Source organism: Martinezella paranaensis (assembly GCF_014200235.1).
GTDB classification, from domain to species: domain Bacteria; phylum Pseudomonadota; class Alphaproteobacteria; order Rhizobiales; family Rhizobiaceae; genus Rhizobium; species Rhizobium paranaense.
Genome location: NZ_JACHBI010000001.1, coordinates 395,760 through 449,537, shown reverse-complemented (window position 1 = coordinate 449,537; position 53,778 = coordinate 395,760). Strand labels below are relative to the sequence as shown.

Genomic DNA, 53,778 nt, shown 5'->3' with positions numbered 1-53,778 from the left:
CGCGAAGCAGCACGGCTTGGTCCATAATCACATCGTCCAATTGTTCTAAGATACCGATGCGGCATACTCCGCGATATTGACGAAGTAAATCTGCCATTCCTGCATGGCTCGCAATGAAACCGTAACGAATTGAAGCTATTTTCTAATCATTCCTAGAATCACTATGGAATTTCTGCTGAAAAATGCGCTATTCATAGCTGGTTTGCAGATCCCGCCTCCCGGAAACCGCAATGCTCGCGCGCCTGATCGCCCTCCTGCTCTTTTCCGCCGCGCCGGCGTTGGCCACCGACTGGTGGTCCTACGACAATGCGCGGTTCGGCTATACGATTGAACTGCCGCCGGAATTCCGCCTTTCGGCCCGTTCGGACAATGGCGATGGCATGACCTTGGCGCCGACCGATCAGTCGGCGCGGCTGCTTGTTTTCGGCACCAATATCCTCGATGGCGACTTCTCGACCGAAGCGAATACCCGCATCGCACTCGCCAAGAATGATGGCTGGCAGATCTCCTATACGAAATCGACCTCGCACGGCATCAGCTTCTCAGGCACCAAACAGGGCCGCATCGTCTATGTACGCGGCGTCGCTCTCTGCAATGGCGCCGCGGCCTTCTTCCAGATGGATTATCCCAAGACGGACATGCAGCGCTTTGACGCCGTCGTCATGCGCCTGGTGCGCAGCCTGCATTCGACGATAAAGTGCGCGACAACGACACAGATCGTCAAAAATTTTCCGGTGACAGGCTGAAACAGGTCAGCACCGCCGAATAATGCACGGCGGCGGCGGCAAGCACGAAGCCGTGCCAGATGGCGTTCTGGAAACGCAACTTCTCCCAGACGTGGAAAATCACGCCCAGCGAATAGATGACGCCGCCGATGATGATCAGCAGCATCGACGCGAATGGTATGTGCAGGGCAACGGGTCTCGCCACCAGCACGCCGCTCCAGCCCATGGCGAGATAGAGCAGGATAGCCAGCCGGTCATACCGCCCCGGAAAAACACATTTCAGCATGATGCCGAGTCCGGCGAAAACCCAGATGGCAATCAGCATGGCAAACAGCAAAGGATCGTCGGCGCCACGCTGCAGGAACGGCGTATAGGTGGCGGCGATCAGGACGAAGATGGCGGAATGATCGAAACGTCGCAGGACCCACTTCGTCTGCGACACCGGCCACACATTGTAGGCGAAGGACATCGCCAGGGTCAGAACGAGGCCGACGCCATAGATCCAGGCCGCGGCAATCTCGCCGTAGGAACTCCATACCGTCGCATAGAAGATCAACACGGTCGAGCCGATCAAAGCCAAGACCACGCCGATCCCGTTGACGATGCTGTCAACGATCACTTCATATCGGTCATAGGCCCAACGGATCCCTCTGAATTCGGGCATGCGTGCTCCCATTGGTCGCGCTAACGTTGATCGTCTCACCTCGGGCGGATGGAGACAACTGGGTGGAATGCGCATATAGGTAAATCTTCGTGAATGGCGAGAGGACCATCACGCGGCTGTCAACGGACAGCGAACGCTCAATCCGCAATTTCTGATCTTCTGTGAACAATCAGAATCCGCCATATCTAGCTCAAGTACAGCGGGCCAGAGATTCTGAAGAGGCACATCAACCGGCGAAAGCTCTGAGGCCTGCCATTGGCGGCGTTTTCGTCGCCGCACCGGTTGCTCTCCTGCAAAACATTGAGGTTGGAATACCCGCATGACCGAAACCGCTCCCTCCTATGCACTGACGCGCCCCGCCTATGTCGGCCAGTCGCATCTTGTCGTCACCGACCTGGCGCTGGTGTCGCGCTTTTATCAGAACATGCTGGGCCTGAAGGTCATTGAAAAGACAGCCAGCGGCGAGGTGCTGGGCGTTGCCGGTCAGCCGCTTTTGACTCTGACGACCGATCGCGCGGCTAAACGAGCGCCGCAAACGGCCGCAGGCCTTTTCCATACCGCCTTCCTGATGCCCGATCGCGTCGAGCTTGCCCGTTGGCTGCGCCACGCGGCGCATAATGGCGTCGCCCTCGAAGGCGCCTCCGACCATATCGTCAGCGAGGCAATCTACCTTTCCGATCCCGAGGGCAACGGCATCGAGATCTATGCAGACCGGCCGCACGAGCAGTGGAAATTCCACAGCGACGGCACAGTCGAAATGGCAACGCTGCGCCTCGATTTGCAGAAACTTTACGAAAGCGCACCGCAGGATCGCTGGGACGGGATGGCCGAGGGTTCGGCGATCGGCCATATCCATTTGCAGGTCGGCGACGTCGCGGAAGCGAATGCCTTCTATCGCGATGTGCTGGGAATGCAGGTAATGGCGGCGCGCTATCCCGGCGCGACCTTCCTCGCAACCGGCGGCTATCACCATCATCTCGGCGCCAATACCTGGAACAGCCGCGGCGCCGGCGTCCGGTCCGAAGATATGACCGGCCTTTCCGACTACACGTTGCGTTTCAACGACAAGGACGCGCTCGACAAGGCCGTCGCCGCACTCGATCTGCATCAGATCAAGACGGAAAAGCGTGACGGCGGCGTTTCGCTGCGTGATCCCTGGGGCATCGGGCTGAATTTGATCGCCTGACCCCCTGTCCCGAAGCCTACCGAAAGGCCCGTTCTGGAACCAGGACGGGCCTTTCGCGTTTGCGTATCGAGGCAATGGGTTTCGCGCGACGGGTTCGGGGATGGATATCGCCAACGGCATACGCAAACAGGCGCGCAGACTTGCGGCGGCAAGCGAAGGGCGTTCCAGCGCCTGGGTGGATGCGTTACGGGCGGACACCGAACAGTTGGACAAAGCCTCATCAGAAAGACCCGTTCAGAAGGATGGGCTCGATGTCGCCGCGGCCTGGGCGGTTATCGGCATCTTCCTCGTCTTGGCGCTTGCCGGCGTCTATATGATGTCGATCATCCTCATTCCTGTGACGCTGGCCGTGGTCGTCGGCATGATCCTGGGGCTGGCTGCGGAAAGACTGAGCAAGCTTGGCGTGCCGCGCATCCTTAACGCCGTTCTGCTGTCATCGGCGGTGGCGCTGGTCATCTTCCTGATCATCAATTCGCTCGCCGGGCCTATGGCGACGCTTGCCCAGGAAGGGCCTGACTTTTTCCAACGCACCGTCGATCGGCTGATGCCCTATCTCGAACGGATCAAGTGGTTACACATCACGCCGCAGACCTTTGAAAGCGGGCCGATGTCGATCAATGTGCTGCTCGAAAACAGCGCCAACGTCCTGCACATCCTCGCCAATAGCCTGACGCCCGCCATCGTCCAGGGCCTGCTGTTTTTTGCGGCGCTGCTGCTGTTCCTTGCCGGCCGCATCAGCCTGCGCAAGACGATCATCTTGACCTTCTCCACCAGAACATCGCGGCTGGCGGCAATCCGCATCATCAATGCGGTCGAGCAAGTGCTCGGCTTCTACTTTGCGACGGCCGCGCTGATCTATGCCGGCCTCGGCGTCGTGATGACGATCATTGCCTATGTCGGCGGCATGAGCGCGCCGGTTCTCTGGGGCATCTTCGCCTTTCTCTCCAGCTTCGTCCCGTTCGTCGGCATCACGACGGTAACGATCGCGCTGGCGATCGCCGGCATCATCACCCATGACGATATCATCTTCGGTCTCGCCCCGGCCGTCGCCTTCTTCTCCGTCCATCTCACCGTGGAAAATCTGGTTTTCCCGGCAGTCATGGGTCGGCAATGGGAACTCAATCCATTCATCGTTTTCCTGGCGATTATCTTCTGGACCTGGATGTGGGGTGCTGTCGGCGCGATGCTCGCGCTGCCGCTGTCGCTGATCGTCATGACCGTGGTCAACGAGTTGTTCTTGGACGAAAAGGTGCAGCCGCAATTACCGGAGTGACCGCGTCAGCGATCGGCGCTGAGACCGAACCGCCTCAGTTCGTCGTATCGTCATCCCCCTGCTCGGGAATATCCTGTAGGCGAACGAACTGCACGCCCTTGGCCTTCAGCGCCAGGATGCTCGCGGCGACACCTTCACCGGCGGCATGGGTCGGCTGGTTGATATGCGAGATTATGACGTCGCCGTCCTTGGCAGAGGCATATTGTTTTTCCACCATCTTGGCCGGCAGCAGCGAGCCGCTGTCGCCATTCACGGAATAGCCGGCAATGCGATAGCCCATGCCGCGAATCTGAGCGATGGCCGAGAGGCTATATTTTGCCGTCGCGCCTCGGAACCAATGCGGCTGAGGAATGCCGGCGGCGATCATGGCATCGGCACCGCCTTTGACCTCCTGCGCGACCGCCTGCGGCGAACCGGCAGCGGGAATGCCATAGACCGCCATTGGGATATCGACCGCGGGAATGTGGTTCTGGCCGTGATCTTCAAGTTCGAAAATGTCGGGATGAGCGAGGAAGACGGCAAGCGTTTCGGGGTTGCTGCGCAGCCAGCGAGCGGTAACGAAGATCGTCGCCGGGATATGGTGATCGACCAATGTGCTGAGAATGCGCGGATCGGTCTTGCCCATGCAGGCGTCGAAGGTCAGGGCTATGCGCGGTGCGCCCTTACCGGCGCGATTGACGTGCAGATGGGGCTCGACCAACTTGACGTTCGAAGCCGCTGCCTTCGGCGGAAGTTGCGGCCAGACGACCGGCTTCGCCGTGGGCTCGGCGGCAAAAGCGGCCGGAACAGCGGCGAGCAGGAATGCAGACGTCAGCAGAAAACGGTTCATCAGGCAGCCACCGGTCGGATCGAATGAAATGAAGTCTGTTCGGAAAAGGTGCATGATTGCCACAAGCTCCTTGACGCTGTGCCCGCCATCGTCCGGCAAGGCGACGGAAATATGGCGGCTTGCCCATAACACCGCCCATTCCCCATCACAAATGCGGCAACGGCCATTCTGCCGCAATCGCCGGCACGACATGCCATCATTTATGCTACGATTGATACCACGCCTGCCTATCACTATCTGCGTATTTTCCTGTGCTCCCAAAGGGAAACATTCATGAGCCGTGATCCCTACGATATTCTGGGCGTAAAGCGGGACGCCCCGCAAAAAGACATTCAAAGCGCCTATCGCAAGCTTGCGAAAAAGCTGCATCCCGATCTGAACCCCGGCGACAAACAGGCCGAGGATAAATTCAAGGAAGTCTCCGCGGCCTACGGCATCCTCGGCGACGAGGAGAAGCGCGTGCGCTTCGACCGCGGCGAGATCGACAACACCGGCGCGGAGAAGCCGCCACGCAGCTATTATCGCGACTACGCGGCGAACGAAGGCCAGCGCGGCCCCTATCGCAACACGGGTGGTTTCGCCGATTTCGGGGATACCGACGATATACTTTCCAGCTTCTTCTCACGTCGCAGCCGAGGCCAATCCGGAATGCAGGGTCAGGATCGCCACTATTCCATGGAGGTCGACTTTCTCGACGCCATCAACGGCACGAAAAAGCAGATCAATCTGCCGGACGGACCGGCGCTCGACGTGCAGATACCGGCGGGAACCCGCGACGGGCAGACGCTGCGCCTCCGCGGCAAGGGCGACCCCGGTTTCGGCGGCGGCGCCTCCGGGGATGCGCTGATAGAGGTGCATGTGCGCCCGCACCGCTTCTTCGTTCGGGACGGCAACGATATTAGATTTGAACTGCCGATTTCGCTTGCGGAGGCGGTGCTCGGCGGCAAAGTCCGCGTGCCCACGCCGTCCGGTCCGGTCACTATTACCCTTCAACCGAACTCCAACACCGGCAAGGTTTTGCGGCTGAAGGGCAAAGGCGTGCCGGTGCATGGCAAGGACAACGGCGATGCCTATGTTTCGTTGAAGATCGTCTTGCCGGACGCGCCGGATGCGGAGCTGACGGCTTTTGTTTCCGAATGGCAGGGCGGCAAGACGCATGATCCCAGAAAGACCATGGGAGGCTGAGCTATGAACGAGAGCGAGTTTCGTTTGCGCCTCGAAATAGACAATACGGTGCTGGAGGTCTGGATTGAACAGGGCTGGCTCGTCCCCGAAACGACCGGTGAAGGCCGGCATTTTCGCGAAGCCGATCTGGCGCGGGGGCAGTTGATCCTAGATCTGGTCAACGCGATGGGCGTCAACGAGCCCGGTGTCGATCTGGTCATGGATCTGGTGGATCAGCTCCATGGGCTCAGGGGGACGCTACGCGACCTGACGGACGCCGTCTGTCATCAGAGTCCCGATGTGCAGGAGCATGTTCTCTCCGAACTCTACCGGCTGGAACGCCAAAGACGGCGCTGACGGCATCAATTGTAGAGATAGTATTTTGGCCAGCTCTCGCGCGGCACTTTCTCGCCGATTTCGTAGCTCAGGCCCCGCACATCGATATGCTGCGGGCCGGTCGTGCACTTATAGGAGAGATGATACCAGTCTCCCTTGCTGCGAAAGACCGCGCCAGGAGCATTCATCGAGTCCGGAGACATATCAGGGTCGCTGAACGTATAGGCGATGACCTTGTCGGGCTTGAAGCCGGCCTTCTCTGTGCTGATTCGTTTCATTGCCTCAGCATCGCAGGTCTGCTCCATCCGCTCGGAAGGATCGAGCTTCTCCAATTCCTTCTTCATGGTCGCATCCACGGCAAAAGCGGACGTCGCGATGGCTGCCAACGGGATGAGAATGGCGATGAATTTCAGCATGAAGACCGATCCCTTGCTTAACTGCGGGCTGGGAAGCGTCTGTTCGACCAGAAAAGCGATAAGGCCGCCTTATTATCGACGCAACATACGCGGACTTCGTTAAAGAATGTGGTCACATCAAGGCAGTCTGGGCGAGCTCTTCTGACTCCATCAGCTAGATCCAAGCTTATTGTCATCCGCTTGCTCGAGGCTTGAGCGGGCAATTGCCGCTTGAACCCCGGCCAAGCGCCCTCTATCTCTTCTTCACCTCATATCCGACTTTGATCCCGGAGAAAGCCTGCTCGTGTCTGCATTCAAGAACCTCCCCACCCCGCCCGCCGCTGCAAAAAAACCAGTCACGGATACGCGCCACGGCATCAGCCGCAGCGACGATTACGCCTGGCTGCGCGCCGACAATTGGCAGGCGATGTTCAAGGACACCAAGATTCTCGATCCGGAAATACGCGCGTATCTGGAGGCCGAGAACGCCTATATGAATGCGGCCATGGCGGATACGAAAGAGCTGCAGAAAGCGCTCTTTGCCGAAATGAAAGGCCGTATCAAGGAAGATGACAGCTCCGTGCCGGTCAAGGACGGGCCTTTTGCCTACGGCACGCTCTATGTCACCGGCGGCGAGCAGCCGCATTACTTCCGCGAGGCGCGCAATGGCGGCGAGCGCAAGCTCCTTTTGAACGGCGATAAGGAAAACGAGGGAAAATCCTATTTCCGCCTCTCCGGCATCGACCATTCCACGGATCATAGCCACGGCATCTGGGGCTATGACGACAAGGGCTCGGAATATTTCACGCTGAAGGTCCGCAATCTGGAAACCGGCGAAGATCTCGCCGACGTGATCGAAAACACCGGCGGCGGCGGTGTCTGGGCGCCCGACGGCAAGAGCTTTTTCTATACACTGCAGGACGAGAACCATCGTCCTTCGAAAATCTTCCATCACGTCGTCGGCACACCGCAATCGGAAGACCGGCTGGTCTATGAAGAGGAGGATTCCGGCTTCTTCATGGGTGTCGGTGGCTCGCTGCTGGATGACTATATTTTCATCGACATCCACGATCACGAGACCAGTGAATACCGCATCATTCCGACCTCGGATCTTATGGCCGAGCCGAAGCTGGTGGCCGCGCGCGACACCGGAATCGAGTATGAAATGGCGGAAGGCGGCGATGTCTTCTACATCCTCACCAATGACGGCGATGCCAAGGATTTCAAGATCATGGAAACGCCGGTCGACAAGCCGGCTAAAGAAAACTGGCGCGATGTCGTGGTCCACAAGCCGGGCACGCTGATCCTCAATCACATGGCCTATGCCCGTCATCTCATCTGGCTGGAACGCAAGGATGGCCTGCCGCGGATCATCGTCCGCGATCGCCGCAGCGGCGAAGAACATGCCATCGCCTTCGATGAGGAAGCCTATTCGCTCGGCCTGCAGGGTGCGGCCGAGTACGACACCGACGTCATTCGCTTCTCCTATTCCTCGATGACGACGCCGAGCCAGCTCTACGACTACAACATGGTGACGCGCGAGCGCACCCTGCTGAAGACGCAGGAAGTTCCGTCAGGCCACAATCCGGACGATTACGTCACCCGCCGCGTTTTCGCCCCCGCCTGGGACGGCGAACATGTGCCGGTGACCCTGCTCTATCGCAAGGATACACCGCTCGACGGCTCCGCGCCTTGCCTGCTCTATGGTTATGGCGCCTACGGCATCACCATTCCCGCCGGCTTCAACACCAATTGCCTATCGCTCGCCGACCGCGGTTTCGTCTATGCCATCGCCCATATCCGCGGCGGCAAGGACAAGGGCTTTGCCTGGTACGAAGACGGCAAGATGGACAAGAAGACCAATACCTTCAAGGACTTCATTGCCGCAGCCGACTATTTGAATCAGGAGAAGTTCACCTCCTACGCTAAGATCATCGCCGAGGGCGGCTCGGCCGGTGGCATGCTGATGGGCGCCATCGCCAACATGGCGCCGGAGAAATTCGCTGGCATTATCGCCGCCGTGCCCTTCGTCGATGTGCTCAACACCATGCTGGACGATACGCTGCCGCTGACGCCGCCGGAATGGCCGGAATGGGGCAATCCGATCGACAGCAAGGAAGAATACGAGCAGATCGCCGCCTACAGCCCCTATGACAATGTCGGCGAGAAGCCCTACCCGCCGATTCTGGCGCTCGGCGGCCTGACCGATCCGCGCGTCACCTATTGGGAGCCGGCGAAGTGGGTTGCCAAGCTGCGTGACAAAACCACTGGCGATGCGCCGATCCTTCTGAAAACCAACATGGATGCCGGCCATGGCGGCGCTTCGGGCCGCTTCCAGCGCCTGGAAGAAATCGCCTTCGAATATGGCTTCGCCATCAAGGTCGCCGGTAAGATCTAGCAAAAACCGCGGGAGGAGGAGCCGATGCCGGTCTATGTTGCCCTGCTGCGTGCCGTCAATGTCGGCGGCACCGGCGCACTGCCGATGGCGGAGCTGAAAGCCGTCTGCGAGGAGATCGGCTTTACCGACGTGAAGACCTATATCCAAAGCGGCAATGTGCTCTTCCGCTCGGACAGAGACGAGGCGGCCGTGCAGAAGGATCTGGAAGCGGCGCTGGCGCGGAAAATGGGTACATCGCCGGGCGTGCTCCTGCGCAGCCGTCAGGAGCTACAGGCCATCGCGGATGGCTCGCCCTTCCCGCATGCCAAACCGAACTATCTGCTCGTCAACTTCCTCCCAGAACCTGCACCGGCCGATGCCCTGGAAAAGCTGGTAGCACCCGGCGGAGAAGAGGTGCATGTCGCGGGTAGAGAAATCTACGTCCATTATCCCGATGGCTCCGGTCGCTCGAAACTGAGGCTGCCAGCACTGAAGGCGGGGACGTCCCGGAATCTCAATACGGTGAGGAAATTGGCGGAGATGGCGCGGGAGATGGAGGCGGGTTAACGATCCGACAAAAGCGTTTCGTAGTCCCGGCTACCGGAAAAGATATTGGTGATCCTCACCCGCTCGCCTTCAACCAAATAAAGAATAACGATACTGCGCTCAAAGACGACCATTCGCAGACTCGCGCCTAGATCCGAGCGAGCAACGCCGCCAAGTGGTACATCACCGATTTTTCCACATTTGTCCCGGATACGCTTGATATAAGCGAGCGCTATCTGCTTGTTTTTGCTTTGGTCCAATACGTATTCATATATCGACCGGAGATCAGCTTTAGCCGTTTCACGAAATACGACAGAATATCGCTTCATGCGTTTACTGCTGTTCCGCAGCCAGTGACTCGATCCAATCGTCTATATCTTGCAAACTCAGATCGGGCCTCGGATCATCCAGAGATGCCTTGACCTTCTGCCGGATCGCCGCGATCCGTTCCTGGTATTCCTCTTCCTCCCGCAACCACACGCGGACAGCAGCACGCAGCACCTCGCTGGTCGAGGCGTAAGCTCCGGCATCGACGCGGCTCTTGATGGCGGCGACCATTTCACTGGGGAGCGAGATGCTCAGTTTCTCGTTCATGGCGAACTCCTCGTGCTCGGTAGGATAAAGTAGGATCATTTCCTACTTCAAGCAAGCGCCTTGCGCCGCCTCCCCACCAGCCCTACCTTAGGTGCATGAGCTCTTCTCCCCATGACAATTCGGTGCTTCAGGCACCGTCGGCCCTGTTTGACAACAGCTATGCGCGCCTGCCGCCGCAATTTTTCGCGGAGCAGGCACCGACGCCGGTCGCAGGACCGCGGTTGATCAAGTTCAACGTGGCGCTAGCCGGCGAACTCGGGCTCGATGCCGAGGCGCTGGAACGGGACGGCGCGGCGATCTTCTCGGGCAACAGGCTCCTGCCGGGGTCCGAGCCGATCGCGATGGCCTATGCCGGTCACCAGTTCGGCGGTTTCGTGCCGCAGCTCGGGGATGGCCGGGCGATCCTGCTTGGTGAAGTCATCGACCGTTACGGCAGGCGCCGCGATATCCAGCTCAAGGGCGCGGGACCGACGCGCTTCTCACGGCGCGGCGACGGGCGGGCGGCAATCGGGCCGGTTCTGCGCGAATATATCGTCAGCGAAGCCATGCATGCGCTCGGCATTCCGACGACACGGGCACTGGCGGCGGTTGCCACCGGCGAACCCGTCTATCGTGAGAGAGTGCTGCCCGGTGCGGTCTTCACCCGCGTCGCGGCAAGCCATATCCGCGTCGGCACCTTCCAGTTCTTCGCCGCCCGCGGCGATACCGACAGTGTGCGCATCCTCGCCGACTATGTCATCGACCGGCATTATCCGGAGATCAAGGACCGGCAAAATCGCTATCTGGCGCTGTTGGAGGCCGTTTCCGAACGGCAGGCTGCGTTGATTGCGCGCTGGCTGCATGTCGGCTTCATCCATGGCGTGATGAATACCGACAATATGACCATTTCCGGCGAGACGATCGACTATGGTCCTTGCGCCTTCATGGACAGCTATAATCCGGCAACCGTCTTTTCTTCGATCGATCAGCAGGGCCGTTACGCCTATGCCAACCAGCCCGGCATCGGCCAATGGAACATTGCCCGGCTCGGTGAAACGCTGCTGTCGTTGATCGATCCGTCGGTGGACGCGGCCGTCGATCTGGCAAATGCGGTGCTCAAGGCCTATGGCGAGCGCTTCCAAACCCCTTGGCTTGCTGGGATGTGCGCCAAGATCGGCCTTGCAGCCGAGGAAGAAGGCGATCTCGACCTGATCCAGGCGCTGCTGGCGCTGATGCAACAGCAGGAGGCGGATTTCACCCTGACGTTCCGGCGGCTTGCAGCGCTTGCCGAGAGCGAGGACAACGAAACGGCTTTTGCCGCCAGCTTCAAGGACCCGGAATCGACCCAACCGTGGCTGACGCGCTGGCGCGAGCGGCTGAGCCGCGATCCGCAAGCACCGAACGAACGAGCACGGGCGATGCGGACCGTGAACCCGGCATTCATTCCACGCAACCATCGAATCGAACAGGCGATCGAAGCTGCGATCGAGGACGGGGATTTTTCACTGTTCGAGGCGCTGCTGACGGTGCTTGCAAGGCCCTATGAGGACCAACCGGCCTTCGCGCCCTATGCCGAACCGCCGCAACCGGCAGAGCGGGTGCTGCAAACCTTCTGCGGAACGTAAGAGAGCCTTAGTACACAAGCCCCGGACACGTTTGCCGAGTCATCGTCGCGCCAACCCACAGGGAGACATGACGATGAAAGTTCATCATAGCACCCAGAGCCTTTTCAGCAGCCCGATAAAGAGCCAGCAGGATACGGATTCTGACGACAGCACGCCGTTCATGCTGCCCGACGACAGCGACGAGCAGCAGACGCAGACACCTTCGGTCACATCCAGCGGCGTCCCCTCCTCCATCTCCTCCGGCTTCTGGCTCAACCAAACCGGTCAGACAGCCCCGTCGACATCGGATGTCGACGCCGATAAGAGCGACGGCGCGGCTCCGAGCATCAACGGTTCGGATTCGTCGAGCGATTCTTCCAGTCAGGATATTGCGGACGAGTTCTCCAAGTGGGCCCACATGACGCCTGCGGAAAAGATCCGCGCTCGATATCTGGAACAGCACCATTTGACGGAGGAGTCCCTCCGCGCGTTGCCAGCCGACCAGCAGAAGGCAATCAACGATGAGATCGCCAAACAAGTGAAGCAGCAACTCGGCATCGATAATAAGTCCGGCGGCGACAGCGATGAAACGGATAGTGCCGCTGCAGCCTTATCCATCGCTTGAGCTTCCTCGAAACGACATCAAGGCGATGCGATCCTGATTCACGTCGAGATCGTATCGCCTTGATTTTATTAATCACATTTCAAGATGCGACTATTTTAACCCCACCATGCCCGCAATGATCTTTCCGACTTCGGCGAAGACGGCCTCGATGTCCTTTGCGGGTGCGGTTGCCTCGCCGACATAGGTGGTGACGAGGATCGGACCGCGATCGGTGGGCCAGATGACGGCGACGTCGGCGTAGGAGCCGTTCTGACCGGTACCGGTCTTGTCGCCAACCTTCCATTCCTTCGGCAGGCCGGCGCGCAGGCGGGCATTGCCGGTGGTGTTATTGACCAGCCAATTCGACAATTGATCGCGCGAGGTTTCGGACAGCGTATTGCCGAGCGTCAGAAGTCCGATCGTATCCAGCATGGAATCCGGCGTCGTCGTGTCGCGCGGGTCGTCCTTGATCGCCTGGTTGACGTCAGGCTCCTTGCGGTCGAGTCGGGTTTCCGTGTCGCCGGTCGTACGCAGCCATGCGGTCAGCGCCGCTGGACCGCCGAAACTGTCGAGCAGCAGATTGCCGGCGGTGTTGTCGCTCAACATGATTGCCGCACCGCAGAGTTCGGCGATCGTCATGCCGTCGGTGCCGGCATGCTTTTCTGTCTCGGGCGAATAGGTAACGACAACATCCTTGCCATAAGTGACGCGGCGGTCGAGCTTCTCTACGCCCTGATCGACACGGGCAAGCACGAAACCGACCGCAAGCGCCTTATAGGTGCTGCACAAGGCAAACCGCTCCGCTTCGCGATAGCCGAGCGAAATATTGGTTTCCGTATCCAGCACGGAAACACCGAGGCGACCGCCCGTCTTCTTTTCCAGATCCGCCAACTGCTTGTCGGCATCGTCGGTGAACTGAGAATTGTCGGGACCTTGGTTGTCTTCCATGTCCTGATCGTCGGGTGCCGTGGAATTATCCTGGGTATCGGACGGCGCAGGAGCAGTCGCGTTGGGGCTCTTGTTGGCGCTGGCATCCTGCGCAAACAGGGTTTCAGGCCCCAATGTCAGAACGGGGAAAAGCAGCACCGAGCCTGCCAAGAGGCGGCGACGAGTAAGCGGTGTGGGCATACGGAAGCCTCCAGCGGAATCAGCCGAATTCTGAGCTAAGCGAGGAATATGGCAAGCCTCTGACGCGCCGAGCTTCCATCAGACGTTATGCTGCTTTTTTGACCTTGACTTCAACGGTGACGTGCGACAGTTCGTGGATAGCGGCCAGCCGTGCCTTGTAGAAGGCAGGATCGCGCGGCTCCGGCGTTACCACAGCGACGATCGCCGCATGATGGCCGGGGCCGACCTGCCACACATGCAGATCGGTGATGCGGTCGGCGTCCGTTTCGATGACCTCCCGGATCTCCTCCGGCAGGTCTTCACCCTGCGGGATGAAGTCGAGCAGGACTGCGCCCGAGGAACGCAATAGGCTCAAGGACCATTGCAGGATCACCAGTCCGCCGACAATGCCCATCAGCGGATCGAGGAAAGTCCAGCCGAAGCGGCTGCCGAGCAGGAGGGCGACAATGGCCAGAACCGAGGTCATGGCGTCGGCGATGACGTGGACATAGGCAGAGCGGAGATTGTTGTCCTTGCCGCCATGATCGTGGTCGTGATGATGATCATGGCCATGCGTGTGGGAATGCCCGTGATGGTGGTCGTGATCGTCGCGTAGCAGCCAGGCGCTGACGAGATTGACGAGCAGGCCGACGATGGCAATGGCGATCGCCTCGCGAAAATTGATCGCCACCGGATTCTGCAATCGCACGAGGCTTTCCCAAGCCATCAACAACGCGATCATGGCGAGGACGATGGCGCTGGCGAAGCCGGCGAGATCGCCGAGCTTGCCGGTGCCGAAGGTGAAGCGCGCATTGTGGGCATGGCGACGGGCATAGAGATAGGCCAATGCGGAAATCAGCATGGACTGGCATGCGTCGACATGTGCCAGCCATCGGCAACCAATGCCATCGAGCCGTATAGCGTGCCGGCACCGATTTCGACCACCATCATCACCGTCGTCAGCGCAATGACCAGCCAGATGCGGCGTTCGTTGCGGCGGTGGTCGGAGCCCAGGAATACGTGGCTATGCGTCAACGCATCCGAAGAAGTACTCATGACATCAGTCTCCTGTTGGATTGCCCAAAGCCTCTGATCAGCGCAGATAGGTCTTCAGCACATCGGATATTTCATCGACCGCCTGGCGGCGGGCCGACTCGCTTTCGGCGTGGAGCACATGTTCCTGCAGATGGTCTTCCAATATCTCGCCGGTCAGCCCCGTCAGGGCGCCGCGAATGGATGCCAGGAGCTGCAAAATCTCTCCACAAGGCCGCTCAGCCTCCAACGCCCTCTCCACCGCTTCCAACTGCCCTTTGAGGCGGCGGACGCGGGAAAGAAGTTTGGCTTGCTCTTGGATGGTATGGGACATGACGGCCTCATTTATAGTATAGGGGGGTATACTATATTTATTGCCAGAAGAAAACCCGCCCTCGGCGATGCCCGGGTGCGATAGGCTGACGTGTGCCCATGGTGATCTTGTCGGATAATGCTCCGCAGGAGGGAGAGCATCGACTCACCCCATTGACAAATCCGACATTCCAGCTCATCTATGCGCCCATGATCACGCACGCGCTCCACAATCGCTCGTATTTTTGGCTGTACCTGTAAGGGGCGGCCGGGACAGATCATATTGTCAACAAGCCGCCGTCAGGCGGCTTTGTTGTATCGGCAGCGTCCTGACGGCACATTCAAAAAAGGACGCAGAACCTCATGCTGGACGATAGCGAAATCTCACTTCTCCGCCCGCCTGTCATTACCATCCGCAATGCGCATCCGCGCGATTTGCCGGAATTGAACGATATGATCCGGTTGCTCGCCGCTCATCATGGCGATCCCTCAGCCGCGACCCCGGAACAGCTCGAACGCGATCTCTTCGGTCCGGTGCCATGGATCACGGCGCTGGTGGCGGAAGGCCAGAACGGGCTGATCGGCTACGCCATCCTCGTGCCGCTCTACCGGGCGCAGGAAGGTCAGCGCGGCATGGACCTGCATCATCTCTTCGTGCGCGACGGCCATCGCGGCCATGGCATCGGCCAGCATCTCGTCGATCGCGCTCGCGACATCGCCCGCAAGGCTGGCTGCGGCTATCTCTCCGTCAGCGCCGCGACCGGCAATGTCCAGGCGCACCGCTTCTACGAACAAATGGATTTCAAGCCACGTCCGGTCACCGGCATGCGCTATCTGCAGGCGCTTGCATGAGAACGGTCCGTCGGGATCGCCGTTGACCTTCCTATCGTCAGCGATCGATGGCGATCCCGCGCCCGGCGAAAAACCGGTCGAATGTTTCCAGCGGCATTTCCACGTTTTCCCGGGTTGCAGCCTCGTGACCGGAAGGATTGTGGAAACGGATCGTGTTTGAGTTAGCCACCGTCACCAAGACAAGATGTCCGCCCTTCGATGGCGGCTCGGTGTCCGGCCAGCGGATGGAATGGTGGACGGACGCGATGAAGAATTCGGATTGCTGGAGAATATCGCCGATATCTCCGACAGAAATGCCGGTGACGACCCTGGTGTTCAGGCCGAACCGATCTTTGACAAATGGAATGAAGGGCGCATAGATCAGGCCCTTGATCTTACCATCAGGCTCTTCGACATAGCCGCCATATTCCTTGCATGCCAATGCGAGATCCACGGTTGGCACGATTTTGCCCGTACGCGCGGCAAGAACCATTTTCAGGCAGGCCATACCGCAGAGATTGCCGGCCCAGCGGGCGTAATCCTCGACATTCCCCGCTCCCGAGCCTGCCCAAAGCGGGTCCCTCAGCAATGCCGCCTGCGCCCCTTCCGCCAGCACCGCCAGAGTCATGTCGGGGGTTTCCCATTGGCTGAAATAAGGAATCCTCTGTTCTGCCATTCCATCCATGATCGCCCGCTCCTGCCCTGCAACCGAAATTGGTTGCGCTGTAAAATTCAACTGAAATGCGCTAGAAAGATGGCCTCTCATACTGGATCTCAGAGGGAGATGGACCTTGGAACAGCGGTTCACTTTTGACGGGATGGCAGGCCTCTATGGCGATGCTCGCCCGACCTATCCCGAGTCGATGTTTGATGACATCGCCGCGTTTGCTGGTTTGGGCAGCAAGGATGCGATCCTTGAGATCGGCTGCGGTACAGGACAAGCAACACAGACCTTTGCACGCCGTGGCTTTTCCATCCTTGCGCTTGAACCCGGCAAGGAATTGATGGGCATCGCGCAGCAAAATCTAATGAAATTTCCCCATATACGCTTCGCGGAAACCACCTTTGAGGCGTGGCCGGGTAAGCCTGAAACGTTCAAGCTTGTGATGGCGGCCCAGTCCTTTCACTGGGTTGCACCAGACGTCCGATTTGCCAAGACTGCCGAGCAGCTCGCGCCGGGCGGCACGCTTGCCGTCTTTTGGAAATGTACCCATGCCGCCGGCACCACCGCTCGCCGCGGAATTCGCCCGCCTCTATTCGCGATACGCGCCATCGCTTTCAGGTCCACCCGCGGAAGCGTGGTATCTGCCAGACGGGCCTTTCGTGAAGTTGCTCGGTGAATCCGAACATTTCGAACCGGCAACGCACCGATCCTATCCCTGGAGCCGGATGCATAGTCCTGAAAGCTATACCGACCTGCTGCGCACGTTATCAAGCTACCGGCTTCTGGCGGATGACCGGAGGGAGGCGCTGCTCGCTGCGATTGCGGAGGTTATCGCGGCATACGGCGGAGAGTTCGAGCTTCGCTATGAAACTCACCTCTATATGGCAAAGCGGCTACGGGAGAAGTAGCCAGCCGCCTGCTTCTTACCGCGCCGGCACCGCCTTCAGGTAGGCCGCGATCGCCTCGCGGTCCGAGGCTGGCAGGCGGGCGATGTTTTGCTGGACTTCGGCCATCGAGCCGCCGACGGAGTCGAAGTCGGGGGTGAAACCGGTCTCCAGGTAGCTGGCGATGTCGCCGTCGCTCCAGCTAGCCATTGATTTCGAGCCGGGGGTGATGTCGGGAATGCGGCCCTTGCCTTCCGGGTTCGGGGCGCCGGCCAGCCACTGGTCCCTGACGAAGCCGCCGAGCCCGTCGCGCGGGGTGTGGCACTCGCCGCAATGGCCGGGGCCTTCTACCAGATATTGGCCGCGCTTGATCTTGTCGTCGGCATTGGCGATGACAACGCGTGGCTGATCGTTGAAATAGAGGAATTTCCAGCCACCGAGCGCCAGCCTGATATCGAAGGGGAACGGCAGCTCATGCGGCGGCGCGACGTTGCTGCTCTTCGGCAAGGTCTTCAGGAAACCCCAGAGGTCGTTGATGTCCTTGTCACTCATGCGGGCGTAGGAGCCGTAGGGGAACGCCGGATAAAGGTGCTCGCCGTTCTTGCCGACGCCGCGCTTCATCGCATTGCCGAATTCCGCAAGCGTCCAACCACCAAGGCCGGCCTTTTCATCCGGCGAGATATTGGGGACATGGAAAGTGCCGAAGGGACTGTTCAGCGCCAAGCCACCTGACAGAACCAGTTTGGCATCGCCCTTGGCGCCCGGCGCGGCATGACAACTCGTGCAGCCGCCAGCCCAGAACACCTGTTCGCCATTCTTGATATCGGGATCGCCGAGATTTGCCCAATGGCTCACCGGCAAGGGCGACGGCGCGGTGACGACATAGAACGTGCCGGAGCCGAAGATGGCGAGGCCGATAAGACAGAGCAGCCACCGGACAAATCGCGCAACCATGCCTCGCACTCCCTGTATTCAGCGTGCATCGAGAAATACTAAAATCCGCACCGGCGACCAAGCCGATGCGGATGCTTCAATTAATTTTCGGACAATGCCGGCCGACCGCTTAGTCCTTCTTGATGCGGTAGGCCTGATGACAGGCGCCGCAATCGCTGCCCAAAGTCTTCAGCGTAGCGCCGACGCCAGCCTGGTCGGCCGGGAGCTGCGCAAGTGCGACTTCGGCATTGTCGGAAAGTTTGGCAGCCTTGGCCTTGAAGTCATCGAAGTTATCCCAGATCTTCGGATTGACCTCAGCATCGGTCTTGTCGCTGTTCGGGCCAAAATGCTCTGGGAAAGCCTTGGCATTCTCGGCGATCGTCTGCAGCGCTGCCTTGACGACCTCGGCGTCATAAGGCTTGCTGCCCTTGGCGATGGCACCGAGAGCACCGGCAGCACCGCCGACCTTCTTCATCACGGCTATACGGGAATCATGCGTGCCATCGGCCGCAATAACGGAACCAAAGGCGACGCCGGCAAAAACCGTCGCAGCCACAATCGCTTTCCATTTCATACAATCTCTCCTACGTGATCAGGACCGCAAAAGCGGCCGGCGCGTTGTCACGGCCCACATGTTTGCCGGTTTCTGCGCCGGCAATGAAGTCACAAAGTGGTGAGAGCTGAGCAAAATCAGCGTCATATTTAAGACATGTACCAGATTTTGCGCCAAAAATCACGTCACCTTCCACCCTTCCCAGACGGTAAAGACCGAGACCGCGAACAGCAGCAGCCCGGCGACGCGACCGGCAAAGGCGGTCGCCCCCGGATTGGCGACCAGCAGATCGCGGCTGCGGCCGGCGGTGACTGCAAGCCCGCCATAGACGGCAAACTGCGTGACAATGGTCATCAGCCCCATGATAACAGCCTGTATCCAGATCGGACCGTAATCCGGCTTTAGAAACTGCGGATAGACGGCGAACACGAAGAGGTAGGCCTTGGGATTCATCATGCAGGTCACCGCTCCCTGACGAAAGGCCCGCCAGGTGGAACGGCTGCCGGCCGGTCCGTCGTGGCCGACGGTGATCGAGCTGCGCATCAGCGTGATGCCGATGAAGGCCATATAAGCGGCGCCGGCAACGAGCAGCGGATTGAAGAGGATCGGTACAAAATGCATCAGCAGGCCGACGCCAAGCGCGCCGTTCAGCGAATGCACCACGCCGCCGAGCATGATGCCGCCGGTGGCTGCCAATCCCCTGTTGCGGCCGCCGGTCAGCGCATTGGCGAGTACGAAGAGCATATCCATGCCCGGCACGATGATGATGCCGAAGAGGAGGAGAAAGAAGAGCCAGAGGTTTTCGCTGTAATCCATGTCAGTTGCCCATCGTCGCCTGCGAGCGCATCGCAGACGAACTTGTTGATTTTCAATTCGATAGGCAGTTTTATAGATCGGCCCAACTGACAGGGTGTTGTCAGGAGCCTTCAAATCACGAGGATGAAATGCGCAAGGCGTCGCGCCTGTTCGAGATCATCCAGATCCTGCGGCTGGCGAAAAAGCCGGTGACGGCGGCTGTCATCGCCGAGCGGCTGGAGGTGACGGTGCGCTCCGTCTATCGCGACATCGTGGCGCTGCAGGCGATGCGTGTTCCGATCGAAGGCGGACGCGGCATCGGCTATATCCTGCGCCCCGGCTTCGACCTGCCGCCGCTGATGTTTTCGATCGAGGAGATGGAGGCGATCGTGCTATCGCTGGCGCTGCTGGAGCGCACGGGGGACAACGAGCTGAAGCTCGCGGCCAAGCGCGTCAGTGCCAAGATCGCAGGCGCAGTGCCGCCGCCGCTTCGTCAGACACTCGATGCCAATGCCCTGCACGCCTGGGGCTTTGCCGCTCCTTCGGCCGCTGCCATCGATCTCGCTCTGGTGCGCCGTGCTATCCGCGACGAGGAAAAACTCGACCTCGCCTATCGCGACGAACTCGGCCGCGCCACCGAGCGCGTCATCCGCCCCATCGCCCTCATCTATTATTCCGAGACAGCCAATATCGTCGCCTGGTGCGAGCTGCGCCAAGCCATCCGCAATTTCCGCAGCGACCGCATCGAAGGCTGCGAGGCGACGGGATTGTGGTTCAAGGGCGAAGGCGATGGGCTGAGGCAGATCTGGGTGAACGGGTGGGAAATGAATGCCCAAGTTGCCGGCGGATGATCGCCGGACGGCCTAGCCAGCCCGGCGATCCGAGAATTAGACCATCATGCCCCCAGACACTTCGATGCGCTGGCCATTGACCCAGCGATTGTCGTCCGACAGCAGCGAGGCGATCATCGGGCCGATATCGTCGGGCAGACCGGCGCGGCCGAGCGCGGTCATGGAGGCAACCATCCTGTTGACCTCCGGATTGTCGCGAACGATGCCGCCGCTGAAATCCGTCTGGATCGCGCCTGGCGCCACCGTATTAACGGCGATGCCGCGAGGGCCGAGCTCCTTGGCGAGATACCGCGTCAGAACTTCGACCGCACCCTTCATGACGGCATAGGCCGACGAGCCCGGATTGCTGAAGCGGGCAAGGCCGGAAGAAATGTTGACGATGCGGCCACCGTCCTGAATGAGAGGAAGCAGCTTCTGCGTCAGGAAGTACACGCCCTTGAGATGAACGTTGTAGAGCTTGTCGAACTCGGCTTCGGTCGTTTCCGCGAAGGACGCGTGGTGGGACGTGCCGGCATTGTTGACGAGAAAATCGAAGCGATCGCGGCCCCATTTCTGTCGCAGCGCTTGGCCGACTTCGGAGATGAAAGCGTCGAAAGAACCAACGCCGCCGGCATCGAGTTGCAGCGCTACAGCCTTCGCTCCGAGAGCCTCGATCTCGGCAACCGCGCTTTCCGCTTCTGCCCGATTTGAGTGATAGGTCAGAATAGTATCGACGCCGCGCTGGGCGAGATGGACGGCCGTATTTCGGCCGAGACCGCGGCTGCCGCCGGTAATGATTGCGATCTTTGTCTTTGATCTATCTATATTTTCAGTCGTCATTGCCGTTCTCCAAGGAATGATTGATGACTGAAATTTACGCCCGCTAGGCCATCTCCTTGAATGCCGGAACTCTCGAATTTCTTGCCTATTCCTCCAACCGCCTTGTCGGCCCTTATCCCGCTGCTATGATGATGGAATGGCACTTGTCCGGGAGAATGCCGATGTCGTCAGCCCTTAAAGATGCGATCACGCAATTCATCGAAGCCAATGATAGCGGCGGCGACACCGTATTTTCGACAGGCATCGATGGCCTGCACATCATGCGCTCGACCGAGCCGAAGATGCCGCATGCGATGATCTATCGGCCGGCGCTTTGCGTCATTCTTCAAGGTGCAAAGCAATTGATGCTGAATGACAGAGTGATCGATTATGGCGAGCTACAGGCCCTCATCATCAGCATCGAGCTGCCCGCCGCCGGCAGGGTGCTCCAGGCCAGTGTTGAGAAGCCTTATATTGCCATCTCCCTCGAATTCGATGTCGGCATGATGCGCGAGGTGATGGAGCAGCTCGATAGGCCACCGAAACCGACCGGCGGCGCCCATCTTGGCATCTTTGTCGAAGATCTCAGCGAGCAACTGGCCGATTGCCTCGTGCGATTGACCCGCCTGCTCACAACGCCAAGCGCCATACCGGTGCTTTATCCGGCAATCATGCGGGAAATCTGTTTCTGGATGCTGACCGGCCCGAATGACGGCGAGGTCTGCAAGCTGGTGCTGCCGGACGGTCAGACGCGGCGCATTGCGGATGCGATCCGCCTGTTGCGCGACAATTTCGCCCAGCCGGTGCGCATCGAGCAGCTCGCTGCCGCCGCCCGCATGAGCCCCTCCTCGTTCCATCAGCATTTCAAAACGCTGACGTCGATGACGCCGCTGCAATATCAGAAGCAGATGCGGCTGCTCGAAGCCCGCCGCCTCATGGTCGCCGGCAGCGTCAATGTCGAGAATGCCGCCTATCGAGTCGGCTACGAAAGCGCGTCGCAGTTCAGCCGCGAATATACGCGCATGTTCGGTGCGCCGCCGAAGCGGGATGTGGCGAATATGCGGATAGCAGCGGAATAAGCGCCTGGGTTCGCGGGCCGCTAGAGAGCGACCGCGGTCACCAACAGAATAAAGGCCAGCAATCCCAAAGCGGCGCGTGCGGCATGCGACCATTCCCAGCGGTCGCGGAGCATGGTCCAGTCCGGTTTGGCGGCGGTCTCGCTCCGATGGCCACCAAATGGATCATGGGAGAAGAAACGCTCGCCCAACCCTTTCAGCTCGGCATCTTTGAGCCAGAAATTGTTTACCGGTTGCGTCACCAGCCAAAAGACGGCGTGCATGATGACCATGGCTGCAAAGGCGGCAGCAAACAGCCAGAACGCGATCGTGTTGGCTGGCGTCAGGAACAGAAGAAGCAGAAGCAAGAGAGTGCCGATCGGTTCGGCAACGCCGCCGATCGTAAACCCCGGATAATAAATCCGCTGAACCGTCAGATAATCTTCTTTCGACAGTCGCATCTTGCCCGGCAGCTCCAGCACATGTGCCAATGCCAGCGCCATGGCGACTGCGACGACTAAGATGGTCAGAATTTGCAATGTCGGAAACATCGGCCTCGCCTCACAGCAGCCTCGGTCCCTAAACTTTCATTGGCGCGGATCGTTCCTTATGGGGCCGCTCAAGCACCCTGCAGTGCCAGCACCCTGCTCACCTCACGTCCGAATCCTTCAATTTCCAGCCGATCCTTGTAAACCGAGACGATCGCATAGGCATTGGTATCTTCGGTATCGACCATGCCTTTGAAATTGATGAAATAGGTGCCGTGGACAACGCCGAAATTGCCGTCGTGATTGTGACCGCTGAGATAGGCGACGACATGATCATGTTCGGCCAGCAACGCCAGCATACGGTCGCTGTCGAGCGCGTTATGTGAATTCTCCGGGAAGATCGGGTAGTGGTTCGTGACGACCACCTTCTCGCCGGCGGCTTTCGCCTCGTCCAGTTTGGCGGCGAGCCAGGCATGTTGCGTATCGCTGATGGCAGCGTTCCAGCGGTGCGAGTTCATCGCACCGGCTTTATGCAATGCCTTCATCATCACCTTTGCCTCCGCCCGGCGTGGATCGCCCTCCGGCGGCGCGAAGAGGCTGATCTCGTTGCCGTCAAGCGCGATGAAACGGTAGCCCGCATGGGCGAAGTCATAATACGCCGATGGCATGCCGACGCGACTTGCGACTTCCGTCAGATGCTGCGCTGCGATGGCAAAATCGTGATTGCCGAGAAGAAAATGCCGTGCGTGCCGCAAGGTCTCGTAGACCGGCAAGATCGCATCGAAACTCTCCCAGCCACCATCAATGATATCGCCGAGCGTTACGACGAAGGCGAGATCGCGACGGTTGAATTCCGCAATCGCCTCTGCCAGCTTGGCGAGGCTGTTAGCCGGATAGCGATCCAGCGCAAGGTTAGGCTCCAAGGCGGCATATTGCGGATCGGCGACGACACCGAAACGAAAGAGTGGAGCGGACGGAGACGGCATGCGGCCTCGCTGGGAAGTGGCTGATGGCAATAAGATGCCTGTTAACGGCAGATACGAAAACACCCGACGCTATGGCAGCGCCGGGTGTGAAAGCAAGCCGAGATGGCAAGCCTTACTTCGTGGCGGCTTCGTAGCGCTCCAGGACGTAGTCCCAGTTGATCAGGCTGTCGATGAAGGCCTCGAGATATTTCGGACGCAGATTGCGGTAGTCGATGTAATAGGAGTGTTCCCATACGTCGACGCCGAGGATCGGCGTGGCGCCGTGAACGAGCGGATTTTCGCCGTTCGGGGTCTTGGAGATTTCGAGCTTGCCGTTCTTGACGGAAACCCATGCCCAGCCCGATCCGAACTGAGTGGCGCCGGCAGCGGCGAAATCGGCCTTGAACTTGTCATAGCCGCCGAGATCGGAATTGAAGGCTGCTTCGAGCTTGCCCGGCAGCTTGTTGCCGCCGCCGCCCTTCTTCATCCACTTCCAGAAATGGATGTGGTTGTAGTGCTGGGCAGCATTGTTGAAGAGACCGGCATTGGTGCCGAAGGACTTCTTCACGACCTCTTCGAGAGAGAGATCGGCAAGGCCCGCTTCGGTCGCCAGCTTGTTGCCATTGTCGACATAGGCCTTGTGGTGCTTGTCATGGTGAAACTCGAGGGTTTCACGCGACATGAAGGGGGAAAGCGCTTCGTAATCATAGGGAAGTTCAGGCAATTCGAAAGCCATGGTCTTATCTCCTCTTGGCAAAAAATTGCGTCGGCAGGTGATCGGGAACATAGGAGGGGACGGTGTGAAGGGCAACCGGCGGCATGCCAAAAAATAGCGGACTAAAGGAAAATTTACCCGCTATTTCAACATATATCGCCCGCATCCTCCGCGGGTATTTTTGCGCCTTCTAACGTATGAGGCCAGCGGTCGCGCTCTGCGGTGCGACACGCGTCGACAATCGGATCGCCAAAGGCTAGGTTCGGCGCATCGTCGTCCCTGCGGGCGGCTTCAGCGAGATCGCCTCCGTGAAAATAGCCTGCCTGCACACTGCCGAAAGCAATATCGCCATCTATGACAACGCCGCAAAGACGCTCGGTCTTCCGGCCGGTACTCTGCATCACCATGTCCGCGCCGATCTTCTCTTTGCCGCCGAACGGGCGGGTGGACTGACGCCGGACATCGAGGCGGAAACGGCTGCCGTCCTGCAGCAGCTTGCACAGGACGCGGATGCCGTTGTGCTCAACTGCTCGACCCTTGGCCCTGCAGCATTGCTGGCGGCAGACACCTCCGAGGTCCCTATTATCAGGGCCGACGGCGTGCTCGCGGAAAATGCCGTGAAAGCTGGCGGCAAAGTGACCGTGCTCTGCACCACCGAGACGACCATCGCCCCGACCACTAGGCTGTTCGAAAATGCAGCGAAGACCACAGGCGCAGACATTGATGTCCGCCTGATCGACGGGGCATGGGCGCTGTTCCGGGCCGGTGACCACAAAGCCTATCTGGTAGCGATCGCCGAGGCATCGGAGACAGCCTATCGCGAAGGGGCTGAAACGGTGGTCTTCGCGCAGGCCTCCATGACCGGTGCGGCGGCACTGCTAGGCGATGAATACGCACGGCCGATGAGCGGCCCGACCGCAGCATTGGAAGCCGCAATGACCGCAATAGGCGCAAACTGAACCAAGACATCGCCCGGACTTGCGGCTTCGATAGATTGAAGGCAGGCATTCAGCCATTGACAGCCTACCAACTAGTAGGTTAAGCATCGATCATCTGAGAGCGAGGAAGCGTCCATCGCTCGCCCATCAAGGCTACCTACTAGTCGATATACAAAGGAAACCATTATGCCTGCCCCTCTTTCTTTGCTCGGCGAACTCCACACTGCCATCAGCTTCGTTCCGATCGTTGCAGGGCTCTACAGCTTTGCCAGGCATGGCGGCATCCAGCCCGAGAGGCGATCGGGAAAGATCTATCTCGGTGGATTGGCGCTGTCGGTGGTGACCTCCTTCGGCCTTTCCTCGACAGGCGGGTTCAATCCTGGGCATGCGCTCGGCATCATGGCTCTGCTGGTGGCAGCAGCCGCAATTTTGCAGGAGAGATTGAGCTTTCTCGGCCGGCTGCGGGCATATCTGAAGGCATTCGGCCTGTCCTTCACCTATTTCCTGCTCTGGGTTCCCGGCATCAACGAAACGCTCTCGCGGTTGCCGCCGTCGCATCCGATCGGCAACGGCCCGGATTCGCCGCCCGTACAGATGGCCTTGCTCTCCTGGCTGATCCTGTTCGCCGCCGGCAGCCTCCTGCAAGCCTGGACGATCCATCGCGGCCATGCGCTATCCAAAGCGAGAGTGTGAGTTGAGTGATGGGCCGGCTTTTCGGGCTGGCCCATTATCTCTTAGACGTTACGTCCGAAATAGACATTCACCTCGGCAATCCTGTCGCCGGTAAAACGGATTACCTCCACATTGCGAAAGCTGTCTCCGTCCATCTTTTCGGCGCGGTAACCGACGATCACCTCATCGCGGTCCGGCACGAGATGTTCGATATGAATGGCGCGGAAGACCTTCTCCTTCGGCCAGCAATGTCTAAAATATTGGTCGCGGTCGATGTGATCGTCGCGCGGGCTGGAAAAGGTAAAATCGCTGGTCAACATCGGGCGGACGACATCGGGATGTTGCGCGACATAGGCGGCATAAAGCCGCCGCACGGTGTCGCAGCGGGCAGTATCAAGAGTGCTCATGATGCATCTCCTCCTATCCGGCAGCCGCTTTGGTCATCGATTTGGCCGCCGGCAATCCGATTGCGAAATGCAATCAGTTTATATCATGATGTGACAGAACCGACAAGGCGCTTTGCGGACTTGGCAGCGCCCGTGGCGTGGTCCAGATTATCGTCACAATCGATATCAGCAGGAAGCGGTCGCCATGCCGGAGGCTCATCAAATATTGGAAAAGCTGCGCCGCCTGGCGGGGAAGGACAATCGGCCGGTTACAATGCCGGCTGACGAGAAAAACTATTCCTCGCTCTTCACCTTCGTGACCCGGCAGCGTGAGCGCATTGCCGGCTCGACCTTTTCCCAGGTTTCGATCGTCGTTCTCGTCGAGGGCTGCAAGGATGTGCTGAGCATGGGGCGGCATCTGCGCTTTCCAGCCGGTACAGTGCTGGTCCTGCCCGCCGGCTGGCGCGGCGATGTCGTCAACGATCCCGATCCGCAGAGCGGTGTCTATCGCGCCATCTTCATCAGCTTTCCGGACGAACTCGTGCGCCGCGCCGTCAGGAGCTTTCCAACCAAGCACGTCGCATCGCAGATCGACCTGCCGCTCGATCCGGTGCTCGCCGCAGCAATCCACCATGCCGGTGAAGGTATCGCGTCCGGTGAGCTGCCGACTGCCCTGATCGAGCACCGCCTGATGGAGGTGCTGATGGTTCTCGGCATGCGGGGCACCCTGCCCGCTTCGCCGGAAACAACGGCCGAAGCCGTGCGTGCGCTGGTGCGCTGGCAGCCGGACCGCGCTTGGACTGCCGATCTCATCGCCGCCGAGCTCGGCACCAGCAACGCGACGCTGCGGCGCCGTCTCTCGCAGGAAGGTTCGTCGCTGCGCGACGTGATGGCAAGCGAACGCGTCGCTCTGGCGACCACGCTGCTGACCGAAGATGGATTGTCGCTGCGCGAAGCCGCCCTTGCCACCGGCTACCGCTCTCCCCGCCGCTTCGCCGAACGACTGCGGAACAGTTGAGCGTTTTCGGACGAAGTTTGAGCGTTTACGTACGCCGGGGTACTAAGACGATCTGTTAGACCCTGGCGAATAAAAGCTCGAACGAGCTGAAACGCGAAGGGGCATATCCTTGCCTCCGGTCACCAGGAATTATTTTACACGTTGAATGCAAAGGCCAAGAAATGACTGCTGAGACAAGATGGGATGCGGCCGCGCCGGCCGAACCGGAAACCGCCTATTGGATGCGGAATCTGATCATCTGCCTCATCGGCTCCTTCACCACCATCGTGGCGATGACGCTGTTGCTTCCCTTCCTACCGCTCTACGTCGAGGAGCTTGGCGTCGCTGACAAGGCGGCGATCGTGCAATGGTCCGGCATCGCCTATGGTGCCACCTTCTTTGCTGCCGCCTTCGTCGCGCCCCTCTGGGGCCGGCTCGGCGATATCTATGGCCGCAAGCTGATGCTGGTGCGCGCGAGCCTCGGCATGACGGTGGCGATCTCGCTGATGGGAATGGCAGGCAGTGTCTGGGAATTGGTGGCGCTGCGCCTGTTTACCGGGCTCGCCGGTGGTTATGCCTCCGGCTCGATGGTGCTGGTGGCAACCCAGACGCCGAAACATCGCTCGGCCTGGGCGCTCGGCGTCTTGTCCTCCGGCATCATGGCCGGCAATCTGGTCGGACCTCTGATCGGCGGCGCGTTGCCGCCCGTGATCGGCATTCGCGGCACTTTCCTGCTCGCCGGTGGCGTGATCTTCTTCACCTTCCTGGCGACCACCTTCCTGATCAAGGAAGAGAAATCGCCGGCGCGAAAGAAGGCTGCTAAAGCGAGCGGTAGCTGGACTTCCATACCAGACAAACAGCCTGCTATCGCCATGTTGACGATCGGCCTGCTGCTGATGCTCGCCAATATGTCGATCGAGCCGATCATTACCGTCTATGTCGCTCAGTTCGTCGACGGCGCAAATGTCACGATGATTTCGGGCGTGGTCATGGCTGCGGCCGCCCTTGGCAGCATCCTCTCAGCATCATGGCTCGGCAAGCTTGCCGATCGCATTGGCCATTGGACGGTGATCACGGCGGCGCTTGCGGCAGCGGCGCTGATGTTGATCCCGCAGGCTTTCGTCACCTCGGCCTGGCAACTGATTGTGCTGCGCTTCCTAATGGGCATCGCGCTCGGCGGGCTCCTGCCCTGCATCACCGCCGTCATCCGCCTCAACGTACCGGACGCGGCGGCCGGGGGCATCCTCGGTCTTTCGATCTCCTCGCAGTATGTCGGTCAGGTGGCCGGCCCCGTCATGGGCGGCTTCGTCGGCGGCCATGTCGGCATGCGCGCCGTGTTTCTCGGAACCTGCGTGCTGCTGGCGATCGGCGCGATCTATTGCTGGTGGGTCAGCCCGAAGAGAGAAGCGGAATAATTCGCTAGCGAAAATCGTTCGGCGTCAGGATGTATATGCGCCGGCCGCCATAGCTATAGGCCCTTGTGGCCACCTTCTGAATCGCGTCGCGTCCGGCGTCGAAAGCGGCGAGATAGCCTGCTTCTGACTTGGCATTCGGAAAGACATCCACTTCTACCAGAAACGGGACCTCAAACATGCCGTCGTATCCGCTGAAACGGATACGACGCGCCGAGGCGTCATAGCTACGGCTCCGGTTCGGAAAGCTCAGACTCATCGTCGACCTCCTCTGAACAAAGCGTACCCGACGGCTCCATCGGAACCTTCGGCCTCCGTTGCTTCGACATCACCACGTGAACCCGAACAGCATCGAATAGATGACGAACCCCGTCGCCGCGATAACACAGAGCTGTAGGAACAGCCTGTAATAGTCGAAGAGATAGATGGAAGACGGAAGGGAAATTTTCATGTCGGCCTCCTCAATAGCTTTCGCCGGCCGACGTCATTTTACCACAAATGCTATCTTCGCATCGCCTAATTTAATTATTTCCGACTACTCCTCGCTGGCACTGCGCCCGTAAGCCCAGTCCATGTAAAGTTCCAACGCCTTGCGGGCGACCGGACCCTGCTGGAATTCGCGGTCGTCGAGGCGGTTGACCGAAACGACCTTCGAGTAGTTGCCGGTGGTGAAGATCTCGTCGGCGGCCATGAATTGCTCAACCGACAGCGTTTCCTCGCGCACGTCAAATCCTTCCCGGCGCAACAGGCCCATGACGCGGGCGCGGGTGATGCCGGCGAGGAACGTGCGGTTGGCGACCGGCGTGTAGATGATGCCGTCCTTCACCATGAAAACGTTGGAGGAGGCAGTCTCGACGACATTGCCGATCATATCGCGCACCAGCGCATTGTCGAAACCGCGCTTCTTCGCTTCCACGATCATGCGGCCGCTGTTCGGATAGAGCGAGCCGGCTTTGGCGTCGGTCATTGCGGTTTCCGGCGACGGGCGGCGGAAGGGCGAGACCGTCAACGTCACGCCGCCATGACCACCCAACGGCGCTTCGAACAGGCAGAGCGCGAAACGAGTCGATTCCGCATCGACGGCAACGATGCTGCCCGCCGAGCCGTGTTCGCCCCAATACATCGGCTTGATGTAAATTGGCGTGTTGCCGTCGAACCTCTTCACGCCCTCCCAGGCGAGCGCTTCGATTTCTTCAGCCGTCTTCAGCGGCTTCAGCCCCATGGCTAGCGCAGAGCGGTTGATGCGCTGACAATGAAGGTCGAGATCGGGCGCGATACCGTCGAACCAGCGCGCGCCGTCGAACACCGTCGAGCCTAGCCACATGGCATGCGAGGTCGGGCCGATCAGCGGCGGATTGCCGGTGAGCCATTCTCCATCGACATAGGTCCAGGTTGTGGTGCGGGGGGATGTATCGACAGCCATGATCTTTTCCTCCTGAAAGCGGCAAGAAGGAAATCCCCGCACAACCTGGGGGTCAAGGGGAAATTGCGGCCCGAAATCCATTCGCAACAAAGCGCCAGAAGCCGCATTCCCGGCGCAATTTTCATGCGCCGAAACAACAGCTTGACGAATGGATGAATCAGGAAAAATGATGGGCCATACCAAAGGCGGCAGAACGCGTGAGATTCCGATGAAAGCTATGTACTACGAGGCCTTCGAGGCCGTGCCCGAGATTCGTACCCTTCCCGATCCCACTCCAAGCGAGGACGGCGTCGTTATCGCTGTCGGCGCGACAGGGCTTTGCCGCAGCGATTGGCATGGCTGGATGGGCCATGATCCCGACATCAAGCTGCCGCATGTGCCCGGCCATGAGCTTGCCGGCAAGGTGGTCGCGGCAGGCCGGGGCGTCGTCCGTTTCAAGGTCGGCGACCGCGTCACCGTGCCCTTCGTTTCCGGCTGCGGCCATTGCGCCGAATGCCATTCCGGCAACCAGCAGGTCTGCCCGAACCAGTTCCAGCCCGGCTTCACCCATTGGGGCTCCTTCGCCGAATATGTGGCGATCGATTATGCCGACACCAATCTGGTGCGCTTGCCGGAGACGATCGACGACGCGACGGCGGCGAGCCTCGGCTGCCGTTTCGCCACCTCCTTTCGCGCCGTCGCCGACCAGGCCAGAACCCGGCCAGGCGAATGGATCGCGGTGCATGGCTGCGGCGGCGTCGGCCTGTCCGCCATCATGATCGCAAGCGCCCTCGGTGCGAATGCCATCGCCATTGATATTTCCGACGAGAAGCTGGCCTTCGCGCGGGAATGCGGCGCGGTGGCGGCGATCAATGCGGCGGGCGTTGCCGATGTCGCGGAGGCCGTGCGCGAGATCACCAAGGGCGGCGCGCATGTGTCGATCGATGCGCTCGGCCATCCCGTCACCTGCTTCAATTCGATCAAGAATCTCCGCCGCCGCGGCCGGCATGTGCAGGTCGGCCTAATGCTCGGCGAGCATGCCGCGCCGCAGATCCCGATGGCGCAGGTGATCGGGCATGAGCTCGAGATTTACGGCAGCCACGGCATGCAGGCCTGGCGTTACGACGCCATGCTGGACATGCTCGCCGCCGGCAAGATCGCCCCGCAAAAGCTGATCGGCCGCAAAATCAGCCTTGAAGAGGCCGTGCCGGCACTGATGGCACTGGACAAGGCGGAAGGCACGGGGATCAGCGTCATTACACGATTTTAGGCCTCCCTCCCCCCTCGGAAGAGGTAGGCGCGAACCGCTCCGCTTTCATTGAACGACGCCATGCCGCTGCTATCTTTGCCGACGGGCAGATATAGGAGGGGAATTCCATGACGGTGCGATTCATCCTATCCATCGACGGCGGCGGTATTCGCGGCCTTATTCCGGCGCTGGTCGTTGCCGAACTCGCCAAGCGGCTGAGCGGCTTGCCGATGCACAAAGCCTTCGATCTGATCGCCGGCACATCGACCGGCGGCATCATCGCAGCCGGGCTCACCTGCCCGCACCCTTCCGGCAACGGCTATGCGGCCTGCATACCGGATGATCTCGTCACGCTCTATGCCAAGGAGGGGCAAGATATTTTCGGCAAGACGCTACTGTCGAAAATCATCAATCTCGGCGGGCTTGCGGAGGAGCGTTACGATGCGACGCCGTTGGAAACGAAGCTGCAGGCGCGGTTAGGAACCGCCGAAATCACCGCCGGACTGACCAAGGTGCTGATCACCGCTTACGACATCAAGGCGCGCCAGGCGCTGATCATGACCAATTCCGACGATGAAAACAGCCATTTCCGCTATTGGCAGGCTTGCCGCGCTACCTCCGCGGCACCGAGCTATTTCGAGCCGGCGCTGATCGAAAACATCGCCAAACCCGCCGATGATCCGAACCGCCTCGTTCCCCTGGTCGATGGCGGCGTTTTCGCCAACGATCCCGTCCTTGCAGCCTATGTCGAAGCTCGCAAGATGGGCTGGGAAAAGGGCCGCGACTCCGTCGTGGTTCTATCGCTCGGCACCGGCCAGCAGAATCGTCCTATCCCCTATCAACAGGCAAAGAGCTGGGGCGCACTTGGCTGGATCAACCCCGCCAACGGCACGCCGCTGATCTCTATCCTCATGCAAGGCCAGGTATCGACCGCCTCCTACGAGGCCAATTCTCTGCTCAACCCCGCCAAGACGAAGATGGTTGATGGCTCGACGCAGGTCACACCGGCCAATGTCGGCAAGCTTGCCTATTTCCGTATCGACGGCCCGCTCATCGGCGCCAATGACGAAATGGACGATGCCTCTGCCGGTAACATCACGGCGCTTACGAACGTCGCCCAACAGCTCATCGCCCGCAATACGGCAGCGCTGGACGAGGTCGCGAAACGCATCCTAGCGGTGAAGGGAAAATAGCAGGCGGTTGGGCCATTTGCCGCATAGGGGCGAGAACTTCGCCTCTGGCGATCTCGCCTTCGAAGTGATCAAACTCGACCCGCGCAAAGTCGACAAGATGCAATCTGATGAAGAGGATAGGATCATGGCGTGGTCTGCCGGACAATATGTGAAGTTCGAGGATGAACGCACGCGCCCGGCGCGCGACCTGCTGGCGCAGGTGCCGTTGGAGCGCATAGATCGCGCCATCGATCTTGGCTGCGGGCCTGGCAATTCGACGGAGCTCATCGTCGAGCGCTACGGTGCCGCCGGCGTCTCCGGCCTCGATAGTGATGAGAATATGCTGGAAGCGGCCCGCAAACGCATGCCCGGCATGGAGTTTCTCAAGGCCGATCTTGCCACCTGGCGGCCGGAAGAACCTGTCGATCTGCTCTTTGCCAACGCCGTCTTCCAATGGCTGCCTGATCATCTCGATATTTTCGAGCGGCTGATGGATGCGCTCAAGCCGGGAGGTGTGCTCGCCATCCAGATGCCGGACAATCTGACCGAACTCAGCCACCTGATGATGGAAGAGACCGCGAAAAACGGCCCGTGGAGCGATGCTTTTGCAAAGAAGAGCGTGCGCCGCAATCCCCTTCCCCCGGCTGATCGGTAAGTCTGCACGCGTCGACCTCTGGCACATCAACTACAATCACCCATTGGAAAATGCCGCCGCCATCGTCGAATGGGTCAAGGGCACGGGCTTGCGCCCCTATCTCGATCACGCCGGCGCCGAACATCGCGATGCTTTTGCGGTCGACTATCTCGCACGCATCGAAAAGGCCTATCCGCCCTTGGTGGACGGCAAAGTCCTGCTGCGGTTTCCGCGGCTGTTCATGATCGCTGTGAAGAAGTAGCGGCCGCCGATGGGATCGTCCATCGGAGCGCAACGCCTTTCGAAAAGCGATTCCGGTTTTCTCGATCTTGGGTTAGAACATCCTCGCCCAGCATCAGCACAACCGGCTGAAGGAGAAGATTCATGTCGTCCAGAAACCTGATCTCCCTATTCCAGACGGAGGCGCATTCATGACCGGATTTACCGTCCCCCCCGCTCCACCGCTGACACTCGTCATCTTCGGTGCAACCGGCGACCTGACGCGCCGGCTGCTGATGCCGACGCTGATCAACATGACCAAGGCCGGCATGTTGGGCGACGATGTGCATGTGCTCGGCGTCAGCATCGAACCCGGCGGCGACGAGTTCCTGGTCGAGCGTCTTGACACCTTCCTCGCCGCGAACGGAATGGAGCAAGCGCAGCAGAGCGACGCCTGGCAGAGGTTGAAGACGCGCATCTCCTATGTTTCCGGAGACTTCACCCAGGGCGCAATCTATGAGGAAATCACCAGGCGCCTGCGGCAGGCGCCGAGCGCCAATGCCGCTTTCTATTTTGCCGTGCAGCCGCGCTTTTTCGGCGACATCACCAGCCGCCTCGCCGAGCATGGGCTTCTTGATGAAACCGCCGGCGTCTTCCGGCGCATCGCCATCGAGAAACCGTTCGGCCATGACCTCGCTTCCGCGCAGATGCTGAACGCGACGCTTCTGCACAGCGCGGATGAGAGCCAAGTTTATCGCATCGACCATTTCCTTGGTAAGGAAACGGTGCAGAACATCATGACGACGCGCTTTGCCAACATGATGATCGAAGCCCTGTGGAACAACAATTACATCGACCATGTGCAGATCACTGCGGCGGAATTGGTGGATGTCGGTACGCGCGGCAAGTTCTACGACGCGACGGGCGCTCTGCGCGATATGGTGCCGAACCATCTGTTCCAGCTTCTTGCCATGGTGGCCATGGAACCGCCGAACAGCTTCGACGCAGAATCCGTCCGCAACGAAAAGGGCAAGGTGCTGAAGGCGCTGCGCCGCTACTCACCGGACGAGGCGGCGAAAAACGCGGTGCGCGGTGCCTATACCGCCGGGCAGCTCGACGGCAAAGATCTGCCGGCCTACATGGAGACGCAGGATGTCGCGCCAGACAGCAATACCGAAACCTATGTGGCGCTGAAACTTTTCGTCGACACCTGGCGCTGGGCAGGCGTGCCCTTCTATCTGCGCACGGGCAAGGCCTTGAGGGCGCGTGACACTGAAGTCGTCATTACCTTCCGACAGGTGCCTTTCGCGCAATTTCCCCGCGTAGCCGCGCGACCGGACTTGCCGCCGAACAAGCTGATCATTCAGGTGCAGCCGAACGAAGGGCTGCAGATGGGAATCTCCATCAAATCGCCGGGGTTGGCATTGAAGACCTCGCCGATCGAGCTCGACTTCCGCTATGCCGACCATTTCGACATTGGTCATCAGACGGGCTATGAATCACTGCTCTACGAACTCTTCGTCGGCGACCAAACCCTGTTCCAGCGCGCCGACAGCATCGAAGCCGGCTGGGCGGCCGTGCAACCTTTCCTCGATCTCTGGGCCGAGGGCAGCAAACCCGACCCTTACGCGCCGGGCAGCATGGGACCGGCCTGTGCGGACGAGCTCATCGGGCGCGACGGCCGCGTCTGGCACAAGATTGGAGACGATTGAGGCGTAAAGGACAGGGCCGCGGGCGCCTATCCTGCGGCAAAGGCTACCTCCAGCCCCTCACCCATGAAGGCGCGGTCTTCAATGCCGCGCTGACCATGGCCGACGCTCCATTGCGCCGGCCAGACCAAACGTTCGAGGCCGGTAGCGGAAGCTCCGTCGAAAGATGTCCATCTGTCATCGCCAAGCATGCGATAGAGCATGCCGCCCGGCCCCATCCCGGCATGCAAGGCGATATCGACATCGAAGTGCTGGCCGAGGGCGAAATCGGGGCCAAACCAGTAGTGCGGACTGCGACCGGGATCGCGGCCAAGGATAAGGGTCAGAGTTTGCCGCGGACCGCGCAAACCGAGCCAGAATGGTGCGATACTGTCGGTATTGAAGGCGGAAAAGAGGGTCTGAGCGGGCGCATGCGCCGTCGTAGGCATAGAGCCCTTTATCCGCAATTCGATGATGCGATCATTGTTCATCGGGCCGGCAAAGCCGGCCAGATGCATCCCCGGCGGCAGGGTTTGCCAGCTCTCGGGATCGGCCGGCTTGAAAGGCCATTGCAATCGTTCACGAACGGCGCCGTTCGTATCCAGCACCTGATAGCGAAAGCTATCCGCATCGAGCGTCGCCTGGATGCAGTGAAGATATTCCACACCCTCCGGCATTCTATGCGCGGTGCCTGCACCGGCCGTACAAAGCTGTAGGACACCGCGGTGAACCTGAACGTCGAAGGCGAGGATGTGGCTGCAGACATAGGCCAGGACGCCTGCTTCGACCAGAATATCCCAAAATCGCTTGGCGTGGTCCGGGCCGATCTCGCGCTGATACGATCCGGAAAATCCGTTGACAGGGAAAACGGGGTGATGGCCGAGGACGATTTTATGAGCGGCATCGCCATGCTTTTTCAGCGTCGCCTCCAGCCACTCCGTCTCGACATGGCCCTCGCCGCCAAGACCGGTCCATAAGGTATGGACGAAGATCAGAAGGAGATCACCGCGACGCACCCAGTAGGACAGGCCTTTCTGACCCGGCGGGCCGTTGTCCGGAAGCCGCAGGACGCTGCGAAAGACCTGCTCGCTCATCTCGTCATAGGTGGTGTGGTTGCCGGTCGTGTGCCAAAGCGGTGTCTTTTGACGATCGAGCCAGCCCATTTCATGCTCGAACCAATGCCGCCATTGCGCCCTCAAAGCCTCCGAATCGGCGGTCAGGCCGATGATCTCGTCGCCTGGAAACAGGATGAATTCCGGCGGCGGATCGAGCCGGCGTAAAACGGCGTTGACGGCGGCAAAAGTCCCCTCATGCAGCGCACCAGGGACGCCGGAACAGGAATCGCCATAGAGTACGAACTGATGACCAGGCCCGTTCGGGCGAAGGGACGGAATGGAGTTTGCGGACATGGGACAGTTTGCAACTTGCTACATGGTCAAACAACAAAGCCCCGCGATTAGACCGCGGGGCTCCTCGTCACAAATGACAGCATATTACAGGAACTGGCTCAATCCCGGCACGGAGTTGACGACCTCATCGACCACTTCATTGCCGGCATGCTCGCGAGCGGTCGCAATGGTTTCCTTGGCGAGCGACGAAATTTCGCCCATGCTGAGACCGCTGCTCATCAGGGATTGGCCGAGCGCCATGAGACCGCCACCGCCGCCAACGGCGCTGAGGAGGCCGCCGAGCAGACCGCCGCCGGAGGTTTCTTCACCATTGTATTGCGCCACCAGATCGGAAGCGCCAGGGATGGATTCGATCATCTTGGTGACCGGGCCATCCGGGGCTTCGCGCTGCAGGAAGCCAAGCATCATGCCAACGGCCTTCTCCGCAATATCGGGGGAAATGCCGGCTTTCGTTGCGATCTGATCAATAATCTCGTTCATTCTGGCCTCCTGCCTGTTACTTATGACGTGAACGTCAACGTAATTGAATGCGCCGACCGACTCAAGTCGGCCGGGTTGTGCACGACTGTACCGGAAGCATCACCATGAAGCGAACGGTTGTCCCCATTCAAGTCTCTTCTTATAACAGCCTCAGGACAAATCAATGAATGGGCCGCTGGCACCCTCGCCCCTCGCAATTCTCGGGGTTGCCGTGCCGCCGCCCAAAGGGAGACGACGCCTGATGCTGCAGCAGGATGGACAGATTTTCGTCGGCGCGAGCCGCAATCCGGACGAGAGCATCAACAAGGACGAGTATCTGACGCTGAAATTCGGCAATCGCCACGGTCTCGTCACCGGCGCGACCGGCACCGGCAAGACAGTGACCCTGCAGGTGCTGGCGGAGGGTTTTTCCAAGGCCGGCGTGCCGGTCTTCTGCGCCGACATCAAGGGCGACCTCTCCGGCATCGCCGCCAAAGGCGAGCCGAAGGATTTCCTTTTGAAGCGTGCCGAGGAGATCGGCCTGAAGCCCTACGAATTCGATCAGTTCCCGGTGATCTTCTGGGATCTCTACGGCGAAAAGGGTCATCGCGTGCGCACCACCATCGCCGAGATGGGGCCGCTGTTGCTGGCACGGCTGATGGACGCCTCGGAAGCGCAGGAAGGCGTGCTCAACATCGCCTTCAAGATTGCCGATGATAATGGTCTGGCGCTGCTCGACCTCAAGGATTTGCAGGCCTTGCTCAACTATATGGGCGACCATGCCAGCGAGCTTTCTAGCCAGTTCGGCCTCATCTCGAAGTCTTCCGTCGGCTCGATCCAGCGGGCTCTGCTGGTTCTGGAGCAGCAAGGAGCGGAAAACTTCTTCGGCGAACCGGCGCTGAAGATTTCCGACATCATGCGCGTCAGCAATGACGGTTACGGGCAAGTTTCGGTGCTTGCCGCCGACAAGCTGATGATGAACCCGCGCCTCTACGCCACCTTCCTGCTGTGGTTGCTTTCCGAACTCTTCGAGGAACTGCCGGAAGTCGGCGATCCTGAAAAGCCGAGGCTGGTGTTCTTCTTCGACGAAGCCCACCTTCTCTTCAACGATGCGCCAAAGGTGCTGATCGAGCGCGTCGAACAGGTCGTGCGCCTGATCCGCTCCAAGGGCGTCGGGGTCTATTTCGTCACACAGAACCCGCTCGACGTGCCGGAAACCGTGCTCGCCCAGCTTGGCAACCGTGTACAGCATGCGCTGCGCGCCTATTCGCCGCGCGAACAAAAGGCAGTCCAGACGGCCGCCGAAACCTTCCGGCCGAACCCCGCCTTCGATTGTGCCGAAGTCATCACCACGCTCGGCACCGGCGAAGCGCTGGTCTCCATGCTCGAAGGCAAGGGAGCGCCCTCGATCGTCGAACGCACCTTGATCCGGCCGCCGTCGGGCCGCATCGGCCCGGTCACCGACACCGAGCGCCTGGCCATCATCAATGCCAGCCCGGTTGCCGGCCTCTATGACGAGACGGTCGACCGCGAATCCGCCTTCGAAATCCTCACCGCCCGCGCCCGCAAGGCCGCCGAGCAGGATGCTGCAAAACAAAACGACGGAAGCGCCGGCGGCCGCTGGACGCTCCCCGGCTTCGGTGGCGACGACAACAAGCCGGCAAGCCGCGGCCGTGCCGGCTACCAGCGCGAGACGATCATGGAAGCGGCGATGAAGAGCGTCGCGCGCACGGTCGCGACGCAGGTTGGCCGGGCGCTGGTGAGAGGGATTTTGGGAAGCTTGAAGCGGTAGTTAAGACCCCTTCTCCCCGTGGGGAGAAGGGGAAGACCTTACCGCGCCGGTGCAACGAGCGAGAAGAACGCGCCTTGCGGGTCGGTGCATTGGACGATCCAGCTACCGCCGGGGACTTCCATCGGGCCGTTGACGACCTTGCCGCCGGCTTCGTTGACGCGGCCAATGGCAGCATCGATTGCCGAGACATTGAAATAGAAGTTCCAGGCGGCCATCTGCATTTCCGCCGGCTTGGTCATGATGCCGCCGAAGTCGCGGTCACCGATCTTGAAGATCTTGTAGGTGCCCATCGGCCCCATGTCGAAATCGGAGCTCGATTCCCAGCCGAACATGTCGCAATAGAAGTCAAAGGCTTTCGGACCGTCGCCAGAATAGAGTTCGTGCCAGCCGACATAGCCGGGAGCATTGGGTTCCGACGGCTCCCAGCCCTCACTGGGCAGTGGCGTGAAGATGCAGAAGGCGGCGCCATAGGGATCGGCGACGACGGCGAAACGGCCGACACCCGGAATGTCTCCCGGCTCGCGATAGACCTTGCCGCCCTTAGCGGCGATCGTCTTGGCCGCTTCGTCGACGTTCGGCACGCTGATATAGCCGGTCCAGCAGGGCGGCGTGCCCATGGCCTTGGCCTCGTCCGGCAGGATCATCATGCCGGCGATCGGGCCGGCGCCGGCGCTGAACAGAGTATAGGCCATCTCGATATCCGGCATGCCGGCATCCTTGGCGTCCCAGCCGACAACCTTGCGGTAGAAGGCCTCTCCCGCGGCCATATCGGTGGTCATGAGTTCGTACCAGACAAAATATCCCTTCGCAGCCATTTTAGATCTCCCTATTGCTTGCGGCGGTGATTGGCGATCATGAATTCCTTCCAGCTTCAGTCCGGCTGGCACGAGGAAAAGATGCGTTCATTGTCGTCGATAAGTGTGATGCCTTCACGATAGCTGGCCGACTGCAGGAGTGTGCTCTTCCGTCAGTTCCGCCCTCATCGCGTCTCTCCTTGGCGATTGGCCAAGCCCTATACCCCGTAGTGCTCTAAACACGGCACTTCGGATCTTGTTCCCACGCGATTTCCAGGAAAGCCGCGCAGCCTACGCTGTCATGCTCAGTGGCAGCACGATTGCGCCTTTGGGGCCTCCTCATATTCATCGTGGCGGCGCACGAAATCCATGGTTCGGCCTTCGTTGCGGCCCTTGGGCGCGCGGTCGAGGATCATCAATGTCCCGATCAGCTCTTCCGGGCCGCGGGCGTAGCTGGAATAGGTATGGAAGACATTGCCCACCTCGTCCTTATAGAAGGCGCTGAGGCCCGGTAGCTCGTCATGACCCTCGGACCGGTCCATGTCGGTGAAATTGTAGAACACCGTCTCGCCAGCGAGTTGATCTTCGGAAAACGAGACGTGGTAATCGAAATTGAAGTCATTGGCGAAGGAGGAGACCCAGGGAAACTCCCAGCCCATGCGCTTCTTGTAGGCTTCCACCTTCTCGATCGGCGCACGGGACACGGCAACGAGGGTGACGTCGTGGTGATTGAGATGTGGCAGCGCACCGTCGAAATGATCGGCGAGGAACGAACAACCGGGACATCCGGCCTCCCAATTCGGGCCGAGCATGAAGTGATAGACGATGAGTTGACTGCGCCCATCGAAGAGTTCCGCAAGCGATTTCCTGCCCGTGGGCGTGTCGAAAACATAATCCTTGTCGACCTTGACCCAAGGCAGCGCCAAGCGTTCGGCGTTGACATGGTCACGCAGATGCGTCGCTTCCTTTTCCTTGGCTAGCAGCTCGCGGCGGGCCTCCAGCCACACCTCGCGTGAGACGATTTGGTTCATTGCCCGCGCCCTCCTCCGGCGTTCACATCGTACCAAAACTTGACAAATAGATTGATATCAATATTACTAAACCATGTCAAACGTGATTGAGATTCCTTTCGAGACAACACTACTGGTGCGCGATACTTGCCTTTGCCTGCATGTGCAGCGCGCCGCTCGGGCCTTGGCGCGCCGTTTCGACGAGGCACTGAGGCCGCTCGGGCTCACCAACGGCCAGTTTTCTCTGATGATGTCGCTAAACAGGCCGGAGCCTGCGGCCATGGGGCCGGTCGCAACCCTTCTCGCAATAGACCAGACGACACTGACAGCGGCCTTAAAACCGCTGACACGGCGGGGCTGGGTGACCATTCTGCCCAATCCCCGGGATCGCCGAGCCCGGTTGCTCAGCCTGACGCCGACGGGCAAAGCGGTGCTTGCGGCGGCCGTGCCGATCTGGAAGGTGACGCATGCCGAGGTGGAGACAAGATTGCCCGACGGCAATGCTGAGCGGTTGCGGCAGGATCTGCTGGCGCTGTCTTAAGCGCTATTTCGCATACGGGGATCGGCGCCAAAATCGCTGCGCGCAAAACCGATACGGCTTTTCGGGAAATCGCAGAGTGCCTGAACGCCGGCGGGCGACAGCCGGATGCGCCAGGTCTGGCGTTCAACGGGTTCTCGCGCAGCGAAGGCATGGGCCGTTAGAAGCGCAAGATTCTTCCCGCCCTGGGAATCCCTAACGGAGCGGTAGAGGATTGCCTGGATGCCCCCTGCCCGCGCTGCGTCGGCAAGAGACTGGCAAGCTTCGTAGCTGACAGGATCGCTCCAGGCCTCGCGATCCCGATCCAACGGCGAATGGGTGAGATCGATCGCCTGCTCGGTGGCTATTGCGGCGGCGAAGGCGGTATATTCCGCGGCATTGGCGGGCAACGGCGTCTCCGGAGAATCGGCAAAGAAAAGCAGCCTGTAAAAGCTCATTTCAGCCAGCGCCGTTTCGACCCGTTCGGAAGCATAGAAGACGCCTAGAGTACGCCCCGCCCGTCTGAAGCGTGAGCCGTGAGGATAGACCGCTCCATAGCGGAAAGGGGTCGCCAAGAGGTAGTCCAGGCCGATGCATTCTGGCGGTAGCGCCGGCTTGCTCTCCTCCAGCAGATGTTCGAGAAGCGCCTGCTCTTCCAGCGTATCGACCAGTTTCAACGTCGAGACCTGATGCTGCGCCTCCACCAGCCGCCAATAGCGGCCGGAAATCGACCGAGCCTCAGACGAGAGCGCGGCGGGCGTCCAGATAGGCAAGGACATCGGTCAATCCGGAAATGGAGGTGATTTTTTCGAGCGGCGTCGCGCCGAAGGCGAGATTGACATTGCGCAGCCATTGCCGCGCCACGGCCTCATCGCCGCCGACGATGGCATCGAGCGAGCGAAACAGGCGCACGAAAAGAACGGCGAGTTCAAATGGTTTGCTATGCCGCTCCAAAAGATGATCCTGCCGCTTCATGCGCGACACCGTCGCTTCCGAAACGCCGATGACGGCAGCGAGCATGCGCGCGTTCAACCCCAGCCGATCCGCGGCATTAACGACCGCCTTGGTGATGACCAGGGCCTCACCCGGATTTGCATGACTGATCGCTTGAGCATGTATCATGGCGACATCCTTTCCCAAGAAAGTATATAGCAAATTTCTTGCAAAAGAAAAGGAGCGACATGCACCGAAATGCCTATCGCTCCTTTTGTCGCATCCGTTCCGTCAGTTCGGAAGATGGAAAAGCCTATTCTCAGGCAACCGTGACCGGCACTTCCGTGGAGGTGCGCATGGCATGGCTATAGGGGCAGACGATGTGAGCGGCAGCGGCGAGCTTTTCAGCTTCGGCCTTGTCCATGCCGGGAATATGAACCGACAGCGAGACTTCGATGCCGAAGCCGGTGCCATCCGCACGCGGCCCGATGCCGACCGTTGCCGTCACCTTGGCGTCTTCCGGAATCTTGACCTTCTGCTGACCCGCAACAAATTTCAGGGCGCCCAGAAAGCAGGCGGAATAGCCCGCAGCGAAGAGCTGCTCAGGATTGGTGCCGGTAGCGCCGTCACCGCCGAGCTCCTTCGGCACGGTCAGGGTAACGTCAAGAACGCCGTTTTCAGAAACGGCGTGGCCCGCACGGCCGCCGGTGGCAGAAGCCTTGGTGGTGTAGAGGATAGGCATGTCAGATCTCCTTTGCGAGTTGGATGAAGACTGTATATAACGCGATTTAATCGTGCGCAATATATTTTTGTAATTTGATTTTGAAAAATGAACCTGTGACAATGAGATCAACAAGAAACTGGCGGGAGCAGCGATGACGGACGAGGTGCAGGAGCGGGCAATCCCGGATGAGGAAAAGCGGCTGGAACGGCAGCTTTGTTTTGCCGTCTACGCAACTGCCCATGCCTTCAACCGCGCCTACAAACCGATCCTCGATCGTGTCGGCCTGACCTATCCGCAATATCTGGTGATGCTGGTGCTCTGGGAAAAGGGCTGCTTACCGGTCAAGACCATCGGCGAGCAGCTTGACCTCGATTCGGGCACGCTGTCACCGCTGTTGAAACGCCTCGAGCAAGCCGGCCTGATCGGCCGCGTGCGCGACCCAAAGGACGAACGGCAGGTCATCGTTTCATTGACGGAAAAGGGCACCGGCATGAAATGCCAGGTCGCTACGATCATGGCCGCCATCGGCGAAGCCGTCGGCTGCGACATGGATGAAATGGCCAGTCTGCGCGACCGACTGCAGCGGTTGAGAGCGAATTTAACGGCCGAATGAGCCGTTAAATTCCACTCGTCAACAACATGTCCAAAACTTAGGCCTGCGTGACCAGGATCGGCGCGCGTTCCGGCACACGGTCATAGAGATCGATGACGTCCTGATTGAGCAGGCGGACACAGCCCGAGGACACCGCCTTGCCGATGGAGCGCCAATCGGGATTGCCGTGCAGACGGTAGAGCGAATCCTGCTTGTCCTCGAAAATATAAAGCGCGCGCGCCCCGAGCGGATTCTTCAGGCCAGGTTCCATGCCGCCGTTGGCGATGGAATATTTAACGAGTTCCGGCTGGCGGGCGACCATTTCGTCCGGCGGGTTCCAGCGCGGCCACTTCTTGCGCCACTGGATGACACCGCGGCCCTGCCAGGCAAAACCTTCGCGGCCGACGCCGATACCATAGCGCATAGCCGTGCCGCCCGGCTCGGTAACATAAAGGAAGCGCTCGCGCGTGTTGACGACGACAGTACCCGGCGGCTCGCCGGTCGGATCGACAACGCGCTGACGATAATATTTCGGATCGATCTGCTGATAGGGTATCGCCGGAAGATGGAAGCCGCCGTCATCCATAGCCGCATAGATTACGGCCGGGTCCGGCTGCTCGCCATTATAGCTGGAAAGCCAACTGCCGACGGGGCGATAGGTCGAACCGCTGTACTGCACCGGGCTGACGATCGGGTTGCTTTCGACCGTGGAAGCGCAGCCGGCGAGCGTCGAAACGGCGCCGATGCCCGCAAGGGCGAGGAAATTTCGTCGGGAAAGAGAAGAAGGCAGGCTCATGTCGACAGCATCATTCCTGTTGGAAGCGGAAACCCGAACCAACCCGATTCGGTTCCCGGCTAGATTCGCAGAGACAGGAATAAAACTAAAGAGCGCAGTGCAGCCCGGCTATCGCACTTATGCAACATCACGAAAATTTGTTGCAATCTGTCACTACTGAACGACAACTTCCGCCTTTGCCGACACACGATTGAAGAGATCGATCACATCCTGGTTCAGCATGCGTACGCAACCGGATGACGCCTGCTTGCCGATCGACTGCCAATCCGGCGTGCCGTGAATGCGATAGAGCGTATCCCTGCCATTCTGGAAGATATAGAGCGCGCGGGCGCCGAGGGGATTGGTCGGCCCGGGATTCATACCGCCGCGTTGGGCCGAAACCGGCTTGATCTCCGGTTCGCGGGCCACCATTTCGCTTGGCGGCGTCCAGCGCGGCCATTTCTGTTTCCACTGGATGACGCCTCTGCCATGCCAGGCATAACCGGCCGCGCCAAGGCCAACGCCATAACGCATCGCCCTGCCGCCCGGCTCGACGAAATAGAGATAGTGCCCCCTCGTGTCGATGACGATCGTGCCGGGTCTTTCATTGGTCCGGTAGTCCACTTCCTGACGCAGAAAACGCGGGTCTATCCGCTTGTAGGGGATCGCCGGCAGGGTGAAATCGTCTTCACTCTTCTGCGCGTACATGGCCTGATGCACCGGATTGGACGTCGGCAGGCCATAGGTCTGATTGAATTGCGAGCGGAAAAGGTCGCGCGCCTGCGGCACTGGCTGTACCGGAAGGCGCCCCACCTTCTGCGGATCGATGCCTTCAGGCTGATAGAAGATGGGCGCGGTTTCCTGAGCAAATCGATCGGGATCGGTCGCCCCGGTATCGGGAATAATGCTGCAGCCGGAGAGCGCAGCAAGAGCGGCGACAGCGAGCAGGCGACGGGAAGCGGGCAAGAGATCGGCCATCATCGGGAACCAGTTGAATACGGATCGGTCAACCACATGATGACCGGCGCGGCTGGCGCGAACCTGGCGTCGAAGGCGAAGATATTGCGGCATCTGGCCAAACTTCTGTTTTACCTTGCCCTGGCTTGGGTTAGACCATGGGGACGGAGGATAGCATGAATATCGACAGTCTCGACCCGAACGTTTTTGCTCCGGCAAGTCGTGCGGCATGGCTCAAGCTGGTGGACCGGGCGCTGAAGGGCGCAGACTTCCAGGAGGCGCTGGTATCGCGAACGGATGACGGCATCGCGATCGAGCCGCTCTATGCCCGTCGCTCCGATACCACACCATTGGCCCGCCGCCATATCGACCGTCCTTGGATGGTCAGCCAGCGTATGGATGATCCGGATATCGAGCGCGCTTTCACCCAACTCGACGAGGATATCGCCAACGGGGCTAGCGGCGTCAACCTGATCTCAAAAGCCAGCCCTTCGGCCTTTGGTGTCGGCATCGACGCAGACATCGAGGCGTTTGCAGCAAGATTGGCGGCTTCGGTTTCAGGCAACGCCGTCTCGCTGCGCCTTGACGGCCTCTCGCCGGCTTTTGCCGCAGCACTGGCGTCGGCATTCGCGACAAGCCAGCATCTCCCGACCATGCATTTCGGCCTCGACGTTTTCGCCTCCAAAGGCATGGCACAGGAGATGACGGAGAGCTTCCGGCGCCTGCGCGATACCGGTTTTGCTGGAACCCTCGTCAATGCCGACGGTCGTGCCGTGCACAATGCCGGCGGAACGGAGGCCCAGGAACTGGCCGTCATGGCGGCGGCGCTCGTCGGCCATCTGAAACTATTGGATCAGGCGAGCATCGCACCGGAGGCGACCCTGAACGCGGCGAGTCTCTGTCTGTCTGCCGATCAGAACCAATTCGTCACCATGGCGAAAGCGCGCGCCGCACGCATGATCTTTGCCCGCATCGCGGAGGTCTGCGGCATTTCCCACCCGCCGACGGCCCATCTCTACATGGAAACGAGCTACCGCATGCTTACCCGGCTCGACCCGGAAACCAACATCTTGCGCAACACGATAGCCGTCTTCTCTGCCGGCACCGGGGGCGCCGACGAGATTTCCGTGCTGCCGCATAGCTTGACCCATGGCATTCCCGATCCGCTGGCGCGGCGTCTGGCGCGCAATACGCAGACCGTCCTGATTGCCGAAAGCCATCTCGACCACGTCGTCGACCCGGCCGCCGGGGCCGGCGGGATCGAGGCGCTGACCGAGACTTTGGCGGAAAAGGCCTGGGAGATTTTCGTGGGCATCGAGCGGAATGGCGGGCTTGCGGAGATTATCGCCAGTGGCCGCTTGGCGGCGATGGTGGCCGAGGCGAAAACGAACCGTGCGGCGAAGCCGATTGTGGGGACGACATTGTTTGCTGCGAAGGCAGAGCGGTCGGTAGTTATCCTGGGAGAATTAGGGCCCGTGGCGGAGTGCATGGGGTTGGCACCAGTGCGACTGGATGAGGTGGCGGCATGATGGCGGCTGTGGAATTTGCGGGAAGTGCACACACCCCTCTGTCACTTCGTGACATCTCCCCCACAAGGGGGGAGATCGTTTGGAGTTTGACGCGCCGTTCGACGGCACAACAAAACTTTATTTCAACAGATTCGATGTTTGTTTCGGGTAAGAGGGCGCCACGCGCTACCGATCTCCCCCCTTGTGGGGGAGATGTCACGACAGTGACAGAGGCGGGTGGCGCAAGCGCGGCATATGCGGAGGTATCGGCCCCATGACCTCCATCCCCGATTTCGCGACCATCCCTTGGGCAAAACCCCAAGCCACGACGCCGAAAACCGGCGCCCCAGCTTGGCAGACCCCGGAAGACATCGCCGTCAAGCGCATCTACGACACGGCCGACCTTGCCGGCCTGAATTTCCTCGACACCTATCCCGGCGCTGCTCCCTTCGTCCGCGGCCCCTATCCGACCATGTATGTCCAGCAACCCTGGACCATCCGGCAATATGCGGGCTTTTCCACCGCCGAGGAATCGAACGCCTTTTACCGCCGCAATCTCGCGGCCGGCCAGAAGGGCCTTTCCGTCGCCTTCGATCTTGCCACCCATCGCGGCTATGACAGCGACCATCCGCGCGTTGCCGGCGATGTCGGCATGGCGGGCGTGGCGATCGATTCCATTCTCGACATGCGCCAGCTTTTCGATGGCATCCCGCTTGGTGAGATGAGCGTGTCGATGACCATGAACGGCGCGGTGCTGCCGGTGATGGCGCTTTATATCGTCGCCGCCGAGGAGCAAGGCGTTTCCGAGGACAAGCTCTCGGGCACGATCCAGAACGACATCCTCAAGGAGTTCATGGTCCGCAATACCTATATCTATCCGCCGCAGCCCTCGATGCGGATCGTGTCGGACATTTTCAGCTATACCAGCCAGCGGATGCCGAAATTCAATTCGATCTCGATTTCCGGCTACCATATGCAGGAGGCCGGTGCGACGGCGGATCTGGAGCTCGCCTATACGATCGCCGACGGCATCGAATATGCCCGTGCCGGGGTGGCCGCCGGGCTGGATATCGACAGTTTCGCACCGCGCCTCTCCTTCTTCTGGGCGGTCGGCATGAACTTCTTCATGGAAGTCGCCAAGATGCGTGCCGCACGGTTGATCTGGGCCGCGTTGATGCAGAAGAACTTTGCGCCGAAGGGTGGGAAGTCGCTCGCGCTTCGCACCCACAGCCAGACCTCTGGCTGGTCGTTGACGGCGCAGGATCCGATGAACAATATCATCCGCACCATGGTCGAAGCCATGGCGGCGACGCAGGGCCATACCCAGTCCCTGCACACCAATTCCTTCGACGAAGCGCTTGCTCTGCCGACGGATCATTCGGCCCGCATCGCCCGCAACACACAGATCCTGCTGCAGAAGGAATCCGGCACGACCGGGATCATCGATCCCTGGGGCGGCTCGGCTTATGTCGAGCGGCTGACGCATGATCTGGCAGCCCGCGCGCTTACCCATATCGAAGAGGTCGAAGCGCTGGGCGGCATGGCCAAGGCGATCGAAAAGGGCATTCCGAAGCTCCGGATCGAAGAGGCGGCCGCTCGCACGCAGGCGCGTATCGACAGCGGCCACCAGACCGTGGTCGGCGTCAATTTCTCGCGACCTGAACAGGATATCGAAGTCGACGTGCTGAAGGTGGACAATTCCGAAGTCCGCGCCCGCCAGCTTTCGAAACTGCAGCAATTGAAGGGCACGCGTGAGACGGCAGCGGTGGAGACCGCTTTGGAGGCCCTAACCGCAGCCGCGCGCAACGGCACCGGTAATCTCCTGGATTTCGCCGTGAAGGCAGCGCGAGCGAGAGCGACGGTCGGCGAAATCTCGCTGGCGCTGGAAAAGGCCTACGGCCGGCATGTTGCGGAGATCAGAACCATATCCGGCGTCTACCGCAAGGAAGTCGGCAATGCCGATCCTCTGTTCAACAAAGCGATTGCCAAGGTGGAAGCTTTTCGCAAGGCGAAGGGCGAGAAGCCCCGCATCCTCGTCGCCAAGATGGGGCAGGATGGACACGACCGCGGGCAGAAGGTCATCGCCACAGCCTTCGCCGATCTCGGCTTCGATGTCATCGTCGGTGCGATGTTTCAGACGCCGGAGGAAGTGGCAGATCTCGCGGTTCGGGAAGGCGCCGACATCATCGGCGCGTCATCACTTGCCGCCGGTCATCTGACGCTGGTGCCGGAACTCAAGGAAGCGCTGACCCGCCGCCATGCCGGCCGCATCCTCATCGCCGTCGGCGGCGTCATCCCACCCCAGGATTTCGCTGCATTGGAAACCGCCGGAGCGGACGCGATTTTCCCGCCGGGAACGGTGATTGCAGAGGCGGCGGCGGCCTTGGTCGATCGGCTGATGCGCTGATCGTTTAGGCCGCCACACTCTTGAAAAACTGGATGCTCTGTTCGATTTCACCCGGTAGCGACGAGTTGTGATTGCCCTGAACCGTCGCCACTTCCATTTTGACACCGCCAGCAAGAGCGCGCTTAGAAAGCAGCGTCGCCCGGGCCTGCAAAGTGCCCTCTTCGCTGGCTTGCATGACCTTCAAAGGGCATTTGAAGCTGTGGGCATAGCAGATCGGCGAGCGCATCTGGAATTCGCGCGGATTTTTCGCGTTGAAGCGGATATCCTCCGGATAACGATGGAAGAAGGCGAAGGCATCCGGATTGCCTGACATGGGAGTGGCCGCGCGGAAGCGTTTGGCCGACATTGCCGCCAGCATCGCCAGCGTACCGCCGACGCTGTGCCCCGCGAGGAAGAGGCGATGCGGATCAACGCCCGGCAGGTGGCGCAGACGGTCGGATGCGGCGAGAACGTCGGAAACCTCGTCATAGAAACCCGAGAAATTGCCCTTTTGGCCGTTTTCGCCGCGCATCGACGGGATCATGACGACGTAGCCGGCATCGACATAAGGCTTCATCAGCAGCCAATGGCCCTGACCGATGGCGTTGCCACCATGGAGGAAGAGCACGGCGGGCCTCGGCTTCGGCGTGCGCTCATAGCGCGATACCCAGGCAACGAGTTCCAGCTCGCCGCCGAGACCGCTGCGATAGAAAATCTGATCGGCGTCTGATGGCGCGACCAACGGCTCATATTTGTCGGGCGCCGGACCTTTGTTCAGAAGCTCGGTGCGGAACTTGTGGCGCTCCTTGGCATAATCGCCAACCAGAAGCGGAGGCTCGGCCACTGCGACGGCCGGCTTGCTAGTTTGGGGATCTATAACCTTGGCATCAACCGACTTGGCGACAGGAGCCGCGGTTTCGGCAGCCTTTGCGATGTTGGGAGCAAAAAGTGTTACGGCAAGACCGGCAAGAATGGTACGGCGACTGGGGCGAAATGCGTTGTCTTCAGACGTTGTCATATGATCTGTCCAAATATGCCCGGCGAATCGAAATCTGCACGGGTTGAAAGACGAGGCCAACTCACATTGTGGTGAGGAATCAACCAAGATCTATTCATCAACGGCAGGGGCCTTGGCGTCAATCAGCGCCACCAAATTTTCCAGCCGATCCGCCTCGTAGGGCGGCTTGTCGGGCCTGAGACGCGCAATTCGCGGAAAACGCATGGCGACACCGGACTTGTGCCGCGTCGAGCGATTGATCCCTTCGAAAGCGACCTCGAGGACGAAGCCGAAATCGCGATCGGCGCGCACCGCTCTTACTGGGCCAAAACGATCGATCGTATTGTTGCGCACGAACTTGTCGAGCACCTCCAGCTCGGCATCCGTGAAGCCGAAATAGGCCTTGCCGACCGGCACCAGTTGTTCACCCTCCGGTGTCATCGACCAGACGCCGAAGGTGAAATCGGAATAGTAGCTGGAACGTTTGCCATGGCCGCGCTGGGCATACATCAGCACGGCATCGACATTGTATGGGTTCCGCTTCCATTTGAACCACGGCCCCTTGGCGCGGCCAGCGAGGTAGGCGCTGTCGCGGCGCTTGATCATGACGCCTTCGATCACGGGATCCGGCGGCGCCGACCGCAAGCGGTCCAACTCTTCCCAGGAGGTAAAATCGACCAGCGGCGAGAGGTCGAAACGATCGTGGGGTGCGGCTTCGATAATTTCCGTCAGCCGTTCGCGCCGATCAAGAAATCCGCGGGCACGCACATCCTCTTCGCCGTCGAACAGCAGATCATAGGCACGGATAAAGGCCGGGTATTCCTCCAGCATCTTCGCAGTCACCGTCTTGCGGTTCAACCGCTGCTGCAGATCGGAGAAGGTGCGTGTCGGGCTGTTGGAGCGCGCCGTGCCACCGATCAGCAATTCGCCGTCGACGACGCCTTCGAAGCTGATGGCATCGACGATGTCCGGAAAAGCGCCGGAGATATCGTCGCCGGAGCGGGAATAGAGCTTACTCGTCATACCCGCCCGCGAAAGCTGGACGCGGATGCCGTCCCATTTCCACTCGGCGGCATAATCCAGGGGATCGAGCCCAGTGAGATCGCCGGGCTCGACGGCATTGGCGAGCATGACGGAATGAAAGATCGCCGGCGTCGCCAGCACCGGCTTGTCGCCCTTGCCCTCCAGCCACTGAAACAGGCTCTCATAGGGCGGCTGCAACCCATGCCACAGCGTTTCGATCTCGGTCACGTCCTTATCACTCAGCTCCGCCAAAGCCTGCTTGGCAAGCCGCGCCGACACGCCGATACGCAGCGCGCCGGTGGCGAGCTTCAGAAAAGCAAACCGGCCTGACGTATCCAGCCGGTCGAGCAGGTCGCGAACGAAGCTGCGCACCTCGGTACGCCCCAGCGCATTCATCCGACGCACCACCTCGCCGAGCTTCGGCTGCTCGCCCGCCGGGCGGACGATGTCGCTTTCCTTGTCCCAGACCAGCGAGATGGTCTCGGCGAGATCACCGACATAATCATAGGAATAGCGAAACAGCACCTCGTCCATGCGTTCAAGCACGAGCTCGCGCAGCATCGCCGGCTTGACGTTGCGCACCTCGAGCGTGCCGGCGATTGCCGCAAGACCGTAGCCGCGATCCGGGTCGGGCGTATCGCGGAAATAGTCGGTGAGCAGCTTCAGCTTGCCGTTGCGGCTCGGCGTCAGCACCAGGCGATCGAGGAGATCTGCGAAGGCTTTCATCAGTCCCCCTCATCCTCATAGCCGATCAGATGCAGCGGCTTGGCCGGAATGCCCTGCAATTCGCACCAGCGCACAAGCGCTTCTTCGCGTCCATGGGTGACCCAGACTTCTCCCGGCTTCAGCTCCGAAATGGTCTCCGTCAGCTCCGGCCAATCGCAATGATCCGAAATGACGAGCGGCAGCTCGACGCCGAGCTGCTTGGCGCGCTGGCGCACCATCATCCATCCCGACGCAAAGGCGGGCAGAGGTTCATGGAATCGCCGCGCCCAGCGATCGGAAAAAGCCGATGGCGGTCCGACGACGACAGCGCCCTTGAAGATCGACTGATCCCGGCTTTCGATCGTTGCCGGCAATAATTCGCCGAGGACGATGCCCTGCCCGGCATAATAATCGCACAACGTCTCCAACGCGCCGTGAATATAGATCGGCCTGTCGTAACCGGCATCGCGCAGCAGCCGGATGACGCGCTGCGCCTTGCCCAGCGCGTAGGCGCCGATGAGATGGGTGCGCTCGGGAAATTGCCGGAGCGAAGCCAGGAGCTTCGCCGTCTCGTCCAGCGGATCGGGATGATGGAACACCGGCAATCCGAAGGTCGCCTCGGTAATGAAGACATCGCAGGGAACGGGCACATAGGCAGCGCAGGTCGGGTCGGGCCGCCGCTTGTAATCGCCGGATACGACGATGCGCAGCCCATCCTTCTCTACCGCGATCTGCGCGGAACCAAGCACATGACCGGCCGGATGAAACCGCACCCGAACGTCGTTGATGGTCAGCTCCTCGCCGAAACCGACCGCCTGCTCCGATCCGGCAAAATCATCGCCATAGCGTATCCGCATGATGTCCAGGGTCTGGCGGGTGGCGAGCACCCGGCCATGGCCGGCGCGGGCATGGTCGGAATGTCCATGCGTTATCAACGCCCGCTCGACCGGTCGCACCGGATCGACATAGAAGCCACCGATCGGGCAGAACAGCCCCTCAGGGGCGGGATACAGCAATTGATCCGGTCTCATAGGACAAAAGATAGCGTGATTTATGCAATTATGTAGCGATCATTGGCGCTTTTTGAGCGAATTCGCCTTCCACTACTTCAGCATCCGCTCGAAGCGCCGGTCCGGGACCAGCCATATGCAGGCGACGATGAAATAGATGCCGAGGGAGATAAACGGATTGATGGCGGCAAGGATGATCGCGAGGATGTAGAGGCTGACGGAGAGCGCGGCCTTGCCATCCGGGCCGAGTGTGTGGGCAAAATCGGAATCCGTGCCATGCACCCGGATCAGCATCCGTCCGAGGATGTAGTAGGCGAAACCGCACATCAGCAAGACGAAGCCATAAACCATCACCGGGGTCATGGCGAAGTCGTTATCGTCCATCCAGCCGGTGGCGAAGGGCATCAGTGACAGCCAGAACAGCAGATGCAGGTTCGCCCAAAGCACGCCGCCCCTGACATGCTTCACCGCCTGGAACATATGATGGTGATTGTTCCAGTAGATGCCGACGTAGACGAAGCTTAGAACATAGGAAAGCAGCGTCGGGATCAGCGGTATGAGCGCCTGCAGCCCCTCGCCATGCGGCGCTTTCAATTCCAGCACCATGATGGTGATGATGATGGCGATCACGCCATCGGAAAAGGCTTCGATACGCCCCTTGCCCATAAATCGACTTCCCCTCTTCGCGTCAGGCCTCGGACAGAATCAATTTAAGGGCCTGCGTATATGGAGGCAGAATTACAGCGGACAGGGATGGGTTCAAGCGAGGCGATCGCGGGCGTCCGTCAGAATCCTCGAGATTTCCGCCGCCCCGACCGGCCGCGAGAAATAGAAGCCCTGGGCGTCATGGCACTGAGCCTGGCGCAGGAATTCGAGTTGCTCGTCCGTCTCCACGCCTTCGGCGACGACAGCAAGGCGGAGCCGGCGCGCGAGCGAGATGACGGCGGAGGCGATGGCGACGGTCGTCTCGTCGCGCGGTAACGCCTCGACGAAGGAGCGGTCCATTTTGAGACGGTCGAAGGGAAAGGTCTTCAGCGCCGCCAGGCTGGAATAGCCCGTGCCGAAATCGTCGATGGACAGGCGCACGCCAAGCGCCTTCAGCGCCTGCATCACATGCAGGGCGCGCGGCACGTCATGCATCAACGTGCTTTCCGTCAAC

Annotated in this window: 60 protein-coding genes and 2 pseudogenes (2 of these 62 running past the window's edge); 27 read left to right on the top strand and 35 right to left on the bottom strand. The window is 60.1% G+C overall.

What is annotated here, in order from left to right; genetic code table 11:
• Positions 1-25 carry the 5' portion of a GNAT family N-acetyltransferase gene (locus GGD50_RS02220; protein ID WP_107107489.1) on the bottom strand. The gene continues 482 nt to the left of window position 1, outside the view, so only the first 25 of its 507 coding nucleotides appear in the window; it begins with the start codon at positions 23-25; its stop codon lies beyond the left edge, outside the window.
• 205 nt (positions 26-230) lie between these two features.
• Here GGD50_RS02220 and GGD50_RS02215 point away from each other — a divergent pair, with 205 nt between their 5' ends.
• Entirely contained in the window at positions 231-746 is a 516-nt protein-coding gene (locus GGD50_RS02215) for a hypothetical protein (RefSeq protein ID WP_107107488.1), read from the top strand.
• Here GGD50_RS02215 and trhA read toward each other — a convergent pair.
• On the bottom strand, positions 721-1,389 hold the full coding sequence (gene trhA, locus GGD50_RS02210; protein ID WP_107107487.1) for a PAQR family membrane homeostasis protein TrhA: 669 nt from the start codon (positions 1,387-1,389) through the stop codon (positions 721-723). The two genes, GGD50_RS02215 and trhA, sit on opposite strands and share 26 nt — an antisense overlap.
• 319 nt (positions 1,390-1,708) lie before the next feature.
• Here trhA and GGD50_RS02205 point away from each other — a divergent pair, with 319 nt between their 5' ends.
• Together GGD50_RS02205 and GGD50_RS02200 are read left to right on the top strand one after the other, a co-directional pair.
• Entirely contained in the window at positions 1,709-2,575 is an 867-nt protein-coding gene (locus GGD50_RS02205) for a VOC family protein (RefSeq protein ID WP_107107486.1), read from the top strand.
• Positions 2,576-2,675: 100 nt separating this feature from the next.
• Positions 2,676-3,848 (top strand): AI-2E family transporter, encoded by a 1,173-nt coding sequence (locus GGD50_RS02200; RefSeq protein ID WP_107107485.1) that lies wholly within the window; start codon positions 2,676-2,678, stop codon positions 3,846-3,848.
• Positions 3,849-3,882: 34 nt separating this feature from the next.
• Here the strand turns inward: GGD50_RS02200 and GGD50_RS02195 are convergent, their stop codons facing one another.
• Positions 3,883-4,677 carry a polysaccharide deacetylase family protein gene (locus GGD50_RS02195; protein ID WP_107107507.1) on the bottom strand — a complete coding sequence of 265 codons (795 nt, stop codon included), beginning with the start codon at positions 4,675-4,677 and terminating at the stop codon, positions 3,883-3,885.
• Positions 4,678-4,950: 273 nt separating this feature from the next.
• Between GGD50_RS02195 and GGD50_RS02190 the strand changes: the two genes are divergently transcribed.
• Both GGD50_RS02190 and GGD50_RS02185 read left to right on the top strand, forming a co-directional pair.
• Positions 4,951-5,862, top strand: coding sequence for a DnaJ C-terminal domain-containing protein (locus GGD50_RS02190; protein WP_107107484.1), 912 nt, complete (start codon positions 4,951-4,953; stop codon positions 5,860-5,862).
• A 3-nt stretch (positions 5,863-5,865) separates the two neighbouring features.
• Entirely contained in the window at positions 5,866-6,198 is a 333-nt protein-coding gene (locus tag GGD50_RS02185) for a chaperone modulator CbpM (RefSeq protein ID WP_107107483.1), read from the top strand.
• A 5-nt stretch (positions 6,199-6,203) separates the two neighbouring features.
• Here the strand turns inward: GGD50_RS02185 and GGD50_RS02180 are convergent, their stop codons facing one another.
• A complete protein-coding gene (locus GGD50_RS02180; RefSeq protein ID WP_107107482.1) occupies positions 6,204-6,593 on the bottom strand; it encodes a DUF930 domain-containing protein in 390 nt (129 codons plus the stop codon).
• Positions 6,594-6,876: 283 nt separating this feature from the next.
• On the opposite strand from GGD50_RS02180, the gene GGD50_RS02175 reads away from it, so the two are divergent.
• Both GGD50_RS02175 and GGD50_RS02170 read left to right on the top strand, forming a co-directional pair.
• Positions 6,877-8,970: a S9 family peptidase gene (locus GGD50_RS02175; RefSeq protein WP_107107481.1), complete on the top strand. Its 2,094-nt coding sequence runs from the start codon at positions 6,877-6,879 to the stop codon at positions 8,968-8,970.
• Positions 8,971-8,994: 24 nt separating this feature from the next.
• A complete protein-coding gene (locus GGD50_RS02170; RefSeq protein ID WP_107107480.1) occupies positions 8,995-9,516 on the top strand; it encodes a DUF1697 domain-containing protein in 522 nt (173 codons plus the stop codon).
• On the opposite strand, the gene GGD50_RS02165 is transcribed toward GGD50_RS02170, so the two are convergent.
• Together GGD50_RS02165 and GGD50_RS02160 are read right to left on the bottom strand one after the other, a co-directional pair.
• Positions 9,513-9,824, bottom strand: coding sequence for a type II toxin-antitoxin system RelE/ParE family toxin (locus GGD50_RS02165; protein WP_107107479.1), 312 nt, complete (start codon positions 9,822-9,824; stop codon positions 9,513-9,515). The two genes, GGD50_RS02170 and GGD50_RS02165, sit on opposite strands and share 4 nt — an antisense overlap.
• A gap of 4 nt (positions 9,825-9,828) precedes the next feature.
• The gene (locus GGD50_RS02160) at positions 9,829-10,089 is read right to left on the bottom strand and encodes a type II toxin-antitoxin system ParD family antitoxin (protein WP_107107506.1); all 261 of its coding nucleotides are present in this window, start codon (positions 10,087-10,089) and stop codon (positions 9,829-9,831) included.
• Between the two features lie 95 nt (positions 10,090-10,184).
• On the opposite strand from GGD50_RS02160, the gene GGD50_RS02155 reads away from it, so the two are divergent.
• Together GGD50_RS02155 and GGD50_RS02150 are read left to right on the top strand one after the other, a co-directional pair.
• Positions 10,185-11,693: a protein adenylyltransferase SelO gene (locus GGD50_RS02155; RefSeq protein WP_107107478.1), complete on the top strand. Its 1,509-nt coding sequence runs from the start codon at positions 10,185-10,187 to the stop codon at positions 11,691-11,693.
• 73 nt (positions 11,694-11,766) lie between these two features.
• The gene (locus tag GGD50_RS02150) at positions 11,767-12,297 is read left to right on the top strand and encodes a hypothetical protein (protein ID WP_107107477.1); all 531 of its coding nucleotides are present in this window, start codon (positions 11,767-11,769) and stop codon (positions 12,295-12,297) included.
• Between the two features lie 90 nt (positions 12,298-12,387).
• Here GGD50_RS02150 and bla read toward each other — a convergent pair whose 3' ends face one another.
• The 3 genes and pseudogenes from bla to dmeR all read right to left on the bottom strand — a co-directional run bounded on the left by bla (position 12,388) and on the right by dmeR (position 14,749).
• Positions 12,388-13,404 (bottom strand): class A beta-lactamase, encoded by a 1,017-nt coding sequence (gene bla / locus GGD50_RS02145; protein WP_107107476.1) that lies wholly within the window; start codon positions 13,402-13,404, stop codon positions 12,388-12,390.
• 85 nt (positions 13,405-13,489) lie between these two features.
• Positions 13,490-14,439, bottom strand: a pseudogene (gene dmeF / locus GGD50_RS02140) (CDF family Co(II)/Ni(II) efflux transporter DmeF).
• Between the two features lie 37 nt (positions 14,440-14,476).
• Positions 14,477-14,749 (bottom strand): Ni(II)/Co(II)-sensing transcriptional repressor DmeR, encoded by a 273-nt coding sequence (dmeR, locus tag GGD50_RS02135; RefSeq protein WP_107107475.1) that lies wholly within the window; start codon positions 14,747-14,749, stop codon positions 14,477-14,479.
• Between the two features lie 341 nt (positions 14,750-15,090).
• On the opposite strand from dmeR, the gene GGD50_RS02130 reads away from it, so the two are divergent.
• Entirely contained in the window at positions 15,091-15,579 is a 489-nt protein-coding gene (locus GGD50_RS02130) for a GNAT family N-acetyltransferase (protein ID WP_107107474.1), read from the top strand.
• Between the two features lie 37 nt (positions 15,580-15,616).
• Here GGD50_RS02130 and GGD50_RS02125 read toward each other — a convergent pair whose 3' ends face one another.
• Complete coding sequence (locus GGD50_RS02125; protein WP_107107505.1) at positions 15,617-16,234, bottom strand: C39 family peptidase; 618 nt, start codon at positions 16,232-16,234, stop codon at positions 15,617-15,619.
• A 115-nt stretch (positions 16,235-16,349) separates the two neighbouring features.
• Here GGD50_RS02125 and GGD50_RS02120 point away from each other — a divergent pair, with 115 nt between their 5' ends.
• A complete protein-coding gene (locus GGD50_RS02120; RefSeq protein WP_245407437.1) occupies positions 16,350-16,898 on the top strand; it encodes a class I SAM-dependent methyltransferase in 549 nt (182 codons plus the stop codon).
• Complete coding sequence (locus tag GGD50_RS32665; RefSeq protein WP_245407436.1) at positions 16,882-17,130, top strand: hypothetical protein; 249 nt, start codon at positions 16,882-16,884, stop codon at positions 17,128-17,130. The genes GGD50_RS02120 and GGD50_RS32665 overlap by 17 nt, the downstream gene beginning before the upstream one ends.
• Positions 17,131-17,145: 15 nt before the next feature.
• On the opposite strand, the gene GGD50_RS02115 is transcribed toward GGD50_RS32665, so the two are convergent.
• The 3 genes from GGD50_RS02115 to GGD50_RS02105 all read right to left on the bottom strand — a co-directional run bounded on the left by GGD50_RS02115 (position 17,146) and on the right by GGD50_RS02105 (position 19,408).
• Positions 17,146-18,060 (bottom strand): cytochrome c, encoded by a 915-nt coding sequence (locus tag GGD50_RS02115; protein WP_107107473.1) that lies wholly within the window; start codon positions 18,058-18,060, stop codon positions 17,146-17,148.
• 109 nt (positions 18,061-18,169) lie between these two features.
• On the bottom strand, positions 18,170-18,613 hold the full coding sequence (locus GGD50_RS02110; protein ID WP_107107472.1) for a c-type cytochrome: 444 nt from the start codon (positions 18,611-18,613) through the stop codon (positions 18,170-18,172).
• A 159-nt stretch (positions 18,614-18,772) separates the two neighbouring features.
• Positions 18,773-19,408 carry a LysE family translocator gene (locus tag GGD50_RS02105; RefSeq protein WP_107107471.1) on the bottom strand — a complete coding sequence of 212 codons (636 nt, stop codon included), beginning with the start codon at positions 19,406-19,408 and terminating at the stop codon, positions 18,773-18,775.
• Between the two features lie 128 nt (positions 19,409-19,536).
• Here GGD50_RS02105 and GGD50_RS02100 point away from each other — a divergent pair, with 128 nt between their 5' ends.
• The gene (locus GGD50_RS02100; protein WP_107107470.1) at positions 19,537-20,238 is read left to right on the top strand and encodes a helix-turn-helix transcriptional regulator; all 702 of its coding nucleotides are present in this window, start codon (positions 19,537-19,539) and stop codon (positions 20,236-20,238) included.
• A gap of 36 nt (positions 20,239-20,274) precedes the next feature.
• Here the strand turns inward: GGD50_RS02100 and GGD50_RS02095 are convergent, their stop codons facing one another.
• Positions 20,275-21,057 (bottom strand): SDR family NAD(P)-dependent oxidoreductase, encoded by a 783-nt coding sequence (locus GGD50_RS02095; RefSeq protein WP_107107469.1) that lies wholly within the window; start codon positions 21,055-21,057, stop codon positions 20,275-20,277.
• Positions 21,058-21,218: 161 nt separating this feature from the next.
• Here GGD50_RS02095 and GGD50_RS02090 point away from each other — a divergent pair, with 161 nt between their 5' ends.
• The gene (locus GGD50_RS02090; RefSeq protein ID WP_107107504.1) at positions 21,219-22,115 is read left to right on the top strand and encodes an AraC family transcriptional regulator; all 897 of its coding nucleotides are present in this window, start codon (positions 21,219-21,221) and stop codon (positions 22,113-22,115) included.
• A 20-nt stretch (positions 22,116-22,135) separates the two neighbouring features.
• Here GGD50_RS02090 and GGD50_RS02085 read toward each other — a convergent pair whose 3' ends face one another.
• From GGD50_RS02085 to GGD50_RS02075, 3 genes are all read right to left on the bottom strand, one after another.
• Positions 22,136-22,642: an anthrone oxygenase family protein gene (locus GGD50_RS02085; RefSeq protein WP_107107468.1), complete on the bottom strand. Its 507-nt coding sequence runs from the start codon at positions 22,640-22,642 to the stop codon at positions 22,136-22,138.
• A gap of 68 nt (positions 22,643-22,710) precedes the next feature.
• Positions 22,711-23,565, bottom strand: a complete 855-nt coding sequence (locus GGD50_RS02080; RefSeq protein WP_107107467.1) for a metallophosphoesterase — start codon at positions 23,563-23,565, stop codon at positions 22,711-22,713.
• 112 nt (positions 23,566-23,677) lie between these two features.
• Positions 23,678-24,280: a superoxide dismutase gene (locus tag GGD50_RS02075; RefSeq protein ID WP_107107466.1), complete on the bottom strand. Its 603-nt coding sequence runs from the start codon at positions 24,278-24,280 to the stop codon at positions 23,678-23,680.
• Positions 24,281-24,567: 287 nt separating this feature from the next.
• Here GGD50_RS02075 and GGD50_RS02070 point away from each other — a divergent pair, with 287 nt between their 5' ends.
• Both GGD50_RS02070 and GGD50_RS02065 read left to right on the top strand, forming a co-directional pair.
• Positions 24,568-25,218: an aspartate/glutamate racemase family protein gene (locus tag GGD50_RS02070; protein ID WP_107107465.1), complete on the top strand. Its 651-nt coding sequence runs from the start codon at positions 24,568-24,570 to the stop codon at positions 25,216-25,218.
• A 165-nt stretch (positions 25,219-25,383) separates the two neighbouring features.
• Entirely contained in the window at positions 25,384-25,890 is a 507-nt protein-coding gene (locus GGD50_RS02065; RefSeq protein ID WP_107107464.1) for a hypothetical protein, read from the top strand.
• Between the two features lie 41 nt (positions 25,891-25,931).
• On the opposite strand, the gene GGD50_RS02060 is transcribed toward GGD50_RS02065, so the two are convergent.
• Positions 25,932-26,276: a nuclear transport factor 2 family protein gene (locus GGD50_RS02060; RefSeq protein ID WP_107107463.1), complete on the bottom strand. Its 345-nt coding sequence runs from the start codon at positions 26,274-26,276 to the stop codon at positions 25,932-25,934.
• 184 nt (positions 26,277-26,460) lie between these two features.
• Here GGD50_RS02060 and GGD50_RS02055 point away from each other — a divergent pair, with 184 nt between their 5' ends.
• Both GGD50_RS02055 and GGD50_RS02050 read left to right on the top strand, forming a co-directional pair.
• Positions 26,461-27,273 carry a helix-turn-helix domain-containing protein gene (locus GGD50_RS02055; RefSeq protein ID WP_107107462.1) on the top strand — a complete coding sequence of 271 codons (813 nt, stop codon included), beginning with the start codon at positions 26,461-26,463 and terminating at the stop codon, positions 27,271-27,273.
• A gap of 161 nt (positions 27,274-27,434) precedes the next feature.
• Positions 27,435-28,667 (top strand): MFS transporter, encoded by a 1,233-nt coding sequence (locus GGD50_RS02050; RefSeq protein ID WP_107107461.1) that lies wholly within the window; start codon positions 27,435-27,437, stop codon positions 28,665-28,667.
• A gap of 4 nt (positions 28,668-28,671) precedes the next feature.
• Here the strand turns inward: GGD50_RS02050 and GGD50_RS02045 are convergent, their stop codons facing one another.
• From GGD50_RS02045 to GGD50_RS02040, 3 genes are all read right to left on the bottom strand, one after another.
• On the bottom strand, positions 28,672-28,923 hold the full coding sequence (locus tag GGD50_RS02045) for a DUF1488 family protein (RefSeq protein WP_107107460.1): 252 nt from the start codon (positions 28,921-28,923) through the stop codon (positions 28,672-28,674).
• A 69-nt stretch (positions 28,924-28,992) separates the two neighbouring features.
• Positions 28,993-29,115 (bottom strand): hypothetical protein, encoded by a 123-nt coding sequence (locus tag GGD50_RS33215; protein ID WP_280951158.1) that lies wholly within the window; start codon positions 29,113-29,115, stop codon positions 28,993-28,995.
• Between the two features lie 84 nt (positions 29,116-29,199).
• Positions 29,200-30,087, bottom strand: a complete 888-nt coding sequence (locus tag GGD50_RS02040) for a branched-chain amino acid aminotransferase (RefSeq protein WP_107107459.1) — start codon at positions 30,085-30,087, stop codon at positions 29,200-29,202.
• A gap of 208 nt (positions 30,088-30,295) precedes the next feature.
• On the opposite strand from GGD50_RS02040, the gene GGD50_RS02035 reads away from it, so the two are divergent.
• The 4 genes and pseudogenes from GGD50_RS02035 (at position 30,296) to zwf (ending at position 35,052) form a co-directional block, all read left to right on the top strand.
• Positions 30,296-31,336, top strand: coding sequence for a zinc-dependent alcohol dehydrogenase family protein (locus tag GGD50_RS02035; protein ID WP_107107503.1), 1,041 nt, complete (start codon positions 30,296-30,298; stop codon positions 31,334-31,336).
• A 107-nt stretch (positions 31,337-31,443) separates the two neighbouring features.
• A complete protein-coding gene (locus GGD50_RS02030) occupies positions 31,444-32,508 on the top strand; it encodes a patatin-like phospholipase family protein (protein ID WP_107107458.1) in 1,065 nt (354 codons plus the stop codon).
• 124 nt (positions 32,509-32,632) lie between these two features.
• Positions 32,633-33,383: pseudogene (gene tam / locus GGD50_RS02025) on the top strand (trans-aconitate 2-methyltransferase).
• 169 nt (positions 33,384-33,552) lie between these two features.
• Positions 33,553-35,052, top strand: coding sequence for a glucose-6-phosphate dehydrogenase (zwf, locus tag GGD50_RS02020; RefSeq protein ID WP_107107457.1), 1,500 nt, complete (start codon positions 33,553-33,555; stop codon positions 35,050-35,052).
• Between the two features lie 26 nt (positions 35,053-35,078).
• Here the strand turns inward: zwf and GGD50_RS02015 are convergent, their stop codons facing one another.
• Positions 35,079-36,437 (bottom strand): metallophosphoesterase family protein, encoded by a 1,359-nt coding sequence (locus tag GGD50_RS02015; protein WP_107107456.1) that lies wholly within the window; start codon positions 36,435-36,437, stop codon positions 35,079-35,081.
• An 84-nt stretch (positions 36,438-36,521) separates the two neighbouring features.
• Positions 36,522-36,917 (bottom strand): hypothetical protein, encoded by a 396-nt coding sequence (locus GGD50_RS02010; RefSeq protein WP_107107455.1) that lies wholly within the window; start codon positions 36,915-36,917, stop codon positions 36,522-36,524.
• Between the two features lie 241 nt (positions 36,918-37,158).
• On the opposite strand from GGD50_RS02010, the gene GGD50_RS02005 reads away from it, so the two are divergent.
• Positions 37,159-38,688, top strand: coding sequence for a helicase HerA-like C-terminal domain-containing protein (locus GGD50_RS02005; protein ID WP_107107454.1), 1,530 nt, complete (start codon positions 37,159-37,161; stop codon positions 38,686-38,688).
• A gap of 38 nt (positions 38,689-38,726) precedes the next feature.
• On the opposite strand, the gene GGD50_RS02000 is transcribed toward GGD50_RS02005, so the two are convergent.
• Both GGD50_RS02000 and GGD50_RS01995 read right to left on the bottom strand, forming a co-directional pair.
• Positions 38,727-39,503 carry a VOC family protein gene (locus GGD50_RS02000; RefSeq protein ID WP_107107453.1) on the bottom strand — a complete coding sequence of 259 codons (777 nt, stop codon included), beginning with the start codon at positions 39,501-39,503 and terminating at the stop codon, positions 38,727-38,729.
• Between the two features lie 284 nt (positions 39,504-39,787).
• On the bottom strand, positions 39,788-40,513 hold the full coding sequence (locus GGD50_RS01995) for a DUF899 domain-containing protein (RefSeq protein WP_107107452.1): 726 nt from the start codon (positions 40,511-40,513) through the stop codon (positions 39,788-39,790).
• A gap of 73 nt (positions 40,514-40,586) precedes the next feature.
• Between GGD50_RS01995 and GGD50_RS01990 the strand changes: the two genes are divergently transcribed.
• The gene (locus GGD50_RS01990) at positions 40,587-41,033 is read left to right on the top strand and encodes a MarR family winged helix-turn-helix transcriptional regulator (RefSeq protein WP_107107451.1); all 447 of its coding nucleotides are present in this window, start codon (positions 40,587-40,589) and stop codon (positions 41,031-41,033) included.
• Here GGD50_RS01990 and GGD50_RS01985 read toward each other — a convergent pair.
• The 3 genes from GGD50_RS01985 to GGD50_RS01975 all read right to left on the bottom strand — a co-directional run bounded on the left by GGD50_RS01985 (position 41,030) and on the right by GGD50_RS01975 (position 42,684).
• The gene (locus GGD50_RS01985; protein ID WP_107107450.1) at positions 41,030-41,788 is read right to left on the bottom strand and encodes an RES family NAD+ phosphorylase; all 759 of its coding nucleotides are present in this window, start codon (positions 41,786-41,788) and stop codon (positions 41,030-41,032) included. The two genes, GGD50_RS01990 and GGD50_RS01985, sit on opposite strands and share 4 nt — an antisense overlap.
• Positions 41,748-42,131, bottom strand: a complete 384-nt coding sequence (locus tag GGD50_RS01980) for an MbcA/ParS/Xre antitoxin family protein (protein WP_107107449.1) — start codon at positions 42,129-42,131, stop codon at positions 41,748-41,750. The genes GGD50_RS01985 and GGD50_RS01980 overlap by 41 nt, the downstream gene beginning before the upstream one ends.
• A gap of 130 nt (positions 42,132-42,261) precedes the next feature.
• Positions 42,262-42,684 (bottom strand): organic hydroperoxide resistance protein, encoded by a 423-nt coding sequence (locus tag GGD50_RS01975; protein WP_107107448.1) that lies wholly within the window; start codon positions 42,682-42,684, stop codon positions 42,262-42,264.
• Between the two features lie 133 nt (positions 42,685-42,817).
• On the opposite strand from GGD50_RS01975, the gene GGD50_RS01970 reads away from it, so the two are divergent.
• Positions 42,818-43,279: a MarR family winged helix-turn-helix transcriptional regulator gene (locus tag GGD50_RS01970; protein WP_107107447.1), complete on the top strand. Its 462-nt coding sequence runs from the start codon at positions 42,818-42,820 to the stop codon at positions 43,277-43,279.
• A gap of 37 nt (positions 43,280-43,316) precedes the next feature.
• Here the strand turns inward: GGD50_RS01970 and GGD50_RS01965 are convergent, their stop codons facing one another.
• Both GGD50_RS01965 and GGD50_RS01960 read right to left on the bottom strand, forming a co-directional pair.
• Positions 43,317-44,054: a L,D-transpeptidase family protein gene (locus GGD50_RS01965; protein ID WP_107107446.1), complete on the bottom strand. Its 738-nt coding sequence runs from the start codon at positions 44,052-44,054 to the stop codon at positions 43,317-43,319.
• Positions 44,055-44,207: 153 nt separating this feature from the next.
• Complete coding sequence (locus GGD50_RS01960) at positions 44,208-45,014, bottom strand: L,D-transpeptidase (RefSeq protein WP_181316022.1); 807 nt, start codon at positions 45,012-45,014, stop codon at positions 44,208-44,210.
• Between the two features lie 152 nt (positions 45,015-45,166).
• Between GGD50_RS01960 and GGD50_RS01955 the strand changes: the two genes are divergently transcribed.
• On the top strand, positions 45,167-46,519 hold the full coding sequence (locus GGD50_RS01955) for a methylmalonyl-CoA mutase family protein (protein WP_107107445.1): 1,353 nt from the start codon (positions 45,167-45,169) through the stop codon (positions 46,517-46,519).
• A gap of 253 nt (positions 46,520-46,772) precedes the next feature.
• Positions 46,773-48,905, top strand: a complete 2,133-nt coding sequence (scpA, locus tag GGD50_RS01950; protein ID WP_107107444.1) for a methylmalonyl-CoA mutase — start codon at positions 46,773-46,775, stop codon at positions 48,903-48,905.
• Between the two features lie 4 nt (positions 48,906-48,909).
• On the opposite strand, the gene GGD50_RS01945 is transcribed toward scpA, so the two are convergent.
• The 5 genes from GGD50_RS01945 to GGD50_RS01925 form a co-directional block, all read right to left on the bottom strand.
• Positions 48,910-49,902 carry an alpha/beta hydrolase family protein gene (locus tag GGD50_RS01945; protein ID WP_107107443.1) on the bottom strand — a complete coding sequence of 331 codons (993 nt, stop codon included), beginning with the start codon at positions 49,900-49,902 and terminating at the stop codon, positions 48,910-48,912.
• 90 nt (positions 49,903-49,992) lie between these two features.
• Positions 49,993-51,630 (bottom strand): cisplatin damage response ATP-dependent DNA ligase, encoded by a 1,638-nt coding sequence (locus GGD50_RS01940; RefSeq protein ID WP_107107442.1) that lies wholly within the window; start codon positions 51,628-51,630, stop codon positions 49,993-49,995.
• The gene (locus GGD50_RS01935) at positions 51,630-52,640 is read right to left on the bottom strand and encodes a ligase-associated DNA damage response exonuclease (protein ID WP_107107441.1); all 1,011 of its coding nucleotides are present in this window, start codon (positions 52,638-52,640) and stop codon (positions 51,630-51,632) included. The genes GGD50_RS01940 and GGD50_RS01935 overlap by 1 nt, the downstream gene beginning before the upstream one ends.
• A 72-nt stretch (positions 52,641-52,712) precedes the next feature.
• Entirely contained in the window at positions 52,713-53,285 is a 573-nt protein-coding gene (locus tag GGD50_RS01930) for a TMEM175 family protein (RefSeq protein WP_107107440.1), read from the bottom strand.
• 93 nt (positions 53,286-53,378) lie between these two features.
• Positions 53,379-53,778: the final stretch of a sensor domain-containing protein gene (locus GGD50_RS01925; protein WP_107107439.1), read on the bottom strand. Its footprint extends 1,919 nt past the window's final position; 400 of the gene's 2,319 nt are visible here — the last part of the coding sequence; its start codon lies beyond the right edge, outside the window; its stop codon occupies positions 53,379-53,381.

What these genes read in the sequence shown, in the direction of transcription:
- GGD50_RS02215 (WP_107107488.1), top strand. Translation starts at nt 231, where the DNA reads ATGCTCGCGCGCCTGATCGCCCTCCTGCTCTTTTCCGCCGCGCCGGCG.
- trhA (WP_107107487.1), bottom strand. Translation starts at nt 1,389, where the DNA reads ATGCCCGAATTCAGAGGGATCCGTTGGGCCTATGACCGATATGAAGTG.
- GGD50_RS02205 (WP_107107486.1), top strand. Translation starts at nt 1,709, where the DNA reads ATGACCGAAACCGCTCCCTCCTATGCACTGACGCGCCCCGCCTATGTC.
- GGD50_RS02200 (WP_107107485.1), top strand. Translation starts at nt 2,676, where the DNA reads ATGGATATCGCCAACGGCATACGCAAACAGGCGCGCAGACTTGCGGCG.
- GGD50_RS02195 (WP_107107507.1), bottom strand. Translation starts at nt 4,677, where the DNA reads ATGAACCGTTTTCTGCTGACGTCTGCATTCCTGCTCGCCGCTGTTCCG.
- GGD50_RS02190 (WP_107107484.1), top strand. Translation starts at nt 4,951, where the DNA reads ATGAGCCGTGATCCCTACGATATTCTGGGCGTAAAGCGGGACGCCCCG.
- GGD50_RS02185 (WP_107107483.1), top strand. Translation starts at nt 5,866, where the DNA reads ATGAACGAGAGCGAGTTTCGTTTGCGCCTCGAAATAGACAATACGGTG.
- GGD50_RS02180 (WP_107107482.1), bottom strand. Translation starts at nt 6,593, where the DNA reads ATGCTGAAATTCATCGCCATTCTCATCCCGTTGGCAGCCATCGCGACG.
- GGD50_RS02170 (WP_107107480.1), top strand. Translation starts at nt 8,995, where the DNA reads ATGCCGGTCTATGTTGCCCTGCTGCGTGCCGTCAATGTCGGCGGCACC.
- GGD50_RS02165 (WP_107107479.1), bottom strand. Translation starts at nt 9,824, where the DNA reads ATGAAGCGATATTCTGTCGTATTTCGTGAAACGGCTAAAGCTGATCTC.
- GGD50_RS02160 (WP_107107506.1), bottom strand. Translation starts at nt 10,089, where the DNA reads ATGAACGAGAAACTGAGCATCTCGCTCCCCAGTGAAATGGTCGCCGCC.
- GGD50_RS02155 (WP_107107478.1), top strand. Translation starts at nt 10,185, where the DNA reads ATGAGCTCTTCTCCCCATGACAATTCGGTGCTTCAGGCACCGTCGGCC.
- GGD50_RS02150 (WP_107107477.1), top strand. Translation starts at nt 11,767, where the DNA reads ATGAAAGTTCATCATAGCACCCAGAGCCTTTTCAGCAGCCCGATAAAG.
- bla (WP_107107476.1), bottom strand. Translation starts at nt 13,404, where the DNA reads ATGCCCACACCGCTTACTCGTCGCCGCCTCTTGGCAGGCTCGGTGCTG.
- dmeR (WP_107107475.1), bottom strand. Translation starts at nt 14,749, where the DNA reads ATGTCCCATACCATCCAAGAGCAAGCCAAACTTCTTTCCCGCGTCCGC.
- GGD50_RS02130 (WP_107107474.1), top strand. Translation starts at nt 15,091, where the DNA reads ATGCTGGACGATAGCGAAATCTCACTTCTCCGCCCGCCTGTCATTACC.
- GGD50_RS02125 (WP_107107505.1), bottom strand. Translation starts at nt 16,234, where the DNA reads ATGGCAGAACAGAGGATTCCTTATTTCAGCCAATGGGAAACCCCCGAC.
- GGD50_RS02115 (WP_107107473.1), bottom strand. Translation starts at nt 18,060, where the DNA reads ATGGTTGCGCGATTTGTCCGGTGGCTGCTCTGTCTTATCGGCCTCGCC.
- GGD50_RS02110 (WP_107107472.1), bottom strand. Translation starts at nt 18,613, where the DNA reads ATGAAATGGAAAGCGATTGTGGCTGCGACGGTTTTTGCCGGCGTCGCC.
- GGD50_RS02105 (WP_107107471.1), bottom strand. Translation starts at nt 19,408, where the DNA reads ATGGATTACAGCGAAAACCTCTGGCTCTTCTTTCTCCTCCTCTTCGGC.
- GGD50_RS02100 (WP_107107470.1), top strand. Translation starts at nt 19,537, where the DNA reads ATGCGCAAGGCGTCGCGCCTGTTCGAGATCATCCAGATCCTGCGGCTG.
- GGD50_RS02095 (WP_107107469.1), bottom strand. Translation starts at nt 21,057, where the DNA reads ATGACGACTGAAAATATAGATAGATCAAAGACAAAGATCGCAATCATT.
- GGD50_RS02090 (WP_107107504.1), top strand. Translation starts at nt 21,219, where the DNA reads ATGTCGTCAGCCCTTAAAGATGCGATCACGCAATTCATCGAAGCCAAT.
- GGD50_RS02085 (WP_107107468.1), bottom strand. Translation starts at nt 22,642, where the DNA reads ATGTTTCCGACATTGCAAATTCTGACCATCTTAGTCGTCGCAGTCGCC.
- GGD50_RS02080 (WP_107107467.1), bottom strand. Translation starts at nt 23,565, where the DNA reads ATGCCGTCTCCGTCCGCTCCACTCTTTCGTTTCGGTGTCGTCGCCGAT.
- GGD50_RS02075 (WP_107107466.1), bottom strand. Translation starts at nt 24,280, where the DNA reads ATGGCTTTCGAATTGCCTGAACTTCCCTATGATTACGAAGCGCTTTCC.
- GGD50_RS02065 (WP_107107464.1), top strand. Translation starts at nt 25,384, where the DNA reads ATGCCTGCCCCTCTTTCTTTGCTCGGCGAACTCCACACTGCCATCAGC.
- GGD50_RS02060 (WP_107107463.1), bottom strand. Translation starts at nt 26,276, where the DNA reads ATGAGCACTCTTGATACTGCCCGCTGCGACACCGTGCGGCGGCTTTAT.
- GGD50_RS02055 (WP_107107462.1), top strand. Translation starts at nt 26,461, where the DNA reads ATGCCGGAGGCTCATCAAATATTGGAAAAGCTGCGCCGCCTGGCGGGG.
- GGD50_RS02050 (WP_107107461.1), top strand. Translation starts at nt 27,435, where the DNA reads ATGACTGCTGAGACAAGATGGGATGCGGCCGCGCCGGCCGAACCGGAA.
- GGD50_RS02045 (WP_107107460.1), bottom strand. Translation starts at nt 28,923, where the DNA reads ATGAGTCTGAGCTTTCCGAACCGGAGCCGTAGCTATGACGCCTCGGCG.
- GGD50_RS33215 (WP_280951158.1), bottom strand. Translation starts at nt 29,115, where the DNA reads ATGAAAATTTCCCTTCCGTCTTCCATCTATCTCTTCGACTATTACAGG.
- GGD50_RS02040 (WP_107107459.1), bottom strand. Translation starts at nt 30,087, where the DNA reads ATGGCTGTCGATACATCCCCCCGCACCACAACCTGGACCTATGTCGAT.
- GGD50_RS02035 (WP_107107503.1), top strand. Translation starts at nt 30,296, where the DNA reads ATGAAAGCTATGTACTACGAGGCCTTCGAGGCCGTGCCCGAGATTCGT.
- GGD50_RS02030 (WP_107107458.1), top strand. Translation starts at nt 31,444, where the DNA reads ATGACGGTGCGATTCATCCTATCCATCGACGGCGGCGGTATTCGCGGC.
- zwf (WP_107107457.1), top strand. Translation starts at nt 33,553, where the DNA reads ATGACCGGATTTACCGTCCCCCCCGCTCCACCGCTGACACTCGTCATC.
- GGD50_RS02015 (WP_107107456.1), bottom strand. Translation starts at nt 36,437, where the DNA reads ATGTCCGCAAACTCCATTCCGTCCCTTCGCCCGAACGGGCCTGGTCAT.
- GGD50_RS02010 (WP_107107455.1), bottom strand. Translation starts at nt 36,917, where the DNA reads ATGAACGAGATTATTGATCAGATCGCAACGAAAGCCGGCATTTCCCCC.
- GGD50_RS02005 (WP_107107454.1), top strand. Translation starts at nt 37,159, where the DNA reads ATGCTGCAGCAGGATGGACAGATTTTCGTCGGCGCGAGCCGCAATCCG.
- GGD50_RS02000 (WP_107107453.1), bottom strand. Translation starts at nt 39,503, where the DNA reads ATGGCTGCGAAGGGATATTTTGTCTGGTACGAACTCATGACCACCGAT.
- GGD50_RS01995 (WP_107107452.1), bottom strand. Translation starts at nt 40,513, where the DNA reads ATGAACCAAATCGTCTCACGCGAGGTGTGGCTGGAGGCCCGCCGCGAG.
- GGD50_RS01990 (WP_107107451.1), top strand. Translation starts at nt 40,587, where the DNA reads ATGTCAAACGTGATTGAGATTCCTTTCGAGACAACACTACTGGTGCGC.
- GGD50_RS01985 (WP_107107450.1), bottom strand. Translation starts at nt 41,788, where the DNA reads ATGTCCTTGCCTATCTGGACGCCCGCCGCGCTCTCGTCTGAGGCTCGG.
- GGD50_RS01980 (WP_107107449.1), bottom strand. Translation starts at nt 42,131, where the DNA reads ATGATACATGCTCAAGCGATCAGTCATGCAAATCCGGGTGAGGCCCTG.
- GGD50_RS01975 (WP_107107448.1), bottom strand. Translation starts at nt 42,684, where the DNA reads ATGCCTATCCTCTACACCACCAAGGCTTCTGCCACCGGCGGCCGTGCG.
- GGD50_RS01970 (WP_107107447.1), top strand. Translation starts at nt 42,818, where the DNA reads ATGACGGACGAGGTGCAGGAGCGGGCAATCCCGGATGAGGAAAAGCGG.
- GGD50_RS01965 (WP_107107446.1), bottom strand. Translation starts at nt 44,054, where the DNA reads ATGAGCCTGCCTTCTTCTCTTTCCCGACGAAATTTCCTCGCCCTTGCG.
- GGD50_RS01960 (WP_181316022.1), bottom strand. Translation starts at nt 45,014, where the DNA reads ATGATGGCCGATCTCTTGCCCGCTTCCCGTCGCCTGCTCGCTGTCGCC.
- GGD50_RS01955 (WP_107107445.1), top strand. Translation starts at nt 45,167, where the DNA reads ATGAATATCGACAGTCTCGACCCGAACGTTTTTGCTCCGGCAAGTCGT.
- scpA (WP_107107444.1), top strand. Translation starts at nt 46,773, where the DNA reads ATGACCTCCATCCCCGATTTCGCGACCATCCCTTGGGCAAAACCCCAA.
- GGD50_RS01945 (WP_107107443.1), bottom strand. Translation starts at nt 49,902, where the DNA reads ATGACAACGTCTGAAGACAACGCATTTCGCCCCAGTCGCCGTACCATT.
- GGD50_RS01940 (WP_107107442.1), bottom strand. Translation starts at nt 51,630, where the DNA reads ATGAAAGCCTTCGCAGATCTCCTCGATCGCCTGGTGCTGACGCCGAGC.
- GGD50_RS01935 (WP_107107441.1), bottom strand. Translation starts at nt 52,640, where the DNA reads ATGAGACCGGATCAATTGCTGTATCCCGCCCCTGAGGGGCTGTTCTGC.
- GGD50_RS01930 (WP_107107440.1), bottom strand. Translation starts at nt 53,285, where the DNA reads ATGGGCAAGGGGCGTATCGAAGCCTTTTCCGATGGCGTGATCGCCATC.